The 41,201-nt window shown below is 54.8% G+C and carries 46 protein-coding genes and 1 other RNA gene (1 of these 47 only partly in view); 25 read left to right on the forward strand and 22 right to left on the reverse strand.

What is annotated here, in order from left to right; translation table 11 throughout:
* Positions 1 to 466 carry the 5' portion of a YecA/YgfB family protein gene (locus M8013_RS07620; RefSeq protein ID WP_271267192.1) on the reverse strand. Its footprint begins 113 nt before the window's first position, so 466 of the gene's 579 nt are visible here — the first part of the coding sequence; its start codon is at positions 464 to 466; the stop codon falls past the left edge of the window.
* Positions 467 to 632: 166 nt separating this feature from the next.
* Here M8013_RS07620 and zapA point away from each other — a divergent pair, with 166 nt between their 5' ends.
* The 3 genes from zapA (at position 633) to M8013_RS07635 (ending at position 1,813) form a co-directional block, all read left to right on the forward strand.
* Positions 633 to 962: a cell division protein ZapA gene (gene zapA, locus M8013_RS07625; RefSeq protein ID WP_032613890.1), complete on the forward strand. Its 330-nt coding sequence runs from the start codon at positions 633 to 635 to the stop codon at positions 960 to 962.
* A gap of 41 nt (positions 963 to 1,003) precedes the next feature.
* Positions 1,004 to 1,187, forward strand: a non-coding RNA gene (gene ssrS / locus M8013_RS07630) — 6S RNA.
* Positions 1,188 to 1,216: 29 nt separating this feature from the next.
* Positions 1,217 to 1,813, forward strand: a complete 597-nt coding sequence (locus M8013_RS07635) for a 5-formyltetrahydrofolate cyclo-ligase (protein ID WP_271267193.1) — start codon at positions 1,217 to 1,219, stop codon at positions 1,811 to 1,813.
* A gap of 89 nt (positions 1,814 to 1,902) precedes the next feature.
* On the opposite strand, the gene serA is transcribed toward M8013_RS07635, so the two are convergent.
* Entirely contained in the window at positions 1,903 to 3,135 is a 1,233-nt protein-coding gene (gene serA, locus M8013_RS07640; RefSeq protein ID WP_271267194.1) for a phosphoglycerate dehydrogenase, read from the reverse strand.
* Between the two features lie 267 nt (positions 3,136 to 3,402).
* The gene (rpiA, locus tag M8013_RS07645) at positions 3,403 to 4,062 is read right to left on the reverse strand and encodes a ribose-5-phosphate isomerase RpiA (protein ID WP_271267195.1); all 660 of its coding nucleotides are present in this window, start codon (positions 4,060 to 4,062) and stop codon (positions 3,403 to 3,405) included.
* Between the two features lie 151 nt (positions 4,063 to 4,213).
* On the opposite strand from rpiA, the gene argP reads away from it, so the two are divergent.
* On the forward strand, positions 4,214 to 5,107 hold the full coding sequence (gene argP / locus M8013_RS07650; RefSeq protein WP_271267196.1) for a DNA-binding transcriptional regulator ArgP: 894 nt from the start codon (positions 4,214 to 4,216) through the stop codon (positions 5,105 to 5,107).
* Positions 5,108 to 5,150: 43 nt separating this feature from the next.
* Here argP and M8013_RS07655 read toward each other — a convergent pair whose 3' ends face one another.
* Both M8013_RS07655 and argO read right to left on the reverse strand, forming a co-directional pair.
* The gene (locus M8013_RS07655; RefSeq protein WP_271267197.1) at positions 5,151 to 5,897 is read right to left on the reverse strand and encodes an oxidative stress defense protein; all 747 of its coding nucleotides are present in this window, start codon (positions 5,895 to 5,897) and stop codon (positions 5,151 to 5,153) included.
* Between the two features lie 91 nt (positions 5,898 to 5,988).
* Positions 5,989 to 6,624 (reverse strand): arginine exporter ArgO, encoded by a 636-nt coding sequence (argO, locus tag M8013_RS07660; RefSeq protein ID WP_271267198.1) that lies wholly within the window; start codon positions 6,622 to 6,624, stop codon positions 5,989 to 5,991.
* A gap of 204 nt (positions 6,625 to 6,828) precedes the next feature.
* Here argO and dctP point away from each other — a divergent pair, with 204 nt between their 5' ends.
* Complete coding sequence (gene dctP / locus M8013_RS07665; RefSeq protein WP_271267199.1) at positions 6,829 to 7,869, forward strand: TRAP transporter substrate-binding protein DctP; 1,041 nt, start codon at positions 6,829 to 6,831, stop codon at positions 7,867 to 7,869.
* Between the two features lie 41 nt (positions 7,870 to 7,910).
* On the opposite strand, the gene M8013_RS07670 is transcribed toward dctP, so the two are convergent.
* From M8013_RS07670 to epd, 4 genes are all read right to left on the reverse strand, one after another.
* On the reverse strand, positions 7,911 to 8,768 hold the full coding sequence (locus M8013_RS07670; protein ID WP_271267200.1) for a small-conductance mechanosensitive channel MscS: 858 nt from the start codon (positions 8,766 to 8,768) through the stop codon (positions 7,911 to 7,913).
* Positions 8,769 to 8,956: 188 nt separating this feature from the next.
* A complete protein-coding gene (gene fbaA / locus M8013_RS07675; RefSeq protein ID WP_271267201.1) occupies positions 8,957 to 10,036 on the reverse strand; it encodes a class II fructose-bisphosphate aldolase in 1,080 nt (359 codons plus the stop codon).
* A gap of 89 nt (positions 10,037 to 10,125) precedes the next feature.
* A complete protein-coding gene (gene pgk / locus M8013_RS07680; RefSeq protein WP_271267202.1) occupies positions 10,126 to 11,289 on the reverse strand; it encodes a phosphoglycerate kinase in 1,164 nt (387 codons plus the stop codon).
* Positions 11,290 to 11,337: 48 nt separating this feature from the next.
* Complete coding sequence (gene epd / locus M8013_RS07685; RefSeq protein ID WP_271267203.1) at positions 11,338 to 12,357, reverse strand: erythrose-4-phosphate dehydrogenase; 1,020 nt, start codon at positions 12,355 to 12,357, stop codon at positions 11,338 to 11,340.
* Between the two features lie 376 nt (positions 12,358 to 12,733).
* Here epd and M8013_RS07690 point away from each other — a divergent pair, with 376 nt between their 5' ends.
* Genes M8013_RS07690 through M8013_RS07710 form a run of 5 tightly spaced genes read left to right on the forward strand, consistent with a single transcriptional unit; the run spans position 12,734 to position 15,795 of the window.
* Positions 12,734 to 13,159, forward strand: coding sequence for a PPC domain-containing DNA-binding protein (locus M8013_RS07690; protein ID WP_271267204.1), 426 nt, complete (start codon positions 12,734 to 12,736; stop codon positions 13,157 to 13,159).
* 25 nt (positions 13,160 to 13,184) lie between these two features.
* Positions 13,185 to 13,763, forward strand: a complete 579-nt coding sequence (locus tag M8013_RS07695) for an ECF transporter S component (protein WP_271267205.1) — start codon at positions 13,185 to 13,187, stop codon at positions 13,761 to 13,763.
* Positions 13,764 to 14,471 carry an energy-coupling factor transporter transmembrane component T gene (locus M8013_RS07700; RefSeq protein ID WP_271267206.1) on the forward strand — a complete coding sequence of 236 codons (708 nt, stop codon included), beginning with the start codon at positions 13,764 to 13,766 and terminating at the stop codon, positions 14,469 to 14,471.
* Positions 14,459 to 15,136 carry an ABC transporter ATP-binding protein gene (locus tag M8013_RS07705; RefSeq protein WP_271267207.1) on the forward strand — a complete coding sequence of 226 codons (678 nt, stop codon included), beginning with the start codon at positions 14,459 to 14,461 and terminating at the stop codon, positions 15,134 to 15,136. The genes M8013_RS07700 and M8013_RS07705 overlap by 13 nt, the downstream gene beginning before the upstream one ends.
* On the forward strand, positions 15,130 to 15,795 hold the full coding sequence (locus M8013_RS07710) for an ABC transporter ATP-binding protein (protein WP_271267208.1): 666 nt from the start codon (positions 15,130 to 15,132) through the stop codon (positions 15,793 to 15,795). Before M8013_RS07705 ends, M8013_RS07710 begins: the two co-directional genes overlap by 7 nt.
* Here the strand turns inward: M8013_RS07710 and M8013_RS07715 are convergent.
* The 7 genes from M8013_RS07715 to tkt all read right to left on the reverse strand — a co-directional run bounded on the left by M8013_RS07715 (position 15,770) and on the right by tkt (position 23,425).
* Positions 15,770 to 16,480 carry a nucleoside/nucleotide kinase family protein gene (locus M8013_RS07715; protein ID WP_271267209.1) on the reverse strand — a complete coding sequence of 237 codons (711 nt, stop codon included), beginning with the start codon at positions 16,478 to 16,480 and terminating at the stop codon, positions 15,770 to 15,772. The genes M8013_RS07710 and M8013_RS07715 overlap by 26 nt on opposite strands.
* Positions 16,477 to 16,986, reverse strand: a complete 510-nt coding sequence (locus tag M8013_RS07720) for an MltR family transcriptional regulator (protein ID WP_271267210.1) — start codon at positions 16,984 to 16,986, stop codon at positions 16,477 to 16,479. Before M8013_RS07720 ends, M8013_RS07715 begins: the two co-directional genes overlap by 4 nt.
* A gap of 15 nt (positions 16,987 to 17,001) precedes the next feature.
* Positions 17,002 to 17,973 (reverse strand): class II fructose-bisphosphatase, encoded by a 972-nt coding sequence (gene glpX / locus M8013_RS07725; RefSeq protein ID WP_271267211.1) that lies wholly within the window; start codon positions 17,971 to 17,973, stop codon positions 17,002 to 17,004.
* Positions 17,970 to 19,244 (reverse strand): zinc-binding dehydrogenase, encoded by a 1,275-nt coding sequence (locus M8013_RS07730; RefSeq protein ID WP_271267212.1) that lies wholly within the window; start codon positions 19,242 to 19,244, stop codon positions 17,970 to 17,972. Before M8013_RS07730 ends, glpX begins: the two co-directional genes overlap by 4 nt.
* 23 nt (positions 19,245 to 19,267) lie before the next feature.
* A complete protein-coding gene (locus tag M8013_RS07735) occupies positions 19,268 to 20,647 on the reverse strand; it encodes a PTS mannitol transporter subunit IIBC (RefSeq protein WP_271267213.1) in 1,380 nt (459 codons plus the stop codon).
* Positions 20,648 to 20,674: 27 nt separating this feature from the next.
* Positions 20,675 to 21,118 carry a PTS mannitol transporter subunit IIA gene (gene cmtB, locus M8013_RS07740; RefSeq protein WP_271267214.1) on the reverse strand — a complete coding sequence of 148 codons (444 nt, stop codon included), beginning with the start codon at positions 21,116 to 21,118 and terminating at the stop codon, positions 20,675 to 20,677.
* A 315-nt stretch (positions 21,119 to 21,433) separates the two neighbouring features.
* Complete coding sequence (gene tkt, locus M8013_RS07745) at positions 21,434 to 23,425, reverse strand: transketolase (protein ID WP_271267215.1); 1,992 nt, start codon at positions 23,423 to 23,425, stop codon at positions 21,434 to 21,436.
* Between the two features lie 279 nt (positions 23,426 to 23,704).
* Between tkt and loiP the strand changes: the two genes are divergently transcribed.
* On the forward strand, positions 23,705 to 24,463 hold the full coding sequence (gene loiP / locus M8013_RS07750) for a metalloprotease LoiP (RefSeq protein ID WP_271267216.1): 759 nt from the start codon (positions 23,705 to 23,707) through the stop codon (positions 24,461 to 24,463).
* A 45-nt stretch (positions 24,464 to 24,508) separates the two neighbouring features.
* Here the strand turns inward: loiP and speB are convergent, their stop codons facing one another.
* The 4 genes from speB to M8013_RS23605 all read right to left on the reverse strand — a co-directional run bounded on the left by speB (position 24,509) and on the right by M8013_RS23605 (position 27,989).
* Positions 24,509 to 25,429, reverse strand: a complete 921-nt coding sequence (gene speB, locus M8013_RS07755) for an agmatinase (RefSeq protein ID WP_058608614.1) — start codon at positions 25,427 to 25,429, stop codon at positions 24,509 to 24,511.
* A 204-nt stretch (positions 25,430 to 25,633) separates the two neighbouring features.
* Positions 25,634 to 27,610 carry a biosynthetic arginine decarboxylase gene (gene speA, locus M8013_RS07760; RefSeq protein WP_271267217.1) on the reverse strand — a complete coding sequence of 659 codons (1,977 nt, stop codon included), beginning with the start codon at positions 27,608 to 27,610 and terminating at the stop codon, positions 25,634 to 25,636.
* A complete protein-coding gene (gene yqgB / locus M8013_RS07765; protein ID WP_271267239.1) occupies positions 27,603 to 27,749 on the reverse strand; it encodes an acid stress response protein YqgB in 147 nt (48 codons plus the stop codon). Before yqgB ends, speA begins: the two co-directional genes overlap by 8 nt.
* 87 nt (positions 27,750 to 27,836) lie before the next feature.
* Positions 27,837 to 27,989, reverse strand: a complete 153-nt coding sequence (locus M8013_RS23605) for a hypothetical protein (RefSeq protein WP_418939526.1) — start codon at positions 27,987 to 27,989, stop codon at positions 27,837 to 27,839.
* Between the two features lie 419 nt (positions 27,990 to 28,408).
* Here M8013_RS23605 and metK point away from each other — a divergent pair, with 419 nt between their 5' ends.
* From metK to ruvX, 8 genes are all read left to right on the forward strand, one after another.
* Entirely contained in the window at positions 28,409 to 29,563 is a 1,155-nt protein-coding gene (gene metK, locus M8013_RS07770; protein WP_271267218.1) for a methionine adenosyltransferase, read from the forward strand.
* A 209-nt stretch (positions 29,564 to 29,772) separates the two neighbouring features.
* On the forward strand, positions 29,773 to 31,170 hold the full coding sequence (galP, locus tag M8013_RS07775; RefSeq protein WP_271267219.1) for a galactose/proton symporter: 1,398 nt from the start codon (positions 29,773 to 29,775) through the stop codon (positions 31,168 to 31,170).
* Positions 31,171 to 31,242: 72 nt separating this feature from the next.
* Positions 31,243 to 31,740, forward strand: coding sequence for a SprT family zinc-dependent metalloprotease (locus tag M8013_RS07780; protein WP_271267220.1), 498 nt, complete (start codon positions 31,243 to 31,245; stop codon positions 31,738 to 31,740).
* 94 nt (positions 31,741 to 31,834) lie between these two features.
* Entirely contained in the window at positions 31,835 to 32,542 is a 708-nt protein-coding gene (endA, locus tag M8013_RS07785) for a deoxyribonuclease I (RefSeq protein ID WP_271267221.1), read from the forward strand.
* A gap of 112 nt (positions 32,543 to 32,654) precedes the next feature.
* Positions 32,655 to 33,386 (forward strand): 16S rRNA (uracil(1498)-N(3))-methyltransferase, encoded by a 732-nt coding sequence (rsmE, locus tag M8013_RS07790; protein WP_271267222.1) that lies wholly within the window; start codon positions 32,655 to 32,657, stop codon positions 33,384 to 33,386.
* A gap of 19 nt (positions 33,387 to 33,405) precedes the next feature.
* Entirely contained in the window at positions 33,406 to 34,353 is a 948-nt protein-coding gene (gene gshB / locus M8013_RS07795; protein ID WP_271267223.1) for a glutathione synthase, read from the forward strand.
* A 90-nt stretch (positions 34,354 to 34,443) separates the two neighbouring features.
* Positions 34,444 to 35,004: a YqgE/AlgH family protein gene (locus M8013_RS07800; RefSeq protein WP_271267224.1), complete on the forward strand. Its 561-nt coding sequence runs from the start codon at positions 34,444 to 34,446 to the stop codon at positions 35,002 to 35,004.
* A complete protein-coding gene (ruvX, locus tag M8013_RS07805; RefSeq protein ID WP_271267225.1) occupies positions 35,004 to 35,420 on the forward strand; it encodes a Holliday junction resolvase RuvX in 417 nt (138 codons plus the stop codon). The genes M8013_RS07800 and ruvX overlap by 1 nt, the downstream gene beginning before the upstream one ends.
* Before the next feature lie 25 nt (positions 35,421 to 35,445).
* Here ruvX and M8013_RS07810 read toward each other — a convergent pair whose 3' ends face one another.
* Both M8013_RS07810 and M8013_RS07815 read right to left on the reverse strand, forming a co-directional pair.
* Entirely contained in the window at positions 35,446 to 36,138 is a 693-nt protein-coding gene (locus M8013_RS07810) for an IclR family transcriptional regulator (RefSeq protein WP_271267226.1), read from the reverse strand.
* Positions 36,139 to 36,211: 73 nt separating this feature from the next.
* Positions 36,212 to 37,195 carry a type IV pilus twitching motility protein PilT gene (locus M8013_RS07815; RefSeq protein ID WP_271267227.1) on the reverse strand — a complete coding sequence of 328 codons (984 nt, stop codon included), beginning with the start codon at positions 37,193 to 37,195 and terminating at the stop codon, positions 36,212 to 36,214.
* 17 nt (positions 37,196 to 37,212) lie between these two features.
* Between M8013_RS07815 and M8013_RS07820 the strand changes: the two genes are divergently transcribed.
* The 6 genes from M8013_RS07820 (at position 37,213) to M8013_RS07845 (ending at position 40,923) form a co-directional block, all read left to right on the forward strand.
* The gene (locus M8013_RS07820) at positions 37,213 to 37,914 is read left to right on the forward strand and encodes a YggS family pyridoxal phosphate-dependent enzyme (protein ID WP_271267228.1); all 702 of its coding nucleotides are present in this window, start codon (positions 37,213 to 37,215) and stop codon (positions 37,912 to 37,914) included.
* A 30-nt stretch (positions 37,915 to 37,944) separates the two neighbouring features.
* Positions 37,945 to 38,511: a YggT family protein gene (locus tag M8013_RS07825; RefSeq protein ID WP_271267229.1), complete on the forward strand. Its 567-nt coding sequence runs from the start codon at positions 37,945 to 37,947 to the stop codon at positions 38,509 to 38,511.
* Positions 38,508 to 38,804: a DUF167 family protein YggU gene (yggU, locus tag M8013_RS07830; protein ID WP_271267230.1), complete on the forward strand. Its 297-nt coding sequence runs from the start codon at positions 38,508 to 38,510 to the stop codon at positions 38,802 to 38,804. The genes M8013_RS07825 and yggU overlap by 4 nt, the downstream gene beginning before the upstream one ends.
* A gap of 3 nt (positions 38,805 to 38,807) precedes the next feature.
* The gene (locus M8013_RS07835) at positions 38,808 to 39,401 is read left to right on the forward strand and encodes an XTP/dITP diphosphatase (protein ID WP_271267231.1); all 594 of its coding nucleotides are present in this window, start codon (positions 38,808 to 38,810) and stop codon (positions 39,399 to 39,401) included.
* The gene (gene hemW, locus M8013_RS07840; protein ID WP_271267232.1) at positions 39,394 to 40,536 is read left to right on the forward strand and encodes a radical SAM family heme chaperone HemW; all 1,143 of its coding nucleotides are present in this window, start codon (positions 39,394 to 39,396) and stop codon (positions 40,534 to 40,536) included. Before M8013_RS07835 ends, hemW begins: the two co-directional genes overlap by 8 nt.
* Before the next feature lie 63 nt (positions 40,537 to 40,599).
* On the forward strand, positions 40,600 to 40,923 hold the full coding sequence (locus M8013_RS07845) for an endonuclease domain-containing protein (RefSeq protein ID WP_271267233.1): 324 nt from the start codon (positions 40,600 to 40,602) through the stop codon (positions 40,921 to 40,923).
* Positions 40,924 to 41,201: the final 278 nt, after the last annotated feature.

The raw sequence follows: 41,201 nt of genomic DNA on the forward strand, positions 1-41,201 counted from the left end.
TCTCCAGCTCTTCCTGATCTTCGTCCTCGTCATAACCCAGTTGGGCAATATTACGTAGATCGTCGATGGCTTCCCCGGTTTCACCGGTCACCTTCTCGAGCTTAGGTTGCGTGACGCCCAACCCCAGCAGGTAGTGGTTGACCCAACCGGCCAGCGCGTCGGCGCGATCGAACACGCTGACGTCGTCGCCTTCAGGCAGATAAAGCTGAAAAAGGAAGCCGTCGTCTTCCAGCGCATCGCTGGTCGCGCCGTGCATTTTACGCAGCGCCTGAGCCAGGTCGTGACCAAACGCCAGACCCTCGTTCGTGAGGTCGTGAATCAGCGGCAGCCATGAGCTGTCACTGTTTCCACCACATAACATTCCGCTTATCAGACCGTGCATTTCTGCAGGGGTTAAACCCACGCCCTGCTGGTTCAGTAACTGGCTCATTTCGGTGTAACCCGGCATTTCGTTCTGTATAGACATGCGCATTCGTCATCGTTGGAGGAATATTCATGATATGCTACCACTTTGGACCTTGGTGAACCAGAATAGGGCTTGTATCTCCGCACCAGGGTAGCTATAGTGTCGCCCCTTCGCAGACCCCTGAGTCGGATGTGAAGGCAGCGCAGTCAAACAGCAGGAAGGTGGCATGTCTGCACAACCCGTCGATATCCAAATTTTTGGCCGTTCACTGCGAGTGAATTGCCCGCCTGAACAAAGGGATGCCTTAAATCAGGCTGCGGACGACCTTAATCAGCGGTTGCAAGATTTAAAAGAACGCACTAGAGTCACAAATACTGAGCAGCTGGTCTTCATCGCCGCGTTGAACATCAGTTATGAACTGGCTCAGGAAAAAGCGAAGACCCGCGATTACGCGGCGAGCATGGAACAACGTATTAAAATGCTCCAGCAGACCATTGAACAGGCATTGCTTGATCAGGGTCGCATAACAGACAGACCGGGGCAAAACTTTGAATAACACTTCATGGTCTACTATGGTAGAGTGACCCTGAAGGAAAAATTTCTCTGAGATGTTCGCATGCGGGCCAGTCCCCTGAGCCGATATTTCATACCACAAGAATGTGGCGCTCCATGGTCGGTGAGCACGCTCGGTTCGTCCGAGAAGCCTTAAGACTATGACGACACATTCACCTTGAACCAAGGGTTCAAGGGTTACAGCCTGCGGCGGCATCTCGGAGATTCCCTCACCCTTCTACCTACCCTGTTACTACCATGACCCAACTTCCTGAAGTAACCACCTCTCGTCAGCACATTCGCCAGTTAATCCGTCAGCATCGTCGTGCCCTAACTCCCGACCAGCAAGCTCATTTCGCCCAGCAGGCCGCCGCACGCATGATGGCGTATCCACCCGTGGTGATGGCGCACACTGTCGCACTGTTTCTCTCTTTCGATGGCGAACTCGATACCCAACCACTGATCGACCAGCTCTGGCGCGCCGGCAAAAAGGTTTACCTGCCCGTGCTGCACCCGTTCAGCCCCGGCAACCTGCTGTTTTTAAATTACCATCCGCACAGCGAACTGGTGGTGAATCGCCTGAGAATTACGGAACCGAAACTGGACGTGCGCGACGTATTCCCACTGGCAAAGCTGGATGTGCTGGTGACACCGCTGGTAGCCTTTGATGACAATGGCCAGCGCCTGGGAATGGGCGGGGGTTTTTACGATCGTACGCTGCAAAACTGGCAGCAGTATGGCCTACAGCCGGTGGGATACGCGCACGACTGTCAGCGCGTGGAGGCACTCCCGGTGGAAAAATGGGATATTCCGTTGCCTGCGGTGGTTACGCCGTCAAAAACCTGGCAATGGTAAAAAAGCCGGGTGGCGGCTTCGCCTGACCCGGCCTATGTTGGACCCGTAGGCCCGGCAAGCGTCAGCGCCGCCGGGCGTAAAACCGCAGATCAGTACAGCAGACGCGCGCGAATGGTGCCTGGAATGGCCTTCATCCCCTGCAGCGCTTTCTCGGCGACATCTTCATCCGCTTCGATATCAATAACCACATAGCCCATCTGCGCGTTGGTTTGCAGATACTGGGCAGCAATGTTGACGCCCTGCTCGGCGAAGATCTGGTTCAGTGCTGTCAGTACGCCCGGACGGTTTTCGTGGATGTGCAGCAGGCGACGACCACCGTGCAACGGCAGAGAAACTTCCGGGAAGTTCACCGCAGAAAGAGTTGAACCGTTATCGGAATATTTGCTCAGCTTACCGGCCACTTCGAGGCCGATGTTTTCCTGCGCTTCCTGCGTTGAACCGCCGATGTGCGGCGTCAGGATCACGTTATCAAACTCACACAGCGGTGAGGTGAACGGATCGGTGTTAGTGGCAGGCTCGGTTGGGAAAACGTCGATTGCCGCCCCCGCCAGATGCTTGCGTCTCAGCGCTTCGCACAGGGCCGGGATATCCACGACCGTACCGCGCGCGGCGTTGATCAGCAGCGAGCCCGGCTTCATCAACGCCAGCTCTTCTGCGCCCATCATGTTTTTGGTAGAAGCGTTTTCCGGAACGTGCAGGCTTACCACGTCGCTCATATTCAGCAAGTCGGAAAGGTGCTGAACCTGCGTGGCGTTACCCAGCGGCAGTTTGTTTTCGATGTCGTAGAAGAAGACGTGCATCCCCAGCGATTCCGCGAGAATACCCAGCTGCGTACCGATGTGGCCGTAACCGATAATGCCCAGTTTTTTACCACGCGCTTCGAAAGAACCGGACGCGAGTTTATTCCAGATCCCACGGTGTGCTTTGGCGTTGGCTTCAGGAATACCGCGCAGCAGCAGCAGCAGCTCGCCAATGACTAACTCCGCCACGGAACGGGTGTTGGAGAATGGGGCGTTGAATACCGGGATCCCGCGCTTTGCCGCTGCGCTGAGGTCAACCTGGTTAGTGCCGATACAGAAGCAGCCGATCGCCACCAGCTTTTCCGCCGCCGCAATCACGTCTTCTGTCAGTTGGGTACGGGATCGCAGACCGATGAAGTGGGCATCACGGATCGACTCTTTCAGCTGTTCGGTGTCCAGCGCACCTTTGTGAAATTCGATGTTGGTGTAACCTGCCGCACGAAGGTTATCCAGTGCTTTTTGATGCACCCCTTCTACCAGCAGAAATTTAATCTTGTCTTTCTCCAGTGATACCTTTGCCATTTACCCGACCCTGTCTGATTGTCTGAACTAATGTTGTGCTGGATTTGAATCCGCTCTAGCCAACATATCAAAAAAAACTATTGCAGCAATATGAACGTTTGCGTCGGCACTCTGAAGAAATGTCATCCAGCGTGAATTGGCAGTGAAATATGCTAAGGAAAAATACGAATACGGCAGGATCGTCAGGAGACCATCAGAAATGTGATACAAGTCACCGAATATGGCTTTTGCAAAAAAAGTTAGCGGGGGGAGGCTCCCCCCGTCAGATCATTTCACGATGGTTTTGACGCCATCGGCGGTACCAATCAGCGCGACATCGGCGCCACGATTAGCAAATAACCCAACTGTTACCACGCCTGGCAGGCCATTGATGGCATTTTCCATCGCGATAGCATCGAGGATCTCCAGGCCGTAAACATCAAGGATCACGTTACCGTTATCCGTTACCACGCCCTGTCGGTATTCCGGGCGGCCGCCCAGTTTGACCAGCTCACGCGCTACCGCGCTGCGTGCCATCGGGATCACTTCAACCGGCAGCGGGAAGGTACCCAGAATATCGACCTGCTTGGACGCATCGGCGATACAGATAAACTTGTCAGCCACGGAGGCGATGATTTTCTCACGCGTTAACGCCGCACCGCCGCCTTTAATCATCTGCATATGGCCATTGATCTCATCAGCGCCATCGACGTAGATCCCCAGACGATCCACTTCGTTCAGATCAAAAACAGTGATACCGAGGCTTTTCAGCTTTTCCGTGGAGGCATCTGAGCTTGACACCGCGCCCTCGATTTGTCCCTTCATGGTACCCAGCGCATCAATAAAGTGTGCTGCCGTTGACCCTGTGCCCACGCCAACAATGGTGCCCGGTTGTACGTACTGGAGAGCGGCCCATCCTACTGCTTTTTTCAGTTCATCCTGCGTCATGATCTCTTGCCCGTGGTGTTTTTTGCGTGACGCGCATTATAGAACATTCACCTGCGCCATGTGATCTGCGAGGTCACCAATTTCGTCTGTATCAAACATAAATTTATGTCATAGTGCGACGTAATGAACTATTTGGGAGTCAGCCAGAGCAATGAAACGTCCGGACTACAGAACACTACAGGCGCTTGATGCCGTTATTCGTGAACGCGGATTTGAACGCGCAGCGCAAAAGCTGTGTATTACGCAATCCGCCGTTTCACAGCGAATCAAACAGCTTGAAAATATGTTCGGACAGCCGCTGCTGGTTCGTACCGTACCGCCGCGTCCCACCGAACAGGGGCAAAAACTGCTGGCCCTGCTGCGCCAGGTTGAACTGCTGGAAGATGAGTGGCTGGGCGACGAACAGACCGGCTCAACGCCGCTGCTGCTCTCGCTGGCGGTCAACGCCGACAGTCTGGCCACCTGGCTGCTGCCTGCGCTTGCGCCGGTACTGGCCGACTCCCCTATCCGTCTGAATCTGCAGGTTGAAGACGAAACGCGCACCCAGGAACGTCTGCGTCGCGGTGAAGTGGTTGGCGCAGTCAGTATCCAGCCACAGGCGCTGCCAAGCTGCCTGGTGGATCAGTTGGGCGCGCTGGACTACCTGTTCGTCGGCTCCAAAGCCTTTGCCGATCGCTACTTCCCGAACGGCGTGACCCGCGCCGCGTTGCTGAAAGCCCCGGCCGTGGCCTTTGACCATCTTGATGATATGCATCAGGCGTTTTTACAGCAGAACTTCGACCTGCCGCCGGGCAGCGTGCCGTGCCATATCGTCAATTCATCAGAAGCTTTCGTCCAGCTGGCGCGCCAGGGCACCACCTGCTGCATGATCCCGCATTTGCAAATTGAGAGAGAGATTCTGAACGGCGAGCTTATTGATCTGACGCCTGGCTTGCATCAGCGCCGGATGCTTTACTGGCACCGTTTTGCGCCGGAAAGCCGCATGATGCGCAACGTGACCGACGCGCTGCTGGCTCACGGGCATAAGGTCTTGCGACAGGACTAACGAAATGACCCTCTCCTTGTGGGAGAGGGATCAGACGCGAGAGTTACTGAGTTTTTGGCGCGGTTTCAGGCTGCTGCTGAGCCTGTGCAGGTTCAATCTGGAACACCACGTCAACCTGATCGTCGAACTGAATAGTTGGCTGCTCGTAAGTTTCCTGGGCAGATACCGGCGCGGCATCTGCCTTCATCATACGTACCATCGGGCTCGGCTGGTAGTTAGAGACATGGTAGCGCACGCTGTACACCGGCCCCAGCTTAGTGTTAAAGCCTGAAGCAAGCTGCTGTGCCTGATGCAGTGCATCATCAATGGCGGCTTTACGCGCTTCGTCTTTGTACTTATCCGGTTGCGCAACACCCAGAGTGACAGAACGGATTTCGTTCAGGCCCGCTTTCAGTGCACCATCCAGCAGCGCATTCAGCTTATCGAGCTGACGCACCGTGACTTCAACAGTACGTACCGCACGGTAACCTTTCAGAATACTTTTACCATTCTGGTAGTCGTAATCCGGCTGGGTGCGCAGGTTCGCGGCGTTAATGTCTTTCTTCGCGACCTGATTCTGTTCCAGGAACGAGAGATATTGCGCAACACGATCATCTGCCTGTTTCTTGGCGGATGCTGCATCCTTTGCTGAAGCATTCACCTCAATGGCTAACGTGGCGATGTCCGGTACGGCATCCACGCTTGCGGTTCCTGTGGTGACGATATGCGGGCTATTAGGCAATTCGTTTGCCTGCGCCGACACTGCGCCAAAACTGACTAATGCCGCGAGGGCGAGTACGTTAAACTTCACTGTTATTCCTCCATGTTGCGAAGAGTGCCCGTTTACAGGGCGCATGCCAGCAAGCTTAGCGTTTCACGCCCAGATGTCCATAAGAGAACGCTTAGTTAAACAGCGCCTGAATATGCGCAATGCCATCTTTCGCTAACTGAACAGCGATAACCCACATCACCAGCCCCACCAGCGTATTAATGATGCGCTGGGCTTTTGCCGTACGCAGACGCGGTGCCAGCCAGGCGGCGAGCAGTGCCAGACCGAAAAACCACAGGAAGGAGGCGCTGACCGTACCCAGTGCGAACCAGCGTTTCGGCTCGACATCCAGCTGGCCGCCCAGGCTGCCTAACACCACAAAGGTATCCAGGTAAACATGCGGGTTGAGCCAGGTCACTGCCAGCATGGTGACGATGAGTTTCCAGCGCCCCTGCTTCATCACCTCGGCACTGGCCAGCTCCAGATTGCTGCTCATCGCGGTTTTCAGCGCACCGAAGCCGTACCACAGCAGAAACGCCACCCCACCCCAGGTCACCAGCGCCAGCAGCCATGGCGACTGCATCAGCAGCGCGCTACCGCCAAAGATACCCGCGCAAATCAGCAGCAGATCGCTGACCGCGCACAGCAGGGCGATCATCAGATGATACTGACGACGAATGCCCTGGTTCATGACAAATGCATTTTGTGGGCCGAGGGGCAGGATCATCGCCGCACCTAATATAAGCCCTTGAAAATAATAGGTTAACATAAAAATAATTCCGGTAAATCGTCTTAAGCGCAGACTATACCGCGGGATAATCATTAGAGGAAATTGAAAATATTAATCATGAATAAGCAATGTTAATAATGTGCACCTTTGCGATCCGACAGAATCAGATTTCAACAAGAGTGTTACTGCTTGCCCCCGAGTATGCTGCAAGTATCTTTGTCCTTACCTCGCTGAAGGATCTGTATGAAACATACCGGACATGTTTTATGTCTCTTCGTCGCGCTGGTCTTACCCGGAGTCGGCAATGCACAAACCACGCTGCGCTACACCGACCACGAACCGTACGGGAATATGCGCACTCAGATTATCAAGAACACCTTTTTCAAGGCGATTGAGCGTGAGTCTCGGGGAAGTATAAAAATAGATGCTCACTGGAACGGTGAAATCACCAGCAGTTATCAAGCGCTCGAAACCCTGTCCCAGGGAGAACGCGCAGATATCGGCATTGTGGTTCCCGAATATACCCCTGACCAGCTACCGCGCCACCAGCTGTTTAAAAGCTTTCCGCTGGGCCCGGATAACGGCAAAGCTCAGGTGCAGTTCTTTCACCGCGTATTTCGCGATTATCCGCAATTCGCCGCTGAGCTGGATAACAATAACCTCGTGATGCTGCAATTTTTCCTCGGCTACCCGGCAGCCTTTTTTACCAGCAAGGCAAACGTTGGGCCCACGCAGTTGGCCGGCACGCGATGGCGAACTGCCAGCTTCTGGCATCAGTCTTTTTTGCGCAATGCCGGTGCCACGACGGTTACCCTGCCGTGGAACAGCAAAATTGTCGATGCGCTACAAGAGGGGCAACTTGATGGGCTGCTGGTGAATCTGGACAGTGGCGATGATATCGGTGCCCCGCGTGCCGCGCCCTATATTCAGCTGTCCCCTGCGCTTTGGCTGGGTCATGTTTATCTGCTGGCGATGAATAAGGATGCCTGGAATGCGCTTTCATCGCAGGACCAGGCCGCGATCCAACGGGCTGCAGCGTCTACGGAACAGGCACTCGGCGCCTGGCTTGATACCAGCCTGAATCACATGGCCAGGCAGCTGGAACAGCAAGGCGCTCTGGTTCACTTTCTTTCTCGCGAGGAGCTTAATCAATGGCGGGATGCCACGCGCTATCAGCAGGTACAGGCGAAGTGGGTCGGTGAGCAGGAGCGTAAAGGCGTGACGGATGCAGGCAGCTTAGTCGAGTCCGTCAGCTCGCTACTGTCAGACGCGATGCAAAAATAAAGCCCGCGCACTGGCGCGGGCTTAAACGATCATCGGGAGCGTTACTCCTCTCCTTCCTTCACGCGCTTAAAGTTCACGTCCATCTGCGGGTGCGGGAAGCTAATGCCGTTGGCATCAAAATCACGCTTCACGCGTTCCAGCACATCCCAGTAGACGCTCTGCAGGTCACTGCTGTTGCTCCAGACGCGCACCACAAAGTTGATCTGCGAGGCACCCAGTTCATTCAGGCGTACCGTCATTTCGCGATCTTTAATAATCCGCTCGTCAGACTCGATGATGTTAGTAAGTAGCTGCTTCACCTTGTCGATATCGGAGTCGTATGTCACGCCAATAATGAACTCATTACGACGCACCGGCTCGCGGGAGAAGTTGATGATGTTGTTGGCGATGATTTTACCGTTCGGGATCACGACGATCCGCCCATCGACGGTACGCATGGTAGTAGAGAATATTTGCACCTGCAGTACGGTCCCCGCCACACCGCCCAGATCGACATACTCACCAGAACGGAACGGACGGAAGGTCACCAGCAGCACACCGGCGGCCAGGTTCGACAGCGAGCCCTGCAGGGCAAGACCGATGGCCAGACCGGCGGCACCGAGAACCGCAATCACCGAGGCCGTCTGCACGCCTACACGCCCTAGCGCGGCGATCAGCGTAAAGGCGATAATGCCGTAGCGCACCAGCGCAGAGAGAAAGTCCGCTACTGTGGCATCAATCTGACGCGCACGCATCAGACGATTAACCGCATTCGACACGATACGTGCCACGATCATACCCACGATAATAATCGCGATCGCCGCGACGATGTTTACGGCGTAACTCAGCAGCAACGCCTGATTGCGCACCAGCCAGGAGCCCGCGTTATTGATGCTATCTACAACACCGAGATCTTCCATTCAATTTTCCTTATCTAAGCCAGATCATAAAAAAGACTCCCACATCGAGGCAGGAAGCTGAGTAAAGGGTAAACAAAAAGCGAAGATATTGCCAAACAGATCACAAAAAGAGCCGTTGCAGCTCGTTGAAAAGGCATAAAAAAAGCCCGCACACAGTGCAGGCTTTTTGATGCTAATGGCAGCTCAAATTACAGAACGTCAACCGCGTTCAGCTCTTTGAATGCCTGCTCCAGACGGGTGATCATAGAGGTCTGTGCAGCACGCAGCCATACGCGTGGATCGTAGTATTTCTTGTTTGGCTGGTCTTCGCCTTTCGGGTTGCCCAGCTGACCCTGCAGGTAAGCTTCGTTAGCTTTGTAGTAGCCCAGAATACCTTCCCATGTTGCCCACTGGGTGTCGGTATCGATGTTCATTTTGATAACACCGTAGCTTACAGAGTCTTTGATTTCCTGAGCAGAAGAACCGGAACCGCCGTGGAAGACGAAGTTCAGGCTGTTGTGCGGCAGGTTATGTTTCTTAGAAACATAGTCCTGAGAATCGCGCAGGATAGTTGGAGTCAGTACCACGTTACCAGGCTTGTACACGCCGTGTACGTTACCGAAGGAAGCCGCGATAGTGAAACGTGGGCTGATTTTGCTCAGCTCGGTGTAAGCGTAATCAACGTCTTCTGGCTGAGTGTACAGGGCAGAAGCGTCCATGTGGCTGTTGTCCACGCCGTCTTCTTCACCACCGGTGCAACCCAGTTCGATTTCCAGGGTCATGTCCATTTTGGCCATGCGCGCCAGGTATTTGGAGCAGATCTCGATGTTCTCTTCCAGAGACTCTTCAGACAGGTCGATCATGTGAGAAGAGAACAGTGGCTTACCGGTAGCGGCGAAGTGTTTTTCACCCGCGTCCAACAGACCGTCGATCCACGGCAGCAGTTTCTTCGCGCAGTGGTCAGTGTGCAGGATAACCGGAACACCGTAGTGCTCAGCCATCTGGTGAACGTGATGTGCGCCAGAGATTGCGCCCAGGATTGCTGCGCCCTGAGGAACGTCAGTTTTCACGCCTTTACCTGCGATGAACGCTGCGCCGCCGTTGGAGAACTGAACGATGACAGGTGCTTTAGCTTTGGCTGCAGTTTCCAGAACGGCGTTGATGGAGTCGGTACCCACGCAGTTAACGGCTGGCAGAGCAAAGTTGTTTTCTTTAGCTACCTGGAACACTTTCTGAACGTCATCACCGGTGATCACGCCAGGTTTTACGAAATCAAAAATTTTAGACATGTTACGAGTCCTGTATCTTCGGCCTTGGAAAGGGGCGTGCTCTAATAAGCGCGCTGAAAATTGGGCAGGTTTCCCTGCCCTGAAATGGCTTACTTCTTAGCGCGCTCTTCGAGCATCGCTACTGCCGGCAGAACTTTACCTTCCACGAATTCGAGGAATGCGCCGCCGCCAGTGGAGATGTAGGAGATCTTGTCGGAAATACCGAACAGATCGATAGCTGCCAGAGTGTCACCGCCGCCAGCGATGGAGAAGGCTTCGCTGTCTGCAATCGCGTTAGCCACGATTTCAGTACCTTTGCGGAAGTTAGGGAATTCGAACACGCCAACCGGGCCGTTCCACAGAATGGTTTTTGCGTCTTTCAGGATGGCAGCCAGTTTCTCTGCAGAAACGTCGCCCAGGTCCAGAATCTGCTCTTCATCTTTGATGTCAGCAACAGATTTCAGTTCTGCGGTTGCGGTTTCGGAGAACTCGGTCGCCACACGAACATCAGTAGGAACCGGGATATCACACGTGGTCAGCAGACGTTTGGCTTCTTCAACCAGGTCAGCTTCATACAGGGATTTACCCACGTTGTGGCCTTGAGCGGCAACGAAGGTGTTGGCGATACCACCGCCAACGATCAGCTGGTCAGCAATTTTGGACAGAGAGTCCAGAACGGTCAGTTTGGTCGAAACTTTAGAACCACCAACGATAGCGACCATTGGGCGAGCAGGCTCTTTCAGCGCTTTACCCAGTGCTTCCAGTTCGTCTGCCAGCAGTGGACCTGCACAAGCAACGTCTGCGAATTTACCGATACCGTGGGTAGAAGCCTGTGCACGGTGAGCCGTACCGAAGGCATCCATGACGAATACGTCGCACAGTGCAGCGTATTTTTTGGACAGCGCTTCGTCGTCTTTCTTCTCGCCTTTGTTAAAGCGAACGTTTTCCAGAACAACCAGTTCACCCGCAGCGACTTCAACGCCGTCAAGGTAGTCTTTAACCAGACGTACCGGGTTAGACAGTTTGTCTTTCAGGTAATTAACAACCGGGAGCAGAGAGAATTCTTCGTTGTACTCGCCTTCGGTCGGACGACCCAGGTGGGAGGTAACCATCACTTTTGCACCCTGCTTGAGCGCCAGTTCGATGGTTGGCAGAGAGGCACGAATACGCGCGTCGCTGGTAACTTTACCCTCTTTAACCGGTACGTTCAGATCTGCACGGATGAAAACGCGTTTACCTGCCAGATCCAGATCGGTCATCTTAATTACAGACATGGTGAATCCTCTCATTGATTCTAAAGTTTTGCAGACGCACGACGCGTCTTACCTGAAACCTTGTGCAGCCATTGCTAACGTGGTGTCGAGCATTCGGTTAGCAAAGCCCCATTCGTTGTCACACCAGACCAGCGTTTTGATCAAGTGCGCCCCACTCACGCGCGTTTGCGTGCCATCAACAATGGCGCTGTGCGGATCGTGGTTAAAATCTATTGAGACCAACGGTAATTCCGTATAGTCAACTATACCATGAAATGCTTGCTGCGCCGCTTTTTGCAGCAACAGGTTGACCTCACTGGCTTTTACCGGTTTTTTGACGGTAACGCTGAGGTCGATTGCCGTCACGTTGATGGTCGGAACACGCACGGCAATGGCTTCAAAACGGTCATGAAACTGGGGGAAAATTCGGGAGATGCCGGCCGCCAGTTTGGTATCCACCGGAATGATCGACTGACTCGCCGCGCGAGTGCGTCGCAGATCCGGGTGGTATGCGTCAATGACCTGCTGATCGTGCATCGCGGAATGGATCGTGGTCACTGTGCCCGATTCAATTCCGTAGGCATCGTCCAGCAGTTTGATGACCGGAATAATACAGTTGGTGGTGCAAGAGGCGTTGGAGACAATACGGTGTTCCGCTTGCAGCTCAAGATGATTGACGCCGTAAACCACGGTGGCATCGAGATCGTTGCTGCCAGGATGTGAAAAGAGCACTTTCCTGGCGCCAGCCGCCAGATGAGCCTCACCGTGTTCGCGGTTGCCGTAAACGCCGGTGCAATCGAGAACCACATCAACACCCAGCTCACGCCAGGGTAATGCCTCGATCGTCGGTTCATGCAGGATGCGAATCACGTCGTCGCCAACGAGCAGTTGCTCTCTTTCCTGACGGACATCCCAGGCAAAGCGCCCATGGCTGGTGTCATATTTCAACAAATGCGCCATGCCCGTAGCATCCGCCAGTTCATTGATTGCCACCACGGTGATTTCCGCACGACGCCCGGATTCATACAAAGCACGAACCACGTTGCGTCCGATGCGACCGAAGCCATTAATCGCTACGCGTACGGTCATAAGTCTCCTGCAAGGCTTTCCCTGATTTGAGGTGGCTGACAGAGTAATCCAGCAGCGCGCCAAGGGGAATCCTCGCCTGTCACAAACTCCAACTGATTGGTCAATTGTCGAACATTTAATCGACTGAAACGCTTCAGCTAGAATAGGCGAAACCCGGAATAAAGGGAATGTCTGTCCAGACCAATAAGCCAGCTATATGACGCACGTCACATTTCGCGGCTGAATATCGCGGGTTTTATTCCATATTTCAGAATCGTGCATAAGCGTAGCAATATCTTTTCGTTGTCGCGGCGTAAATCCTGATTTATATCAGAAAGCCGATCAGCCCGCGTCGATATCATCTGCGCCACGTCCGAGTCTCGGAGTCCTGCAATTTATGACCATGCCCCACTTACATTCCTCCGCAGCGCGTTTTTATGCGCTTCGTCTGCTTCCCGGACAGGAAGTCTTTAGCCAGTTACACGCCTTTGTGCAGCAGCACCAGCTCTACGCCGCCTGGATTGCCGGATGCACCGGTAGCCTGACCGACGTTGCGTTGCGTTACGCCGGACAGGACGCCACGACGCTGTTGACGGGCACGTTTGAGGTGATCTCGCTTAATGGCACGCTCGAGCTGACCGGCGAGCATTTGCATCTGTGCATTTCCGATCCGCAAGGGGCGATGCTGGGTGGGCACATGATGCCTGGCTGCACCGTGCGTACCACGCTTGAGCTGGTGATTGGCGAGCTGGATACGCTGGCGTTTAGCCGCCAGCCCTGCGCCCTCTCCGGCTATGACGAACTGCATATCTCAACCCGTTAATCGACTACTCAGCAAGAGGTTCTCTATGGCGCGTCGCCCGTTTTCCAGCCAGTCTTTAGTCCTGATTGTTATCGCTATCGCTATCAATATGGTGGGGGGGCAGTTGATCAGCATGCTCAAGCTGCCTATTTTTCTCGACTCCATCGGCACCTTAATCAGTGCGGTTCTGCTTGGCCCGGTGATTGGCATGCTGACCGGGCTACTCACCAATTTGCTCTGGGGACTGCTCACCGATCCGATTGCCGCCGCCTTTGCGCCGGTGGCGATGGTGATCGGCCTTGTCGCCGGTTGGCTGGCGCGGGCGGGCTGGTTCCGCACCCTGCCAAAAGTGGTGGTCAGCGGCATCATTATTACCCTGGCAGTCACGGTGGTTGCTGTCCCGTTACGCACTGCGCTCTTTGGTGGCGTAACCGGTAGCGGTGCCGATCTGTTTGTCGCCTGGATGCACTCTGTTGGCCAGGGCCTGGTGGAGTCAGTCGCCATTACCGTGCTGGGCGCCAATCTGGTTGATAAAATACTGACAGCAGTGCTGGTCTGGATATTGTTGCGCCAGCTGCCATTGCGCACCACCCGCCATTTCCCGACGATGTCAGCAGTGCGCTAAATGCATCCGTTTACCTCGTTAACGCTGTGGGCGCTGGCGGCCTGCACCACCTTGCTGCTTCCTGTAGAGAGCGTGCTGCCGGTGTACAGCGCAGCCACTTTTATGTGTCTGCTGGCGCGGAAATCGACGCGTCGACGAGCAAAATATGTGGCCTGGTTGATGCTCTCGTTGGGGGTGGGATTGTGGCTGGTACACGGCGGCTGGCTGACGGCGTGGATCAGTGGTCAGCCTCGCGATCCGCAACGCTGGGCGCATGCCATTACCCTGTGGCTGCGCATTCTGGCGATTGTGTCGACCTCACAGCTGTGGATGGCGTATGTGCCGGTGCCGCAATTTATCCGGGCGCTGTTCGCCTCGCGCCTGCCGCCGGGCATGGCTTACCTGTTTGCCGGCCCGCTGCTGGTCGTTGAACAGCTCAAGCGCCAGCTGGCGATTATTCATGAAGCCCAGCGCGCCCGCGGCGTGCCGTTGGATGAAGCCTGGTATCAGCGTCTGCGCGCGATGCCTGCGTTGATTGTGCCGCTCACGCAGAATGCACTGAACGATTTAGCCGTCCGCGGCGCAGCGCTGGATATGCGCGGCTTTCGTCTGCATCGCACACGCACCACGCTGTGGGCCCCTCAGGACAGTCGCTTACAATGTCTGGTGCGCTACGGAATGGTGCTGATGATGGTCACGGAAATCGGAGTCTGGATATGGTTACGCTAGAACAGTTTCGCTATCGTCCTACCCACGCCACGCGTCCGCCTTCGTGCTTTGATTTCCACCGCGCAGAACCGGGGATGGTAGCGATTTTTGGCGATAACGGCAGCGGGAAAAGTACCCTCGCCCAGTTGATGGCCGGTTGGTATCCAGACTTTCTCCCCGGTGACATCGAGGGCAAGGGCATCCTGCTGGGAAATCCTGTCGGCCAGCTGTCTTTGGTGGAGCAGTCCCCCACCATTCAACTGGTGCAGCAATCACCTTATCTGCAGCTTTCCGGCTGTACGTTTAGCGTGGAGGAGGAAGTGGCGTTTGGCCCGGAAAATCTGTGCCTGGGCGAGGCCGAAATCCTGCGCCGTATCGATGCCGCGCTCACGCTGACAGACTGTCACCCGCTGCGCTATCGCCACCCCGGCACGCTGTCTGGGGGCGAAACCCAGCGGGTGGTGATCGCCAGCGCGCTCGCCATGATGCCCCGGCTTTTAATCCTCGATGAAGCCTTCAGCCGACTGACGGCGCAGGCCACCGGCCAACTGCTGGATCGGCTGGCGCACTGGGCGCAGGAGCACGGCTCGCTGATTGTGCTTTTCGAGCGCCATCACTCTCCTTTTATCACCTGCTGCCAGCAGGCGTGGCAACTGCGCGACGGAGCGTTATTTCCCCTATGCTAACCCTGAATCAGGTCACTTATCGCTGGCCAGATGCCGCAGACGACTGCCTGCGCGAGATCTCGCTTGAACTGAAAGCCAGCGAATGGCTGGCATTGACAGGCGATAACGGCGCGGGGAAATCCACGCTGCTGCGCATTATGGCGGGCCTGCTCTCCCCTTCATCCGGCGCGGTGACCTTCAACGGTGAACCGATCGCGAAGCTCAAAAATCGTCAGCGCGCCCGTCACCTTGGAGTGCTGTTTCAGGAGGCGGAAAATCAGATCTTCCACAGCAAGGTTATTGAGGAAGTGGCGTTTGGCCTGAAGCTACAAAAATTACCTGCGGCAGACATTGCGCGTCGTACCCAGGCTGCGTTGCAGCTTTGCCAGTTAGAAGACGTCGCCGACGCGCATCCGCTGGATCTGCACACAGCGCAGCGGCGAATGGTGGCGGTAGCCAGCCTGGAGGCAATGGCGCCAGAGATTCTGCTGCTGGATGAACCCAGCCGCGATTTTGATGCGCACTGGCTGGCGGTATTTGAACACTGGCTGGCGGTCTGTCGCGGTCGGGGAACCAGCGTCATCGCCATCAGTCACGATTCGGCATTTACGCCGCGTCATTTTTCACGCGTTGTTCGCCTGCATAACGGATCGCTCACCCGATCCGATACTCACCGTTGACTGTCATCTCCAGCATAAGATCCGCAGGCAGGCTGTTTTCCAGAACCCGATAAACATTTGGTCCATCGGTACGTTCATAAAAAGCCTCAGCTTCAGCTTGCGACAGACCCCCTGCCATTTTTCGTTCAATCAGACGTGTACGCAGGGTATGGGCTGGTGCACGAATGAAAAGCGAAAAGTCGCAGAATTCAGCCAACACCTTCCATCTTTCGTCATCCCGCAGTAACCAGTTGCCTTCAACTATTACGACAGGTGCCGTTACCACAACAGCCTCTTCAACCGGGTCGTGCTTTTGTCGGTCATATTGCGGCCAGGTGCAATCACCTTCTTTCAGCAGACGCAGATTTTGCGCAAGCTTTTCAACATCAAAGGTTTCGGGTGCGCCTTTATATGCACGCAAGTTGTGGGCATCCAGCCAGGCATTATAGTGATGGAAACCGTCCATTGGCAGCGTCTGGATCTGTGGCTGATGGGGTTCCTGACGGGAGAGATATTCCCAGAAAGTGGTCAGCGTGGATTTTCCCGTGCCGGGTGCTGCGCTCAGAAAAACAATCGTACGCCGCTCCGGATTCGCGGAATGGACTTTCGTGAGCTGTTGCAACAACGGTTTGTGAACGTTCTCTATTTCATCATCATTGTAAAACGCTTCAACATGAAGCCCATTGACCATCAGTCCAATTTTCACGGCGTTAATTCCTTTAAAATTGTCGTTACCGCAAGTGTCATTGCCGTCTTGACCATCCCGGTAAAGCGAACCTCAGACCACGTAGCAAAGTCAGCAAATTTCATCGACTTCAGCGCGCCATACAAGGTGGCATTACGGATAATACAGTTCACGTTGCTGATAAAATCCCAGGTGATGTCATCGGCGAAACCGGGGATCTGCTCCTGTTCGTTCAGATACTGATAAAACTGGGAAAAATGGGTTATATCGGCATACAGCCACTTGTCCATTTTCCCCAGCGCATAGATCAGGCGTAACGCAACGTCGATATCGTCAAGGGGCCCGCTCTGGGCGAGTAACGGCTTCACTGCATATTCCACGATCTCTTCATCGTTATTGATAAACAGCGACGGCAGAAAACGCTTAATACCCAGCAGCAAAATGCTATGCGCCGTTGTCATAAACGTGAGTAAGTTGTCCTGAGCATCCAGTAGCTCAAGCACATCATCTTCTGTCAGCGTCGTCATTCGTTTTCCGGGAAATCACCATGAATGCAGAGAGTCTATAATATTACACGTTCGATCTGCGCCGCCGATCAGTAAAGTTTGCGTGCGCACACCATTCGCAACCTGTTGGATACCCTTAACAAGATCGCCGCCGGTTACCCCCGTAGCACTAAAGAGGATGTCATTACTTCCTGCCAGTTCGTCGAGCGAGTAGACGTGATTGACCTCAACGCCCATCTCCAGACAGCGTTGGCGCTCCTTCATGGCAACCAGGCGGTTTTCTGCGCTATCGCCTTTTGCTTCACAAAAATCGATCAGTTCCGCCTGCATATCTCCGCCCAGTGCTTTTACTGCGCAAGCCGAGATTACCCCTTCTGGCGCACCGCCAATGGTGTACATCAGGTCATAAGGATTATCCTGCAAACAGGTTAGAACGCTGGTGGCCACATCACCGTCGGGAAGAGCAAATACCTTCACACCCAGTTGTGTCGCCTCCGCGATTGCTTTGTGAAGACGTGGTTTATCCAGCGTAACCATGCGTAGTTGTTCAAGTGGCTTGTCGAGCGCCTTCGCTACATTGCGCAGGTTGTCTGCCAGTGGTAATGCCAGATTGATAGCACCCGCAGCCAAATGATTAACAACCAATTTTTTCATATACATATCAGGGGCGTGTAACAGACTCCCTTCAGGAGCGAACGCCATCACCGCCAGCGCATTGCTTTGCCCCATCGCCACCATCCGGGTGCCTTCAATGGGATCGACTGCGATATCCACTTCGGGACCGGTGCCGTTTCCGACCTCCTCACCAATCCATAACATCGGTGCATGATCGATCTCCCCTTCGCCGATGACGATCCGCCCACGGATAGCGATCCCATTTAATGCGGTCCGCATCGCACTGACTGCCAGCCCATCAATTTTATTCTTATCACCGCACCCGGTTTGTGGCCAGGCAGCCAGCGCTGCCTGTTCCGTAACGCGAAATAGCGGCCATGCCAGAGACATCATGCCGCCTCCCCGGTATCGACATTGAATTGCGCCAGCAGGTATTTCTCGGCTTTTTCGTTCCAGATACCGTGCGTCTCTTCAACCAGTCGCGCCAGCTCCCTGAACAACGGATCGGTTTTTCCTTTTTCGGCAAAATCGCTAATCGCCGTCAGCGGCATAGTGACACCGTTGTAGATAAGCTTTTTACCGCCCGGAATATTCGGCAGATTAAGAACCGTATCCGGCACCGCATCAAGCCCACCGATGTGCGTCACCATAAATGAGGGCTGAAGCTGGCCCGTGGCGCTTAGCGCTATCGCCTCTTTCATGTCATCGGTCGAACCGCCTGAAGTCCCAACAACGTGAGTGCTGTTGTAATGCACATTGTAAAAATTGAACGGCACTTTAAAATTACTCTCCGTTGGCCCGGCGAAGAAATTCAGGCAGCCATCTTCCGCCAGAAGATCGTCAGCCATCTCTAGCACAGCCGGAACGGCTGCATAGACAAAGACATCATCAAAGCCTGCATCATCCGTTAATGCCCGCACCTCAGCGGCAGGGTTTGCCATCCCCGCGGTATTGACATAGATAAGCTCAATTCCCTTCTGCGCAGCCAGCTCAATCGGCAACAGTTTTCTGGCATGCGCCAAACGCGTTTCATCAATATCCACCACAACCACGCGTGACGGCTGGATCCCGCCATTAACGGCATAGTCAATCGCACCTATACCCATCGGGCCTGCACAGGCTAAAAGCGCGATATTGCCGCCGGGTTTAACGCCCATCCGATGTTCATAGACATACTGCGTCGTATGATAATTCGCGTTATAAGCACCAATGATGCAACACATCGGCTCAGCCAGTGATGCCGCGGCAAAATAGGAACCGAGATAAGGTAAAACGCACCCGAGATTAATGGCGATCTCAGGGATAATCATATAAGTCGCATTTCCACCGAAATATTCGTAGCTATATCCGGCAGAGTAGCCGCTCGGCAGCCCCATCGCCGGCTGTAAGACAAAGCGTTGCCCTTTTTTATATTTATCGACCAGGTTCTTCCCAACCTCAACAATAATCCCGGCACATTCATGACCAGTAATAATCGGATGATTTTCCAGATCATCTGGCACACGCTTATGTTCACTACCTAATGCAGCAGCCTTCCAGGTAGATAAGCACACACTGTCTGAAATAACGCTTACTAATAGTTCATTTTCAGTAATTTCAGGCAATTCAAATTCGCGGATACGGACATCCCGCTTGCCATATATCGCAGCTACTTTCGTTTTCATATTCACTCCAAAAATCAGAAAGATTAATTCGAGGTCAAATGTTTAAACAAATCATCAAGCAATGGATCGCCAATATAGTTCTTTATCAGAATTAATGGTTTTTCAGTGACTCGCTTAACACGCCCTTCCAGGCTGGCATGGGTAACAATAATATCCGCATCGTCGGGGACATTTTCGATAGCAAAATGCGTAACGGTGATCGTATGCCCTGCTTTTTCAAGACGCTTGCGGAATGTCGTTGCGCCCATTGCGCTAGACCCCATTCCAGCATCACAGACAAAAGCAATTCGTTTCACATTTTGATATGAAAACTTGCCCTCCTGCTTCATTGTCTTAACGGCTTTAGCTGATTCACTGAACGTATCTTCACTTTCGGCTTCGCTTTTTTTCTCCATTTTCAAAATGAAAGACGTGATAACAAAGGTCACCAGTGTTCCTGCCGCTACGCCCGCAATGGTGGCAAGGAAAGATCCTTTAGGCGTCAGCGCAAGATAAGCAAAAATAGAACCAGGGCTTGGACCCGCAACCAGCCCGCCATCTAACACATTAAATACCCATGTCCCGCTCATGCCTCCGGCAATCATGGCAATAAGGGTTAAAGGTTTCATCAGCACATATGGGAAATAGAGCTCGTGAATACCGCCAAGGAAATGGATGATCATCGCACCTGGCGCTGACTTCTTCGCCATTCCTTTGCCAAAAAAAGTAAAACCAAGCAGCAGACCTAAACCAGGGCCAGGGTTTGAGGCCACCATAAAGAAGATCGATTTACCCGTTTCAGAGGCTTGCTGCATGCCCAACGGATAATAGACCCCCTGATCAATAGCATTATTCAGAAAGAGGATTTTTGCCGGTTCATTAATCAATGACAACAGGGGTAGATAGCCCGCGTGCACCAGCGATTCAATGCACTCCTTCACAAAGTTATTGGCAATGAGAACTGCCGGTCCAATCACTTCAAATCCAAGCAGACACAGGAGCATGCCCGCAATCCCGAGGGAGAAGTTGTTGATCACCATCTCGAAACCAGCAGGGATACGCTTTTCCAGCAACCGATCGATATGCTTAATAACCAGACCACCAAGCGGGCCCATGATCATTGAACCGAGGAACATCGGGATATCGGCACCAATGATCACGCCAATAGTCCCTATTCCCCCCATCACCGCCCCGCGCTTTCCGCCGACCAGATGTCCACCGGTAGAGCCGATCATTACTGGCAGTAAATAGGTAATCATCGGACCGACAATTTTGGCGAAATGCTCGTTAGGCATCCACCCGGTTGGAATAAATAAGGCAGTTATCAAACCCCAGGCAATAAAAGCACCGATATTGGGGATGACCATTGCAGTCAAAAAGCCCCCAAAAGCCTGGACCTTTGCACGAGCAGACTTGTGTTCCATAATAATATCCTGTCAAGGAGAGAGTAATTATGCGCGAGCTATAATATCCGCTAACTGTTTTTCTGATTTAGCATTCAACAATGCAGCCAGTATTTCCTCTTCACATAACAATTCGCTTAATGCCTGGATAGCGCCGATATGCGAATCAGCATTTGCCGCAGACAAACCAATTAATAACTTTACAGGTTCATCATCTTCGGCAAACTGTACTTCTTGTTTAAGTAGCGTTAATGACATTCCGGTTTTTAATGCACCACATTCTGGTCGTGCATGCGGCATCGCGACACCGGGGGCCAAAATATAGTACGGACCATTATTAATCGTAGAGTCTTTAATAGCCTGGATATAATTTGAGTTTACAAAATGATTAGCCAGTAAAGATGACATGGAAAAATCAATAGCTTCCTGCCAGTTCTTAGCTGCCTGCTTTATTGAGATAGATGCTTCAGGGAAATAATCAATCAACCGCATACGCTATCCTTATTTTATTTTTAGGGTACAACTTATCGGTTAAAATAAAATACTCGCGGAGAGGATTTAAATCAATTCAGGTGGGAAATAGCGAAAACAAAAGATGGGTTTTTACAAAACCAATGAAAACAATGGATTGAAGACGTTAAAATAAAAAGCAATAGATATTATGTGATGTGTATTGCAAATTCGCAAAATGACTAAATGCCAGAGTTGTGATTCAGATCGTATTTATCATCTTGCTGAGGGGCAAATAAATAACCCTCAAATTAAAAACGGGCCGCCGAAGCGACCCTTTTTATACCGTAAACCGAATTACAGCAGTTCTTTCGCTTTCGCGACCACGTTCTCAACGGTGAAGCCAAACTCTTCGAACAGCAATTCAGCCGGCGCAGACTCACCGAAGGTGGTCATGCCAACGATAGCGCCGTTCAGGCCAACGTATTTGAACCAGTAGTCAGCAATACCTGCTTCCACTGCCACGCGAGCGGAAACCGCTTTCGGCAGGACGGATTCGCGGTATGCCGCATCCTGCTTGTCGAATGCGTCGGTAGACGGCATGGAAACCACGCGCGCCTTCACGCCTTCGCCAGCCAGCTGATCCCAGGCAGCCACCGCCAGTTCAACTTCTGAACCGGTAGCAATGAAGATCACCTGAGGCTGACCATCGCAATCTTTCAGCACGTAACCACCGCGCGCGATGTTCGCCAGCTGCGCGTCGGTACGATCCTGCTGGGCAAGGTTCTGACGGGAGAGGATCAGCGCGGTCGGGCCGTCTTTACGCTCAACGCCGTATTTCCATGCTACCGCAGACTCAACCTGGTCACATGGACGCCATGTGGACATGTTCGGGGTCACACGCAGAGAAGCAACCTGCTCAACTGGCTGGTGAGTAGGGCCATCTTCGCCCAGACCGATGGAGTCGTGGGTGTAGACCATCACCTGACGCTGTTTCATCAGCGCCGCCATACGCACGGCGTTACGCGCGTATTCTACGAACATCAGGAAGGTAGAGGTGTACGGCAGGAAACCACCGTGCAGGGTAATACCGTTCGCGATGGCGGTCATGCCGAATTCACGCACACCGTAATGGATGTAGTTACCCGCAGCATCTTCGTTGATTGCTTTAGAGCCAGACCAGATGGTCAGGTTACTTGGTGCCAGGTCAGCGGAGCCGCCGAGGAATTCTGGCAGCCAAGGACCGAAGGCTTCGATCGCATTCTGGGACGCTTTACGGCTGGCGATTTTGGACGGATTAGCCTGCAGTTTAGCAATGAACTCGTTCGCTTTCGCGTCGAAGTCTGACGGCATGTCGCCTTTCATACGACGGGTGTATTCAGCCGCTTCCTGTGGGAAAGCTTTTGCGTAGGCTGCGAATTTCTCGTTCCAGACAGACTCTTTCGCCTGGCCTGCTTCTTTCGCATCCCACTGAGCGTAGATCTCAGACGGGATTTCAAACGCGGCGTGTTTCCAGCCCAGTTTTTCACGGGTCAGTGCGATTTCTGCGTCGCCCAGCGGTGCACCGTGAGAATCGTGCGTGCCTTCTTTGTTTGGAGAACCGAAACCGATGATAGTTTTGCACATCAGCAGGGACGGTTTGTCGGTGACTGCGCGCGCTTCTTCTACTGCACGTTTGATGGAGTCAGCATCGTGACCATCAACGCCACGTACTACGTGCCAGCCGTAGGCTTCGAAACGTGCGGCGGTATCGTCAGTGAACCAGCCTTCAACGTGACCGTCGATGGAGATACCGTTGTCGTCATAGAACGCAACCAGTTTGCCCAACTTCAGGGTGCCAGCCAGGGAACACACTTCGTGAGAAATGCCTTCCATCATGCAGCCGTCGCCCATAAACGCATAGGTGAAGTGGTCAACAATGTCATGACCTGGGCGGTTGAACTGCGCCGCCAGCGTTTTCTCAGCAATCGCCATACCGACTGCGTTGGCAATACCCTGACCCAGTGGGCCGGTGGTGGTTTCAACGCCAGCGGTGTAACCCACTTCAGGGTGACCTGGCGTTTTGGAGTGCAGCTGACGGAAGTTTTTCAGCTCTTCGATTGGCAGGGCATAACCTGTGAGGTGCAACAGGCTGTAAATCAGCATTGAACCGTGGCCGTTAGACAGCACGAAGCGGTCGCGGTCAGCCCAGGCTGGGTTTTGCGGGTTGTGATTCAGGAATTCACGCCACAGGACTTCGGCGATGTCAGCCATGCCCATCGGGGCGCCCGGGTGGCCGGATTTGGCTTTTTGTACAGCATCCATGCTCAGCGCACGAATAGCATTGGCAAGCTCTTTACGTGAGGACATTTTGACTCCAGATCGGATGTTGATGGCCATACCCGTTTCGGCTTGACGACAGCGCGTTTTGGGCTACGCCGGAAAAAAGTGCCAACAATGTAACCCAAGCGACAAAGCATGTACATGGACCATTCTTTTGCCGGTTAAGAAATCTCTGGAACCGCCTCGCACGTTGCGCAATCTTCTCGCCCGCCGTCGTTTATATTCTTTATACTCAGTGACACTCCGGCCTGACGGCAGGGAGAACGTTCGCACTTTATCGAGTTTAACGGGTACGGAAGCAACATAATGAAAATGCGTGCAATTGTGCTGGCTCTGGGAACGACACTCCTGCTTAGCGGGTGTCAAAATATGGACTCTGGTGGGCTGATGAGCTCCGGGGCGGAGGCGTTTCAGGCCTACACCCTGAGCGATGCTCAGGTCAAAGCGTTAAGTGATGAAGCCTGTAAGGAGATGGACGGTAAAGCCACTATCGCGCCGGCAAGCAGCACTTACGCTCAGCGTCTGAACAAGATTTCTTCTGCGCTGGGCGACAACATCAACGGCCAGCCGGTGAACTACAAGGTTTACATGGCGAAAGACGTCAACGCGTTTGCGATGGCGAACGGCTGTATCCGCGTCTACAGCGGGCTGATGGATATGATGACCGACAACGAAGTCGAAGCGGTGATTGGCCACGAAATGGGGCACGTCGCGCTGGGCCACGTGAAGAAAGGGATGCAGGTTGCGCTCGGCACTAACGCCGTTCGCGTCGCGGCCGCCTCTGCCGGGGGCATCGTCGGGAGCCTGTCTCAGTCGCAGCTCGGCGATCTGGGTGAAAAACTGGTCAATTCCCAGTTCTCCCAGCGTCAGGAGTCTGAGGCCGACGACTACTCTTACGATTTGTTGCGCAAACGCGGCATCAATCCGTCGGGCTTAGCCACCAGTTTTGAAAAGCTGGCACAGCAGGAAGCGGGCCGTCAAAGCTCAATGTTTGACGACCACCCAGCCTCTGCAGAGCGCGCGCAGCATATTCGCGATCGCATGTCCGCAGACGGCATCAAGTAACGCCATCCCCCAGGCCGGGTAATCTCTCCCGGCCTGTATCAGCACTTACTCGCCTTTTTTCGCCGCCTGGATGTACAGCATTTCCAGCGCCAGCGTCGCTGCAGCCAGCGCAGTGATTTCTGACTGATCGTAGGCCGGGGCCACTTCCACCACGTCCATACCGACGATATTCAGATCCTTCAGGCCGCGCACCAGCTTGATGGCGCGATCGGACGTCAGACCGCCGATCACCGGCGTACCGGTACCCGGAGCAAATGCCGGATCCAGACAGTCGATGTCGAAGGTCAGATAAACCGGCATGTCGCCGACGATCTGCTTCACCTGGGCGATGATGTCATCCACGCCGCGATCGTTCACCTGGCAGGCGTCGAGCACGGTAAAACCGTTGTCTTTATCAAACTCGGTACGAATGCCGATCTGCACGGAGTGATTCGGATCGATCAGGCCTTCTTTCGGCGCGGTGAAGAACATGGTGCCGTGGTCGAATTCGCAGCCGTTCGCGTAGGTATCGGTATGAGCGTCGAAATGCACCAGCGCCATTTTACCGAAGTGCTTGGCATGGGCGCGCAGCAGCGGCAGCGTGACAAAGTGATCGCCGCCAAAAGAGAGCATGCGCTTACCGGCAGCCAGCAGTTTTTCTGCGTGGGCCTGCAGCTTTTCACTCATTTCACGCGCATCGCCGAAGGCATACACCAGGTCGCCACAGTCAACCACGTTCAGGCGTTCGCGCATGTCGAAGTTCCACGGGAAGCGGTTATGCTCCCAGGCCAGGTTGGTGGAGACCTGACGGATAGCGGCCGGGCCGTGACGGCCACCGGCGCGACCGGAAGTCGCCATATCAAACGGCACGCCGGTGATGACCCAGTCCGCATCGCTGTCGTACGGCTGGAAGTTCATCGGAAGGCGTAAAAATCCAAAAGCGTTAGATACCAGAGAGTTATCGTACTGATGACCTAAAGTGCTCATGTCCTGACCTCTTAATAACGTCGATGCATTGAAAATAGATGAAAAAAAATCCCTTCCGCGTCGTTAAGCCCGACGAGAAAGGGATTGATTCGAATACTGCCTGTTGCGGCGAATTATCGCCGCTAATTGATACGGGTTCAAGTGAGTATCGGCGATGTTCGGTCTGTGTCCCTAACCCTCTCCCAGCGGGAGAGGGAAGAAGGCTTACTCGTCTTCCAGATACGTGTAACCGTATAAACCGGCTTCGAACTCTTCCAGGAACTGCTGCTGCAATGCAGCGTCCAGATCGGTATTTTTCACCTGATCGCGGAACTGAGTCAGCAGTTTTTTCGGATCCAGCTGCACGTACTGCAGCATATCCGCCACGGTGTCACCCTCGTCAGAGAGTTCCACTTCCACGTTGCCGTCAGGGAAGACAAACACGTCAACCGCCTCGGTATCACCGAACAGGTTGTGCATGTTGCCCAAAATCTCCTGATACGCGCCGACCATAAAGAAGCCCAGCATTGGCGGGTTCTCCGGGTCGTACTCCGGCATTGGCATGGTGGTGGCGATACCGTCACCGTCGATATAGTGATCGATAGCCCCGTCGGAATCACAGGTGATATCCAGCAGCACCGCGCGGCGCTCAGGGATCTGGTTTAGCCCTTCCAGCGGCATCACCGGGAACAGCTGATCGATACCCCAGGCATCCGGCATCGACTGAAACAGCGAGAAGTTGACGTACATTTTGTCCGCCATACGTTCCTGCAGCTCGTCGATAATCGGACGGTGCGCACGGTTGCTCGGGTCGAGCTGCTTCTGCACTTCATGGCACATATTCAGGTACAGCTGCTCTGCCCATGCGCGTTCCTGCAGGCTGAACGTACCGGAAGAATAGCCGATGTGAATGTCGTGCAGATCCATCTGGCTGTCGTGCAGCCATTCGCGCAGCGAACGACGGGTGCCCGGCTCATGCATCTCCTGCCAGGTTTCCCACATACTTTGCAGCGCGCGCGGCGCATCGTCAGCAGGCGGGGTCGCTTCGGTGTATTCGTTGCGCTCAACGCCGATGATGTTCGATACCAGCACGGTATGGTGCGCGGTAACGGCGCGGCCAGACTCGGTGATCACCGTTGGATGCGGCAGGCCGTTCTCTTCACAGGCATCGCCAATCGCCCAGATGATGTTGTTGGCATATTCGTTCAGGCCGTAGTTCACCGAGCAGTCAGACTGAGAACGGGTCCCTTCGTAGTCCACGCCCAGACCGCCACCCACGTCGAAGCACTGAATGTTCACGCCGAGCTTGTGCAGCTCAACGTAGAAGCGTGCCGATTCGCGCACGCCGGTGGCGATGTCGCGGATGTTGGCCATCTGGGAGCCGAGGTGGAAGTGCAGCAGCTGAATGCTGTCCAGACGCCCCTTCTCACGCATAATCTCGACCAGTTGCAGAACCTGGTTTGCCGCAAGGCCGAATTTGGATTTTTCACCGCCGGAGGACTGCCATTTACCGGAGCCCTGGGAGGCCAGACGTGCACGCACGCCAAGGCGCGGCACCACGTTCAGGCGCTCGGCCTCATCCAGCACGATGGCGATCTCAGACATCTTCTCGATAACCAGATAGACCTTGTGGCCCATCTTCTCGCCAATCAGCGCCAGACGAATGTATTCACGGTCTTTATAGCCGTTACAGACAATCACTGAACGGGTCATGCCCGCATGGGCCAGAACCGCCATCAGTTCTGCTTTGGAGCCCGCTTCCAGTCCCAGCGGTTCACCGGAATGAATCAGGGATTCAATGACGCGACGGTGCTGGTTAACCTTGATCGGATAGACCAGGAAATAGTCGCCGTTATAGCCGTAAGATTCACGCGCGCGCTTAAAGGCGGCGTTAATGGAACGCAGGCGATGTTGCAGGATCTGCGGGAAGCAGAACAGTGCAGGTAAACGCTGGCCCTGCGCTTCACGCGCCTTCACCAGTTTGGCGAGATCGACGCGAGCTTCCGGTACGTCAGGATCCGGGCAAACGCTGATGTGGCCCAGTTCGTTGACGTCGTAGTAGTTATTGCCCCACCAGGCAATATTGTAAGTGCGCAGCATCTTGCTGGCTTCCTGGGAGCTCATCGCAACCTCCTGCATAGAACGTAGTACACCCTGTTCGCCTGCTGACGAAGGCGAAACCGAAGACATGTCGTCAGACATAGCGAACCTCAAACTGACTATTCAGTGTAAAACAGTTGACTACTATCGCAGCGTTAATCTGCGATAACAACCCATTAACCGACCACTTATCCAGCACAGAATGCTGGAAGTCGGGTCGTGCGACCGGTTTCTTATTCATATCATTGTAAAACACGTATCCGAACTCTGTATGACAAGGTCCGGCGAAACCACGAGAAAACTCTTGTATTTACAAGAGCGCCCTTGTTCAGTCTTCACAAAGCGTAATGCCAGCCCTGGGATCCTGAGAAGCGCCGAGATGGGTATAACATCGGCAGGTTTGCAGAGTAGAAATGCGATTGGCGGGGAACAGGTTCTGGCCTGAAGGACAGAACGAATTAAGCAGAAAACGACGGTTCATTATCTCGACTCACCTCCACGCAAGTTTGAGCAAACTCGCGACAAGTTAAAGCTAAAAATTCACTGCTTTACCCGGCTGGAAGTGGCGACGCGCTGTAACGTCGTGTGCTTTTTGTATGAGCCGCGCGCCGCGTTTTATACCGACATGACAGGGAAAATGCAAAACATAAATGTGTGCATTGCCAGTACCGTCAGGAAAAATTTCCAGCCGGCTTTTAAAGGGAGTGAGAACGGATTCAAAAAAAGCTGGAAATCGGGCGAAGAAGTGACCTAAAATAGCCGTCCAGATGTTAATCCATCTATACCGATTAACACTCAGACTGCCAGTGTCATCGTCTGTAAGTCCAGGTAGAAAACACTGCTATGGCTATCCCACACAACAGTCTGAGCTAACCAAGTTCTCCTTAGGTAAATTAAAACATGGCAAAACACCTGTTTACGTCCGAGTCCGTATCAGAAGGACATCCTGATAAAATTGCTGACCAAATCTCCGATGCGGTGCTGGATGCGATCCTCGAGCAGGATCCAAAAGCGCGCGTAGCCTGTGAAACCTATGTCAAAACCGGCATGGTAATGGTTGGCGGTGAAATCACCACCAGTGCCTGGGTTGATATCGAAGAGATCACCCGTAACACCGTGCGTGAAATCGGCTATGTGCATTCTGATATGGGCTTTGATGCCAACTCGTGCGCGGTACTGAGCGCCATTGGCAAACAGTCCCCGGACATCAACCAGGGCGTTGACCGTGCCGATCCGCTGGAGCAGGGCGCGGGCGACCAGGGCCTGATGTTTGGCTATGCCACCAACGAAACCGACGTGCTGATGCCTGCGCCAATCACCTATGCTCACCGTCTGGTGCAGCGTCAGGCAGAAGTGCGCAAAAACGGCTCCCTGCCGTGGCTGCGTCCGGATGCAAAAAGCCAGGTCACGTTCCAGTACGATGACGGCAAAATTGTCGGTATCGATGCGGTCGTTCTGTCGACTCAGCACGCTGAAGATATCGATCAGAAATCCCTGCAAGAAGCGGTGATGGAAGAGATCATCAAGCCGGTTCTGCCGAGCGAGTGGCTGAATGCGTCGACCAAATTCTTCATCAACCCAACGGGCCGCTTCGTTATCGGTGGACCAATGGGTGACTGCGGCCTGACCGGTCGTAAGATTATCGTTGATACCTACGGCGGCATGGCACGTCACGGTGGCGGCGCGTTCTCCGGTAAAGATCCGTCTAAAGTTGACCGTTCTGCAGCCTACGCAGCACGCTATGTTGCGAAAAACATCGTTGCTGCTGGCCTGGCTGACCGCTGTGAAATCCAGGTTTCCTACGCGATCGGCGTGGCAGAGCCAACCTCAATCATGGTTGAAACCTTCGGCACCGAAAAAGTGCCAACGGAGCAGCTGACCCTGCTGGTACGCGAGTTCTTCGACCTGCGTCCATACGGCCTGATCCAGATGTTGGATCTGCTGCACCCAATCTACAAAGAAACCGCTGCCTACGGCCACTTTGGTCGTGAACATTTCCCTTGGGAAAAAACCGACAAAGCGGCTCAGCTGCGTGACGCTGCCGGTCTGAAATAATCGACTGACCGCTCGTGTAAAAAAGCCAGCCTCGCGCTGGCTTTTTTGTTTTCTGCCGCCAGTTCGCCCGCCTGAAATCGCTTACATCAAAATAAACTCTGCCCCTTTCGGAATACTCTCTTTGTCACCCCGGTCTCTCTGACATATTTTTACTGTTTCCTAATCAAATCTTTACAATCACAAAACAATTTACCCACAGGGAGGGCTGAATGCCTGACAATAATAAACAAGGGCGGACGTCCAACAGGACAATGACGTTTTTTGTCTGCTTCCTCGCCGCACTGGCGGGATTACTTTTCGGTCTGGATATTGGCGTGATTGCCGGGGCGCTGCCTTTTATTACCGATGAATTCCAGATTACGGCCCACACCCAGGAGTGGGTGGTCAGCTCGATGATGTTCGGTGCCGCGGTCGGCGCGGTTGGCAGCGGCTGGCTCTCTTTCAGGCTCGGGCGTAAGAAGAGCCTGATGATCGGCGCGATCCTGTTCGTGGCCGGTTCGCTCTTTTCTGCCGCCGCCCCCAACGTGGAAGTGCTGATTGCCTCGCGCGTGCTGCTGGGCCTTGCCGTTGGCGTCGCCTCCTACACCGCCCCGCTGTACTTATCCGAGATCGCGCCGGAGAAAATTCGCGGCAGCATGATCTCCATGTACCAGCTGATGATCACCATCGGTATTCTTGGGGCCTATCTTTCTGATACCGCGTTCAGCTACAGCGGGGCCTGGCGCTGGATGCTGGGGGTAATAATCATCCCGGCAATCCTGCTGCTGATTGGCGTGTTCTTCCTGCCGGACAGCCCGCGCTGGTTCGCTGCCAAACGGCGCTTTAACGATGCGGAACGCGTGCTGCTGCGCCTGCGCGACACCCGTGCCGAAGCCAAAAACGAGCTGGATGAAATTCGCGAAAGCCTGAAGGTCAAGCAGAGCGGCTGGGCGCTGTTTAAAGAGAACAGCAACTTCCGTCGGGCGGTCTTCCTCGGCGTACTGCTGCAGGTGATGCAGCAGTTTACCGGGATGAATGTCATCATGTATTACGCACCCAAAATCTTTGAGCTGGCGGGATACACCAACACCACCGAGCAGATGTGGGGCACGGTGATCGTCGGTCTGACCAATGTGCTGGCCACCTTTATCGCCATCGGCCTGGTGGATCGTTGGGGCCGTAAACCGACCCTGACGCTGGGCTTCCTGGTGATGGCGGTCGGGATGGGCGTGCTGGGCACCATGATGCATATGGGCATCCACTCAACCACTGCCCAGTACTTTGCGGTTGGCATGCTGCTGATGTTTATCACCGGTTTTGCGATGAGCGCGGGTCCGCTGATTTGGGTGCTGTGTTCCGAGATCCAGCCGCTGAAAGGCCGCGACTTCGGTATCACCTGCTCCACCGCCACCAACTGGATTGCCAACATGATCGTCGGCGCCACCTTCCTGACCATGCTCGATACGCTGGGTAACGCCAACACCTTCTGGGTGTATGCGGGTCTGAACCTGCTGTTTATCGTCCTGACCTTGTGGCTGGTTCCTGAAACCAAACACGTGTCGCTGGAACATATTGAACGCAACCTGATGAAAGGCCGTCCGCTGCGCGAAATCGGCGCTCACGACTGATGTGCCAGGCTTCCTCCCGCCCGGGAGGAAGCCCCTTGCACCACCCCGCCGCACGCTCTATGCTCTGCCCCTATGAAAACTCCCCGTCTTCCCATTGCGCTCCAGCAAGCTCTTAAGCGCTGCCTGCGCGACAAACTGGCGCAGGCTAACCTGAAGCTCGACCGGAACTACCCGGAACCGAAACTGGTCTGGCAGCAACGTGGCACTGCCGCAGGAACCGCCTGGCTGGAGTGCTATGAGATCCGCCTGAACCCCGTACTGCTGCTGGAAAACCAGCAGGCCTTCATCGATGAAGTGCTCCCCCACGAACTGGCGCACCTGCTGGTGTGGAAGCACTTTGGTCGCGTCGCGCCCCACGGTAAAGAGTGGAAGTGGATGATGGAAGCGGTGCTCGGCGTCCCGGCGCGACGCACCCATAAGTTCGAGCTGAATTCCGTTCAACGCAATACCTTCCCCTACCGCTGCGGGTGTCAGCAGCATCAGCTTACCGTGCGCCGTCACAACCGGGTGGTGCGCAAAGAAGCGACCTACCGCTGCGTAAAGTGTGGAGAACCGCTTATCGCGGAGTAACCGGCGGAATCATCAGGAACTTTCATGATCTGCCTGATTGCATACCAGAACAACATTCGCTACGTTGCGGGCTCGTTTTGACACGGAGTTCACGATGTCCCGTAATTTCTCTCTCGCGGTCGCCTTTCTGACGACGGCATTGTCAGGCCATGCGCTGGCCGACGGTATCAACAGTTTCTCTCAGGCCAAAGCCGCGGGCGTAAAGGTTAACGCCGACGTTGCCGGCGATTTTTACTGTGGCTGCAAAATTAACTGGCAGGGCAAAAAAGGGGTCGTGGATCTGGCGTCCTGCGGCTATAAAGTGCGTAAAAATGAGAACCGCGCCAGCCGAGTTGAATGGGAACATGTGGTTCCGGCATGGCAGTTTGGCCACCAGCGTCAGTGCTGGCAGGACGGCGGGCGTAAAAACTGCGACAAAGATCCAGGCTACCGCAAGATGGAGATCGACATGCACAACCTGCAGCCTGCGGTGGGCGAGGTGAATGGCGATCGCGGCAACTTCATGTACAGCCAGTGGAACGGCGGTGAAGGTCAGTACGGCCAGTGCGCCATGAAGGTGGATTTTAAAGAGAAGCTCGCCGAGCCACCGGTTCGCGCCCGCGGCAGTATCGCCCGCACCTACTTCTATATGCGCGATCGCTATGAACTCACCCTCTCACGCCAGCAAACCCAGCTGTTTAACGCCTGGGACAAACTGTATCCGGTTACGGACTGGGAGTGTCAGCGCGACGATCGCATCGCCAAAGTACAGGGGAATCATAACCCGTACGTGCAGCGCGCTTGCCAGGCGCAAAAGAGCTAACCTACACTAGCGGGAATTGTTATTTGCGTACCCCTCACCCTAACCCTCTTCCCCACAAGGGAGAGGGAACAGACCGAGCCGGGGACCTGGCTACTTATGGAATTCTTTGACTATGCGTATTCCCCGTATTTATCACCCTACCCCCCTCTCCACTGGCGGTGAAATTGCCCTGTCTGAAGAGGCCGCCAACCACGTTGGCCGCGTACTGCGTATGGGTGTAGGCCAGGCGATTCAGCTGTTTGATGGTTCAAACCAGGTCTTCGATGCCGAAATTACCCGCGCTGACAAAAAAAGCGTGCAGGTTAGCATCCTGCGTGGCGAAATCGACGATCGTGAATCGCCGCTGCATATTCACCTCGGCCAGGTGATGTCGCGGGGCGAAAAAATGGAATTCACCATCCAGAAATCGATCGAACTGGGTGTAAGCCTCATTACGCCACTCTTTTCAGAGCGCTGTGGCGTTAAACTGGATGCCGAACGTCTGAATAAGAAGCTCCAGCAGTGGCAAAAAATTGCTGTTGCCGCCTGCGAACAGTCTGGCCGCAACCGCGTCCCGGAGATCCGCCCGGCGATGGATCTCGAAGCCTGGTGTGCCGAAGAGGAGCAGGGCCTGAAGCTCAATCTGCATCCCCGCGCCAGCGCCAGCATCAATACGCTGCCGCTGCCGGTTGAGCGCGTGCGGCTGCTGATTGGCCCGGAAGGCGGTCTGTCGGCAGATGAAATCGCCATGACCGCGCGCTACCAGTTTACTGATATTCTGTTGGGACCCCGCGTTCTGCGTACTGAAACCACCGCGCTGACCGCCATTACTGCCCTGCAGGTGCGTTTTGGCGATTTAGGTTGAAGCATTAACGGAGAAGACAATGATTAAGCTCGGCATCGTGATGGACCCCATCGCAAGCATCAATATCAAGAAAGATTCCAGCTTCGCTATGCTGTTGGAAGCGCAACGTCGCGGCTACCAGCTCCACTATATGGAGATGAGCGACCTTTACCTGATTAACGGCGAGGCCCGGGCGCGTACCCGCATCGTCAACGTCGAGCAGAATTACGATAAATGGTACGAATTTGGCTCCGAGCAGGATCTGCCGCTGGCCGAACTCGACGTCATCCTGATGCGTAAAGATCCGCCGTTTGACACCGAATTTATCTACTGCACCTATATCCTCGAACGCGCAGAAGAGAAAGGCACCTTAATCGTTAACAAACCGCAGAGCCTGCGTGACTGTAACGAAAAACTCTACACCGCCTGGTTCTCTGACCTGACACCTGAAACGCTGGTGACACGCAGCAAGGCGCAGCTGAAAGCCTTCTGGCAGAAGCACGGCGATATCATTCTGAAACCGCTGGATGGGATGGGCGGTGCGTCCATTTTCCGCGTGAAAGAGGGCGACCCGAACATGGGCGTGATCGCCGAAACCCTGACCGAGCACGGTTCCCGCTACTGCATGGCGCAGAACTATATTCCGGCCATTGTTGATGGCGACAAGCGCGTGCTGGTGGTGGACGGTGAGCCGGTACCTTACTGCCTGGCGCGTATTCCGCAGGGCGGCGAAACCCGTGGGAATCTGGCCGCCGGTGGCCGCGGTGAGCCGCGTCCGCTGACTGAAAGTGACTGGGAAATTGCCCGCCGAGTCGGCCCGATGCTGAAGGCCAAAGGACTTATCTTTGTCGGCCTCGACATCATTGGCGATCGCCTGACAGAAGTGAACGTGACCAGCCCAACCTGTATTCGCGAAATCGAAGCGGAATTCCCGGTATCCATTACCGGCATGCTGATGGACGCGATTGAAAAACGTCTGAAGCAATAATTCCCCCGCCAATACTATTAGTGACAGCGCTCAGGTTTCTACGCATACTGGACGCTGTCGCTTTTTAAACCAGGAAACAGATCTCTGACAATGAATTTACAGCATCACTTTCTTATTGCCATGCCTGCTCTCCAGGACCCCATTTTCCGTCGTTCTGTCGTGTATATCTGCGAATACAGCGATGATGGCGCGATGGGTATCATCATCAATAAACCGCTGGAAAATCTTACCGTTGAAGGCATTCTGGAAAAATTAAAAATTTCCCAGGACGCACGCGTGCCTGAAATTCGCCTCGACAAACCGGTGATGCTGGGCGGCCCGTTGGCCGAAGAGCGCGGCTTTATTTTGCATACCCCGCCGGGCTTCTCGTCCAGCATCCGTATTTCTGATAACACCGTCATCACCACCTCCCGCGACGTGCTGGAGATACTGGGTACGGAAAGCCACCCTACCGAAGTGCTGGTGGCGCTTGGCTATGCCTCGTGGGAAAAAGGCCAGCTTGAGCAGGAGATCCTCGATAACGCATGGCTGACAGCACCCGCGGACCTGAACATTCTGTTTAAAACCCCGATCGCCGATCGCTGGCGTGATGCAGCAAAACTGATTGGCATTGATATCCAGACCATGCCTGGCGTAGCGGGGCATGCCTGATGAGCGGCACTCTCCTCGCATTTGACTTCGGCACCAAAAGTATTGGCGTAGCGATTGGTCAACGCATTACCGGCACCGCCCGCCCGCTGACGGCTATAAAGGCGCAAAACGGCACGCCGGACTGGAATCTGATTGAACGTCTGTTAAAAGAGTGGCAGCCAGACACCGTGATCGTCGGTCTGCCTTTGAACATGGACGGTACCGAACAGCCCCTGACCGCCCGGGCACGTAATTTTGCCAATAAGATCCACGGTCGTTTTGGCGTAGCAATCAAGCTGCACGATGAGCGCCTGAGCACGGTAGAAGCCCGCGCAGGTCTGTTTGAGCACGGCGGTTTTCGCGCCCTCAACAAAGGCAGCGTCGACTCCGCCTCTGCGGTGATCATCCTCGAGAGCTTCTTCGAACAGGGTTACTGAACCCTGCTCGAAGCAGTGCGCACTCTCACGGTTTTTCCAACAGCTTACCGTTCAGCGCCGTCAGTTCGCTAAGACGGGCCTGGATGCTCTGCTCGTTAATATCCCACATACCGGCAAACGCCAGCGCAGCATGATGGGCGCCTACCGGCAGCGCCATCGAAACCTCGCCGTCGTCATGATGCCAGATAACCCGCCCCTGCTGGCGCTGCTGCGCAACGTGCGGGGCAAGCTGTTGCCACTGTTCCGGGCTAAAGCGCGGAATTAACGCGGCATCCGTTTCGGCGGCCAACAATGACATGCCAATAACCGATTGCCAGGCAGGCAACATATGGTAACCGGCCAGCGCCTGGCTGGTCTGGCTACCGGGTACTGAGTGCCAGATATAGATCACCTGATCTTCCCACAGCACGCCCAGCGCCACCACGATATCGCGCGGAGCCAAACGCTCCAGCTGCACCAGCGCGCGAGAAAACAGCTCCGAACCCCGGATCGCCTGCGCCGCCAGGGCATGAATGCCAGGGCCAGGCAGATAGCGCCGCTGCTCATCCTGCATGGTCAGGCCAATGGAGGCCATCGACATCAGCAGGCGGTTCACGCGCGTGGTGTTGATCCCCATCAGCCGCGCGAGTTCACGACAACCGATAGCGCGGCCACTTGAGACCAGATATTGCAGACAGCGTATGCCGTCGATCAGACTTTGGTTCGGTTGTGATGACATAGCCGCTTTCTGTGAGTGCAGGTCAGAGTCTGATTCTACCGCCAGCATCGCAGGATACAAGGGATGGCGCGGTTTACCCCAGTCGCCCCTGCGCCCTTCTCTCGGCCAGGCTCTGCTCAAAATTTTGCATCCCTGCCTGCTGTCCGGTCTGGATCACGCCCGGCAGTTGATAGGTTTTGCCTTCACGGATCAGATTGGCCGCCGCAGGGGTATTGATCAGCAGTTCAAACAGCGCAACGCGCCCCCGCTGGTTATCCCGTTCCAGCTTTTGCGCCAGCACCGCGCACAGGCTGCCCGCCAGCTGTTTGCGCACCGGTTCTTTTTCCTGGGCGGGAAAGGCATCTACCAGCCGTTCGATGGCCTGGGCCGCGCCACGGGTATGGAGTGTGGCCAGCACCAGATGGCCGGTCTCTGCCGCCGTCAGCGCAAGACGGATGGTTTCACTGTCGCGCAGCTCCCCCAGTAATATGACGTCGGGATCTTCACGCAGCGCGGCGCGAAGGGCCTCGGCAAACGTCGGGCAGTGCAGGCCAATTTCCCGCTGCTGAACCAGGCAGCGCTTGCTCTGATGGATAAACTCCACCGGATCTTCCAGGGTTAAGATATGCCCGTCGCTGTGGCGGTTAAGAAAATCGACCATCGCCGCAAGGGTGGTGGATTTACCGCTGCCTGTGGCACCGGTCACCAGGATCAGGCCGTTATCGCTCGCAAGCAGTTCGGGTAACACCCGCGGCGTCCCCAGCGACCGCAGCTGCGGACAGTTTTCCGGCAGCAGCCGGAGCGCCAGCGAGCAGCCCTGGGTATGGGCAAATGCGCTGCCGCGCAGGCGCTGATGATTCTGCAGCGTGACGGCAAAATCCACCTGCCCGCAGGCGCACCACGTCCCCTGCTGTTCGTCACTGAGCCAGCTTTTGATCAGCGCGACGACGTCTGGCCCCGGAAAAGGCGCAAACTCCATTTTGCCCCGCCGCCGCCAGCGAGGCGGCGCATCACTGCACAGGTGTAGATCCGACACGTTATGCTTTACACTAAGGGCCACAATTTCTTCCATATCCATATAATGATCCTCGGAAAATGAACGACATTGCGCACAACCTGGCACAGATCCGGGACAAAATCTCAGCCGCAGCAACGCGTTGCTGCCGTGCTTCAGAAGAAGTCACGCTGCTTGCAGTCAGCAAAACCAAGCCTGCGAGCGCCATCGCAGAAGCGGTCGCGGCAGGCCAACGCGCATTCGGCGAAAATTACGTGCAGGAAGGGGTCGAGAAAATTCACCTCTTTCGCGAAACAGGCCATACGAACCTTGAATGGCACTTTATCGGGCCGCTGCAGTCGAACAAAAGCCGTCTGGTCGCCGAACATTTTGACTGGTGCCATACCGTCGATCGTCTGCGCATTGCCACACGTCTGAGCGAGCAGCGCCCGGCTGACATGGCCGCGCTTAACGTGCTGATTCAAATCAACATCAGTGATGAAAACAGCAAGTCAGGCATAACGCTTGCAGAACTGGATGCGCTGGCGGAGCAGGTTGCGGCGCTACCTGGCCTCAAGCTTCGCGGGTTAATGGCAATCCCGGCCCCGGAACCCGATTACGACAGGCAATTTGCCGTCGCCCAACAAATGGCTGTAGCATTTGGGGCGCTTAAAACGCGTTACCCAACGGTCGACACGCTTTCGCTGGGCATGACGGACGATATGGACGCCGCTATCGCGGCTGGCAGCACCATGGTGCGCATCGGCACGGCTATTTTCGGTGCGCGCGATTACCCCCAATAATCCCCATACTAAGGAAACCTGAGGAACGCCATGAAGACGTTGACCTTCTTGCTCTCAACGGTCATTGAACTGTATACGATGGTGCTTTTGTTGCGCGTCTGGATGCAGTGGGCCCGTTGTGATTTTTACAATCCCTTCTCGCAGTTTGTCGTCAAAGTGACCCAGCCGATCATCGGGCCACTGCGCCGGGTGATCCCGCCGATGGGGCCAGTCGACAGCGCCTCAATGCTGGTCGCGCTGATTTTGTGCGTGATAAAAGCGATCGTGCTGTTTATGGTCATCACCTTCCAGCCGATCATCTGGATCGCCGCCGTGCTGATCCTGTTGAAAACAATTGGTCTGCTGGTGTTCTGGGTGCTGATGGTGATGGCGATCATGAGCTGGGTCAGCCGGGGTCGTAGCCCGGTGGAATTTTCGTTAATTCAGCTTACCGAGCCGCTGTTGCGCCCGATCCGTAGCCTGCTGCCTGCAATGGGTGGGATCGACTTCTCGCCGATGATCCTCGTGCTGCTGCTGTATGTTCTCAACATGGGTATCGCTGAGCTGCTGCAATCCACGGGCAATATCCTGCTGCCGGGGCTGTGGATGGCGCTATGAGTGCTGTCAGCACCTGCGCCGACGGGCTGGTTTTACGGCTGTATATTCAGCCGAAAGCCAGCCGCGACGCGATTGTTGGGCTGCATGGCGACGAGTTAAAAGTCGCCATCACCGCCCCACCGGTGGACGGCCAGGCAAATACACATCTGGTGAAATATCTGGCGAAGCAGTTTCGCGTCGCCAAAGGCCAGGTGGTACTCGAGAAGGGTGAACTGGGCCGCCACAAGCAGGTCAAAATTGTTAATCCGCAACACATCCCGACGGACGTCGCGGCACTGCTACCACAGGATTAAACCATGCAAAAAGTTGTTCTCGCTACCGGTAACGCCGGTAAAGTGCGCGAGCTGGCCTCGCTGTTAAATGATTTCGGACTCGATGTGGTCGCGCAGACCGAACTGGGCGTGGACTCTGCTGAAGAGACCGGCCTGACGTTTATTGAAAATGCCATTCTGAAAGCGCGTCACGCGGCTCAGATTACTGGCCTGCCGGCCATCGCTGATGACTCCGGCCTGGCGGTTGATGCGCTCGGCGGCGCGCCAGGGATCTACTCTGCGCGCTATTCCGGCGTTGATGCCAGCGACCAGCAGAATCTGGAAAAACTGCTGGAAACCCTGAAAGACGTCCCGGATGCACAGCGCCAGGCGCAGTTCCACTGCGTGCTGGTGTATATGCGCCATGCCGAGGATCCGACCCCGCTGGTCTGTCACGGCAGCTGGCCTGGCGTCATCGCCCGCGAAGCAGCAGGCAATGGCGGTTTTGGTTACGATCCGATTTTCTTTGTCCCTTCTGAGGGCAAGACGGCGGCTGAACTGACCCGTGAAGAAAAAAGCGCGATTTCCCATCGTGGGCGCGCACTGAAACTGTTACTGGAAGCATTACGTAATGGCTAATTTGCCACCTCTGAGTCTTTATATTCACATCCCGTGGTGCGTGCAGAAATGCCCGTACTGCGATTTCAATTCGCATGCGCTGAAGGGTGAAGTGCCGCATGACGACTACGTTCAGCACCTGTTGCAGGATCTGGATGCCGACGTTACTTACGCGCAGGGACGTGAAGTTAAGACCATTTTTATCGGTGGCGGTACGCCGAGCCTGCTCTCGGGCCCGGCGATGCAGACGTTGCTCGACGGCGTGCGTGCACGTCTGAATCTGGCAGCGGATGCAGAAATTACCATGGAGGCCAATCCCGGCACCGTTGAGGCTGACCGTTTTGTCGACTATCAGCGCGCCGGGGTAAACCGCATTTCGATTGGCGTACAGAGCTTTAGCGAGCCGAAGTTAAAACGTCTGGGGCGTATTCATGGCTCGGATGAGGCAAAGCGCGCTGCGCATCTGGCGACCGGACTGGGGCTGCGCAGCTTTAACCTCGACCTGATGCACGGCCTGCCGGATCAGTCGCTGGACGAGGCGCTGGACGATCTGCGTCAGGCGATTGACCTTAACCCGCCGCATCTCTCGTGGTACCAGCTGACGATTGAGCCCAATACGCTGTTTGGCTCGCGCCCGCCGGTGCTGCCCGATGACGACGCGCTGTGGGATATTTTCGAGCAGGGCCACCAGCTGCTGACCGCCGCAGGTTATCAGCAGTACGAAACGTCGGCTTATGCAAAACCGGGCTACCAGTGTCAGCACAATCTGAACTACTGGCGTTTTGGTGATTACTTAGGAATTGGCTGCGGCGCACACGGCAAAGTGAGCTTCCCGGACGGACGTATCCTGCGTACCACCAAAACACGCCACCCGCGTGGCTATATGGAAGGGCGCTATCTGGAGCGTCAGCATGACGTTGAAGCGCATGACAAACCGTTTGAGTTCTTTATGAACCGCTTCCGCCTGCTGGAACCCGCTCCGCGCGCGGAATTTGTCTGTTATACCGGTCTTACAGAAGCGGTTATCCGCCCGCAGATTGACGCCGCGCTAGCGCAGGGTTACTTGACCGAGTGCGAAGAATTTTGGCAGATCACCGAGCACGGCAAGCTGTTCTTAAACTCCCTTCTTGAGCTGTTCCTCGCCGAAGATTCCTGAAGCACGATTCAGGATTTTACCTCCCGTTCTGCTGGCTGAGGGAAAAGCTGGCAGAGTGCGGAGATGGACAAAGCAAAACACTTACGCAGCAGCATGACGCCTGAAGAGATACGTCTCTGGTATTTATTACGGGGGCGTCGTTTTTATGGTTTTAAGTTTCGTCGACAGATGCCGATTGGCCCCTGGATTGTGGATTTCGCCTGCTTCAAGACGAGGCTGATCGTGGAGCTGGACGGTGGGCAGCATCAGGATGACGAGGAATACGATTTACGCCGAACGGCATATCTTAATGCGCAAGGTTGGCGTGTAATCCGGTTCTGGAATAACGAATTCAGGGTGAATGAGGAGGGGGTGTTAATGGCCATTCTGAAGCACCTCAATAGCTGATGCCCTCACCCTAACCCTCTCCCACAGGGAGAGGGAACGTGTTCTCCCTCTCCCTGTGGGTGTACAGACCGGGGGAGAGGGAACGTGTTCTCCCTCTCCCCTGGGGTGTACAGACCGGGGACATGGTAAACAGGTGTTCGGGGACATGGTGAACAGGTGTTCGGGGACATGGTGAACACTTTTTAACACCCTTTCCCCATGGTGATCGACTTTTTCTTCAGGTCGATCACCCCCACTTTCGTGCTGTACCACCACACCTCGTAGTTCCCGTCCGTCTG

The sequence above is a fragment of the Silvania confinis genome (assembly GCF_025564085.1).
Taxonomy (GTDB): Bacteria; Pseudomonadota; Gammaproteobacteria; order Enterobacterales; family Enterobacteriaceae; genus Enterobacter; species Enterobacter confinis.

Coding starts and splice junctions, on each gene's coding strand:
- ruvX (WP_271267225.1), top strand. CDS start 35,004: ATGAGCGGCACTCTCCTCGCATTTGACTTCGGCACCAAAAGTATTGGC.
- M8013_RS07815 (WP_271267227.1), bottom strand. CDS start 37,195: ATGGATATGGAAGAAATTGTGGCCCTTAGTGTAAAGCATAACGTGTCG.
- M8013_RS07695 (WP_271267205.1), top strand. CDS start 13,185: ATGGCGCGTCGCCCGTTTTCCAGCCAGTCTTTAGTCCTGATTGTTATC.
- galP (WP_271267219.1), top strand. CDS start 29,773: ATGCCTGACAATAATAAACAAGGGCGGACGTCCAACAGGACAATGACG.
- loiP (WP_271267216.1), top strand. CDS start 23,705: ATGAAAATGCGTGCAATTGTGCTGGCTCTGGGAACGACACTCCTGCTT.
- M8013_RS07735 (WP_271267213.1), bottom strand. CDS start 20,647: ATGGAACACAAGTCTGCTCGTGCAAAGGTCCAGGCTTTTGGGGGCTTT.
- M8013_RS07720 (WP_271267210.1), bottom strand. CDS start 16,986: ATGACGACGCTGACAGAAGATGATGTGCTTGAGCTACTGGATGCTCAG.
- cmtB (WP_271267214.1), bottom strand. CDS start 21,118: ATGCGGTTGATTGATTATTTCCCTGAAGCATCTATCTCAATAAAGCAG.
- M8013_RS07710 (WP_271267208.1), top strand. CDS start 15,130: ATGCTAACCCTGAATCAGGTCACTTATCGCTGGCCAGATGCCGCAGAC.
- M8013_RS07810 (WP_271267226.1), bottom strand. CDS start 36,138: ATGTCATCACAACCGAACCAAAGTCTGATCGACGGCATACGCTGTCTG.
- M8013_RS07845 (WP_271267233.1), top strand. CDS start 40,600: ATGGACAAAGCAAAACACTTACGCAGCAGCATGACGCCTGAAGAGATA.
- argP (WP_271267196.1), top strand. CDS start 4,214: ATGAAACGTCCGGACTACAGAACACTACAGGCGCTTGATGCCGTTATT.
- M8013_RS07730 (WP_271267212.1), bottom strand. CDS start 19,244: ATGAAAACGAAAGTAGCTGCGATATATGGCAAGCGGGATGTCCGTATC.
- M8013_RS07700 (WP_271267206.1), top strand. CDS start 13,764: ATGCATCCGTTTACCTCGTTAACGCTGTGGGCGCTGGCGGCCTGCACC.
- tkt (WP_271267215.1), bottom strand. CDS start 23,425: ATGTCCTCACGTAAAGAGCTTGCCAATGCTATTCGTGCGCTGAGCATG.
- speB (WP_058608614.1), bottom strand. CDS start 25,429: ATGAGCACTTTAGGTCATCAGTACGATAACTCTCTGGTATCTAACGCT.
- epd (WP_271267203.1), bottom strand. CDS start 12,357: ATGACCGTACGCGTAGCGATTAATGGCTTCGGTCGCATCGGACGCAAC.
- M8013_RS23605 (WP_418939526.1), bottom strand. CDS start 27,989: ATGAACCGTCGTTTTCTGCTTAATTCGTTCTGTCCTTCAGGCCAGAAC.
- M8013_RS07835 (WP_271267231.1), top strand. CDS start 38,808: ATGCAAAAAGTTGTTCTCGCTACCGGTAACGCCGGTAAAGTGCGCGAG.
- M8013_RS07635 (WP_271267193.1), top strand. CDS start 1,217: ATGACCCAACTTCCTGAAGTAACCACCTCTCGTCAGCACATTCGCCAG.
- M8013_RS07820 (WP_271267228.1), top strand. CDS start 37,213: ATGAACGACATTGCGCACAACCTGGCACAGATCCGGGACAAAATCTCA.
- argO (WP_271267198.1), bottom strand. CDS start 6,624: ATGTTAACCTATTATTTTCAAGGGCTTATATTAGGTGCGGCGATGATC.
- M8013_RS07690 (WP_271267204.1), top strand. CDS start 12,734: ATGACCATGCCCCACTTACATTCCTCCGCAGCGCGTTTTTATGCGCTT.
- fbaA (WP_271267201.1), bottom strand. CDS start 10,036: ATGTCTAAAATTTTTGATTTCGTAAAACCTGGCGTGATCACCGGTGAT.
- M8013_RS07800 (WP_271267224.1), top strand. CDS start 34,444: ATGAATTTACAGCATCACTTTCTTATTGCCATGCCTGCTCTCCAGGAC.
- M8013_RS07825 (WP_271267229.1), top strand. CDS start 37,945: ATGAAGACGTTGACCTTCTTGCTCTCAACGGTCATTGAACTGTATACG.
- M8013_RS07705 (WP_271267207.1), top strand. CDS start 14,459: ATGGTTACGCTAGAACAGTTTCGCTATCGTCCTACCCACGCCACGCGT.
- metK (WP_271267218.1), top strand. CDS start 28,409: ATGGCAAAACACCTGTTTACGTCCGAGTCCGTATCAGAAGGACATCCT.
- M8013_RS07670 (WP_271267200.1), bottom strand. CDS start 8,768: ATGGAAGATCTCGGTGTTGTAGATAGCATCAATAACGCGGGCTCCTGG.
- glpX (WP_271267211.1), bottom strand. CDS start 17,973: ATGATGTCTCTGGCATGGCCGCTATTTCGCGTTACGGAACAGGCAGCG.
- zapA (WP_032613890.1), top strand. CDS start 633: ATGTCTGCACAACCCGTCGATATCCAAATTTTTGGCCGTTCACTGCGA.
- serA (WP_271267194.1), bottom strand. CDS start 3,135: ATGGCAAAGGTATCACTGGAGAAAGACAAGATTAAATTTCTGCTGGTA.
- rpiA (WP_271267195.1), bottom strand. CDS start 4,062: ATGACGCAGGATGAACTGAAAAAAGCAGTAGGATGGGCCGCTCTCCAG.
- yggU (WP_271267230.1), top strand. CDS start 38,508: ATGAGTGCTGTCAGCACCTGCGCCGACGGGCTGGTTTTACGGCTGTAT.
- dctP (WP_271267199.1), top strand. CDS start 6,829: ATGAAACATACCGGACATGTTTTATGTCTCTTCGTCGCGCTGGTCTTA.
- rsmE (WP_271267222.1), top strand. CDS start 32,655: ATGCGTATTCCCCGTATTTATCACCCTACCCCCCTCTCCACTGGCGGT.
- pgk (WP_271267202.1), bottom strand. CDS start 11,289: ATGTCTGTAATTAAGATGACCGATCTGGATCTGGCAGGTAAACGCGTT.
- hemW (WP_271267232.1), top strand. CDS start 39,394: ATGGCTAATTTGCCACCTCTGAGTCTTTATATTCACATCCCGTGGTGC.
- endA (WP_271267221.1), top strand. CDS start 31,835: ATGTCCCGTAATTTCTCTCTCGCGGTCGCCTTTCTGACGACGGCATTG.
- yqgB (WP_271267239.1), bottom strand. CDS start 27,749: ATGAATAAGAAACCGGTCGCACGACCCGACTTCCAGCATTCTGTGCTG.
- speA (WP_271267217.1), bottom strand. CDS start 27,610: ATGTCTGACGACATGTCTTCGGTTTCGCCTTCGTCAGCAGGCGAACAG.
- M8013_RS07780 (WP_271267220.1), top strand. CDS start 31,243: ATGAAAACTCCCCGTCTTCCCATTGCGCTCCAGCAAGCTCTTAAGCGC.
- gshB (WP_271267223.1), top strand. CDS start 33,406: ATGATTAAGCTCGGCATCGTGATGGACCCCATCGCAAGCATCAATATC.